Genomic DNA, 55755 nt, shown 5'->3' on the forward strand with positions numbered 1-55755 from the left:
GGGAACCACGTTAATATTCGTGGGCCTGGTGGTAGTGACGGATTGCTTAACTTGTTCACACTTATTGGATTGTGTGGGCGGGGACGCGGTTCCAGGAAATAGCTCCACCGTATAGACCGTACCCGAAACCGACACAGGTGGTCAGGTAGAGTATACCAAGGCGCTTGAGAGAACTATGTTGAAGGAACTCGGCAAATTGCACGCGTAACTTCGGAAGAAGCGTGACCCTTATATACGCAAGTATGTGAGGGTGGCACAGACCAGGGGGTAGCGACTGTTTACCAAAAACACAGGGCTCTGCGAAGTCGCAAGACGACGTATAGGGTCTGACGCCTGCCCGGTGCTGGAAGGTTAAGAGGAGGGGTGCAAGCTCTGAATCGAAGCCCCAGTAAACGGCGGCCGTAACTATAACGGTCCTAAGGTAGCGAAATTCCTTGTCGGGTAAGTTCCGACCTGCACGAATGGCGTAACGACTTCCCCGCTGTCTCCAACATAGACTCAGTGAAATTGAATTCCCCGTGAAGATGCGGGGTTCCTGCGGTCAGACGGAAAGACCCCGTGCACCTTTACTATAGCTTTACACTGGCATTCGTGTCGGCATGTGTAGGATAGGTGGTAGGCTTTGAAGCAGGGACGCCAGTTCTTGTGGAGCCATCCTTGAAATACCACCCTTATCGTCATGGATGTCTAACCGCGGTCCGTTATCCGGATCCGGGACAGTGTATGGTGGGTAGTTTGACTGGGGCGGTCGCCTCCGAAAGAGTAACGGAGGCGCGCGATGGTGGGCTCAGACCGGTCGGAAATCGGTCGTCGAGTGCAATGGCATAAGCCCGCCTGACTGCGAGACTGACAAGTCGAGCAGAGACGAAAGTCGGTCATAGTGATCCGGTGGTCCCGCGTGGAAGGGCCATCGCTCAACGGATAAAAGGTACGCCGGGGATAACAGGCTGATGACCCCCAAGAGTCCATATCGACGGGGTTGTTTGGCACCTCGATGTCGGCTCATCGCATCCTGGGGCTGGAGCAGGTCCCAAGGGTTTGGCTGTTCGCCAATTAAAGCGGTACGTGAGCTGGGTTCAGAACGTCGTGAGACAGTTCGGTCCCTATCTGCCGTGGGTGTAGGAATATTGACAGGATCTGTCCCTAGTACGAGAGGACCGGGATGGACATATCTCTGGTGGACCTGTTGTCCTGCCAAGGGCATAGCAGGGTAGCTACATATGGAATGGATAACCGCTGAAGGCATCTAAGCGGGAAACCAACCTGAAAACGAGTGTTCCCTATCAGAGCCGTGGAAGACTACCACGTTGATAGGCCGGGTGTGGAAGTGCGGCAACGCATGAAGCTTACCGGTACTAATAGCTCGATTGGCTTGATTGTTCTCATTGCCAGTGCTCATCACAGGCTGAATGCAACGCATTCATGCCTATACGCCGAACGCGCAAGCGTTCGTCCGCGTAGAGCAAACCAAAGACGTGTTCATAAAGACAAATGAAGTCTCAGACTTCGCCAGCTTCTCATAGGGCATAAACCGCTCAAGCGGTTTAGCCCGAAGTTGCGCTTTGCCGACCTGGTGGTTATGGCGGGGTGGCCGCACCCGTTCCCTTTCCGAACACGGCCGTGAAACGCCCCTGCGCCCATGGTACTTCGTCTTAAGACGCGGGAGAGTAGGTCGCTGCCAGGTCTGCCAAGCGCAACTCAGGCTAAATCGCATCGCGGTTTATGCCTAAATAATCTTCTCATCACACACGCGGTAAACTCGGAAGAGTTTATCGCTCAGCGGCTCCAGCCGTGCTACAATGGGCCGCACAAAGCGGCCTTTGCCGCTTCTGAAAGCAAGCAATTATCCCCTTGCGCACCTGAAATAAGGGCCAAGGGAAACAAGCGACAAATCGATCAGCGATTTGCGCTGGACGCGATAAGCCGAAAAGCGGCTTACGCTGGTAACGCGGGGTGGAGCAGCCCGGTAGCTCGTCAGGCTCATAACCTGAAGGCCGCAGGTTCAAATCCTGCCCCCGCAACCAAATCACCCAAATGCATATACTTCAAAGCCGTTTCGGCGTTCAGGGACTTGCCGGAGCGCGCACCCAGCCGGGCGGCCACCTCAAGCAGCGCCCTACCTCCGCCTTCCTCATGGGCCACGGCGTCCTCAATAGCTGACATGCCATAGCTCGCAACCGGAGCAGCCTGAAGAATGAGCCGCGCTCAAGCAAAGAGCCAGCAGACAATCAACTCAAACCTTCCTAGCAATAATCGGCGATAAGCTTGAACCCAAAACCAGTTCAACCGTAAACCAATTAATTGACAGATATGAGCGTCACAAGAGCGCGGCGCGGCGCAGAAGGTGCGTAAAGACCTCGGCCAGTTCCTTGTCCATAAACGGCTTCTTCAGAACCGGCCGGTCGCGATAACCATCCCGAATGTCGTCACTGCTGTAGCCGGTTGAGAAGGCGAACGGCACACCATGCGTAGCGAGCGCATCGGCTACGAGGTAAGTCATTTCGCCGTTCAAGTTCATATCCAGCATGGCGACATCGAAATTTTGAGATTCGATCAGGGCGATGGCCTGATTGACCGTGGCGGCGCTGGTCACGGCCGCACATCCCAGGTCTGCCAGCATGTCTTCGATCATGATGAGGATCAGCATTTCATCCTCGACAACGAGCACGCGGCGACCGGAAAGCAATTTATCCATCACGAACACCGTTCGACGCAGGAAAGTTGATCGTGCAGACGATGCCCTCACTCCGGTAGTCGAGATCAACCGTGCCCTCCAGTTCATGAGCTAGGCCGCGCTCGATCACGCGCGAGCCGAACCCTTTCCGTGATGGGTATGTCACCGACGGGCCATCCTTCTCCTGCCAGCGTAAATGAAGCCAGTCGCCTCCCGGCGACGGCCCAATCGTCCATGAGATCAGCACCGATCCGGTCTTGTTGGAAAACGCGCCGTATTTCACGGCATTGGTCGCGAGCTCGTGGAACGCGATGCCGAGCGCAAGGGTTACCTTCGGTGAGACGCGGATATTTCGGCCCGTGATGACAAAGTGCTCTGAGCGCCCGTTTCCAATCCCAAACGGCTCCAGAGCCGCGTTGACCAGATCGAGCAGCCCCGCACCCTCCCAACTTTCCCGGGTCAATAGGTCATGAGACCGCGACAGGGCAAAGAGCCGTGGCTCAATGGAATCCCGGATTACATTGACGTCGGACGCATTCCTCAGGGCTTGCCAGACAATCGACTGTACCGTCGCCAGCGTATTTTTGACACGATGGTTCAATTCGTCGATGAGCATGCGAGACTGGGCCTGTTCCCGCTTATGATCGGTAAGGTCGACAAAAGAGGCGAAGTGCTGCACGATAACGCCGCTTTCGTCTCGAACCGGGCTGATAAGGACCGCCGACCAAAACACGCTGCCATCCTTGCGACGATAGGAAATTTCCGAACCGCCGGTCGTGCCCGCGAATGCGGCGTCGATGCGCGCGAGCGAATCGGGATCCGTGCCGCGCGCCATTAGAAAGTTGAAGCTCTGTCCGAGTACCTCTTCCCGAGTATAGCCGGTCAAGTCGAGAAAGGCGTTGTTGGCGAAAATGATGGGATTGTCGGATTCTTTCGCATCCGTAAAAACCATCGCCATTCGTGTCGTTTCAGCGGCGACGACGAAAGGACCGAGCTCCCTCCGGAAGTCGTCGACCTCGGCTTCGGCGATTTTCTGACCATCAGATTTGGCGATTATATCTGGCATGTGCCGGCCTTATCTCGTGGTTTGGCGGGCCGCGGCCAGTCGATATTATTGTATACTCTATGAAGCTTCGCGACCAGCGAACATTTATCCGCGCCGCAAGGGCATCCTTAGTACCAACGGCCCCGGCCGAACCAGCCGCCGCCGCCGATCAGCAGAACGACAATAACGATGATGAGAAGTGTGGTGGTATCCATGTAAGTCTCCTGGGGAGCGCCCGATCATCTCCATCGCGCTTGACTGCACGGTGCGTTGTTCGTAATGGCACTCCAACTAAACTCAACGTTCAGAACCGAATTTGGTTCAATTCGACTGCATATTTGTTGATGTATCGGCGAGATCAGCCGGTCAGGTTCCGCCGCGATCGGTGATATTGCGACAACACATGTCCGCCGATATGGCATCAAGTCGTGCGAAGCCAAAAAATGTCGATGTTCGAAACTTGAGCCACTTTGCGAGCACCTATCGTCCCGGCGGCTTGTCGCTGCATCTGACTTTTTGAGCGTCCAGTTGTCCGTGTTCAAACGACTTGGCAGCGCGGCTGCCTTCGGGATAGGGGTTGCCTTCTGCCGGGTTCTTCTGTTTGCCGGCTTTTGAGCCACGCCCATAGGCGCTGGTATCGCGTTTGTCAGCCTGCTTCACATCCGTTGCGCTCAAGAGCGGCGATTCATCATGCTTTGCCATGGGGCTATCCTTCTCTATTGCGGGTGAGCCTTCTCTATTGCTGAGCAGGCGCCGTCGCAGGCGGCATTGAGGCTGCCGACGGCTGTATCGTGGTCCTCTGGGCAGCCGGAATTCTAGACTCCTTCGCGCTCGTGTAAGACGAGTTTGCATAAGGCCAAAAGTTCCACGCCAGCGCTGCGACAGCAACAACCGCCAATATAGCGATCGGCGGTCCCCAAGAAGAGCGGCGTGCATATGGCGTGGTTCTGAGATCTAGATTTGGTTTATTCGAATTAGTGTTCATGTAAATTTCCTCCATACAGGAAAACTCTTTGCTGGAGCAAAGGTTCCGGTCGCAGAAATATTGGAGAATACTTATAGAAGGCTGGCGGAGATCCCAAATTCCACCCTCCATACCTGGCCATAGGGCAGGCGAAAGACGAAAGACCTCAGATTTGAGACCGAACGTCTTGACTGTGCGAAGTGTGTCGAATGGTCGGAATCGGAGTGGGACGGCTCATCGCGGTGGATGATCGTCTGCGGTGCGAGGGTTTCCGTGATAAGGCGATGGAACGGCTCGAATATCCGCTCACGTTTCGAGGCCTTTATGCCGGGTCTCCTTCGTCCTCACTTCGATGATCGCGCGTCTGTCGATCTTGATGGTGATATTTCCCTTGCCGCCTCTGTGCTCGATCGTATTCTGGACGAGTATTGACGATGACGCGCTGTAGTGCGCCGGCATCACCCTAGATGGCCAGACGGTCGACACCTGTCTCAGCGACAATTCGTATCCCTGCGTACTGGCGAGAGGCGTCGTGTCGGCGGCGACGTTCCGGCAGAATTCCACCAGATCGACGCACGAGACATTCGTGCCGATGACATCCAGGCGCCGCAGGTCGAGCAACTGTTCGGCAAGCGCGGCAATATGCGCCGCATCGGAGAGAAACCGGCTGCGGATCGGTCTTGCGGTATCGTCTCGACGCGCGCCTGCGGGATGGCCGCGAAATCATTCGCAGCGGCGACCGGTGGCGCGGTCGAAGAGGTGCAGCGCGTTGGCGTCGAAACCGAGCTTCAGCGTCTGCCCTGCGGCAATCGCAGTGCGCGGGGGCAGGCAGGCCATGAGCCGCTGCGAACCGGCTTGCGCGGTCACGATCAGTTCGGGACCCGTCAGCTCCGCGACTTCGCAAATGGCCTCCAGCTTGCCCCGCTCGTCCAGACGCATCGTTTCCGGCCGTATGCCGACGACCAGTTCCTGTCCCTGTTTGACCCCGTCCTTCGTCGCAGGCATGGGCAGCGTGATCGAGGTGCCGTCGATGCGCAGGGCACCAGCCTCGGCGGTCGCGTTCAGCAGGTTCATCGGCGGCGCGCCAACGAAGGTCGCGACATAGAGCGTTGCCGGGTGATTGTAGATCTCGTCCGGCGTGCCGAGCTGCTCGATCCGACCATCCCGCATCACGGCGATGCGGGTTGCAAGCGTCATCGCCTCGATCTGGTCGTGGGTCACGTAGACGACGGTGGTCTTCAGTATCTGGTGAAGACGCTTCAATTCCGTGCGCATCTCCATGCGCAGCTTGGCGTCGAGGTTCGACAGCGGCTCGTCGAATAGGAAGACCTCCGGCTTGCGCACCAGCGCCCGGCCGATCGCCACGCGCTGGCGCTGGCCGCCGGAAAGCTGGCTCGGCTTGCGCTCGAGCAGCGGTTCGATCTGCAGCAGCTTCGCCGCCTCGCGTACCGCCTTGTCGCGTTCGGCCGCCGGCACCTTGCGCATCTCCAGGCCGAAGCCGATGTTGCGATGGACCGACAGGTTCGGATAGAGCGCATAGGACTGAAACACCATGGCGATGTCGCGATCCTTCGGATGCACGCCGAGCACCGAGCGGTTGCCGATGCGGATATCGCCGCTGGTTGCTTCCGCCAGCCCGGCGATGATGTTGAGCAGCGTGGACTTGCCGCAGCCGGACGAGCCGAGCAGCACCAGGAACTCGCCGCTTTCAAGCGATATGTCGATGCCTTTCAGCGTCTCGACATCGCCATAGCTCTTGCGGATGTTCTGGATTTCAAGCGCGCTCATCGAACGGCCTCCTCGGATGCTTTGGCCGGGCCGTAGCTGCGCGGCAGAGTGGAAATGGCACGGGAAGCGACCGCAGTCCCAGCCGAAATGCAGGCTGCAAGCGGCTCGCCTCGGGCAAGGGCGGCCAGGAAACCCGCGTTGAAGACATCGCCGGCACCGATCGTATCGACGACGGTGACACGCGGCGCGGCGACCGAAACCAAGCTGCCATCGGCCCCGATGGCAATGGCGCCCTCGGGGCCGCGCTTTACAACGACGATGGCTCCATCAGGCATGTGCGAACGAAGCGCACTCGCGGCCTGAACCGGATCGTCCACGCCGGCAAGCGTCGTCGTTTCGACTTCGTTCATCAGCGCGATGCCGCAACGGGAGAGCCAATGCCGCGTCGAATTGCAATTCTTCTCGGTCCAGCCGTCAAGCGGCCAGCCCGTGTCGAGCGCAACCGTGATCCGGTGTCTATCCGCCCAGTCGAACAGCGCTTCGTAGTCGCGTGTCAGGTCGTCGGTGAGGAAGGCGCCACACAGCAGCGCATAGCCGCCGGAAAGTTTCGTCCCGTCGAGCACGGCATGCACGTCGGCTAATGTGAGCCGTGGCAGGTGGCCGCGTGTCGTGAAAAAAGTGCGCTCGCCGTCCGGATGGGTGATGCCCACGGATAGAGTCGTGCCTTCGGGACGCACCGGCCACTTGCTGCTGCGGGTGCCGAATGCTTCACTGAGCCAGCGTCCAAACTGGTCGCTGCCGACATTGGCAGCGATCTCGTAATCGATGCCGAGGCCTTCCCAGGCGAGTGCGGTATTGCCCGCCTGCCCGCCGACGCGCAGCTCGTCATGGTCGACGATGATCTCCGTGCCGGCCTTGGGCCAAGGCTCGGCCGGTCCGAGGATCAGGTCGATGTTGACGTTGCCGATGACTGCTAGTGGCTTCATTCATTCGCTCCGGGTGATCTTGGTGGAGCGCAGCGGCGTGCCGGCATTCTCGACCCGGTCATCGGCAAATGCGATCATCAGCGCCTGCGCCACAGGCAGCATCTGGAAGATGGCGGCAAGGCCGCTTTCCGGCTTGAAACGGAGCGTGATGCAACCGGGGACCGGTTCTTCCCGCGAACCGTCGAAGATGATCACAGGCGCCCCCGTCTCGACGGCGGAAACAGCCATGGCCGTCACCAGGCCGGCGGTCGCGTCGTTGCCGCGGAAAAGCACGACGCCGATTGATGGCCCGAGCATTTCCATCGGCCCATGCCGCAACTGGCCGCCCTCGAGCGAAAAGCAGGGGCGGCGCGACAGTTCGGTGAGGCCAAGTGCAAGCGCCTCGGCAACGCCCTGCAGGCGGCGGCCTGAGGTAACGATGGTGGCGACATCGGCAAGGGCAGCAAGCGCCGGCGAGATATCGAGCGTCTGCGGTGCCTGTAGTACCGCCAGTGCGCTCGCGGGATCCTGCCCAAGCGCGGTGAAGATCGCCAGATGCAGCGCGAAGGTCACGGTGAGGCTGCGCGTTGCCGCAAAGGCAAGCTCGGTGCCGCCGGCGCCCACCAGCGAGGGAGCGGTCCTCGCGAGGAAGGAGCTGCCCTCCAGCGTCAGGCCGAATGTGTCGGCATTGCCGCCCGTCTCGTCGAACCAGCGCAGCACTTCGGCGCTTTCGCCGGACTGCGACGTCACGAAGATCGTCCGGTCCTCGAGCGACAGCGGCTGGCCGAGCTGTTCGGAGAGCGGTAGCGCGATCGCATCGATGCCGGCAGCGCGGTAGAGCGGCTCGACGGCGCGGTTGACGGCGTGGGAGCCGCCCATGCCAAGCAGCAGCAGCTTGCCGGTGCGCTTCAGCGAGGCTGCCGCCTTGGCAGCCATGTCGGCAGCGGCCTCGAAGGAGGCAATCGCATCGGCATGTTGGCGGGCCATTTCGCGATCGATCGCGGCAAGCCCGGCGGGGCGTGTTTTCTCTGTGGTCATGTTCATCCCTTGACGCCGCCGCTGGTCAGCCCGGAGATCAGGGCACGTTGCATGACGAGACCGATCAGCACCGGTGGCAGGGCGGCCAGCACGCCGGCAGTCGCGATCAGTCCGTAATCCGAGACACGGCCGCCGGCCAGATCGGCGATGGCGACAGTGAGGGTCTTTGCGCGCTGGTCGGAGGTGAAGAGCAGCGCATAGAAGAATTCATCCCAAGCAAGCAGGAAGGCAAAGAGCGCCGAGGTCGCCATCACAGGCATGGCAAGCGGCAGCGTGATGATCTTCAGCGTCTGGAACAGCCCGGCGCCATCGATCATCGCCGCGGCCTCGATCTCCTTCGGAATGGAATCGAAGCCGGATTTCATCAGCCAGGTCGTAAACGGCGCGAGGATCGTCAGGTAGACAAGTGCCAGACCGAAGACGTTGTTGAGCAGGCCGAGATAGGCAAGACCCATATAGAGCGGCACGGCAAGTGCGACGGGCGGCAGCATGTAGGTGGCGATGACCATCGAGAGCGACCATCCCACGGACGGCGTGCGCGACACGGCCCAGCCAGCGGGGATCGCCAGCGCGATCGCTGCGATCGTCGCCATGCCGGCAACCTCGATGCTGTTGCGCAGCGACGAGGTAAAGGCGGCGCCCTCGCTGTTTTCCAGCGTCGAAAGCAGCACCCAGTAGCGCGAGAAGTCAGCCGTCTGCGGCCACCAGCGCAAGGGCTTGGCGGCAAGATCGGCAGCCGGCGAAATGCTCATGATGAAGAGCCAGGCAATCGGCGCCAGGATGACGACGGCGAGCAGGATGGCACAGACATAAATGAAGCAGGTGAAGAGCGGGCTCTTGCGTTCCATCAGGTAGCACTCCCCGCGGTTTTGCGGACAAGGGCGGCATAGGCCGCGGCAAGCACCGTCACCAGCAGCGTGACGATGAGGGCAAGCGATGCGCCCGACCCCGCCCGCTGGAAGGAGAAGGCTTCCTGATAGACGAGGATCGATAGCGTACGCGTGCTGTTTGCCGGGCCGCCGCGTGTCATCACCCAGATGATATCGAAGACCTTGAAAGCCTCGATGGTGCGCAGCACCAGCGCCACCATCAATGGCCCGACAAGATAGGGAAGGATGACGAAGCGGAAGCGCTTGAAGGGGCCGGCGCCGTCGACCAGCGAGGCGGCGGTGATATCGCGCGGCACGGCCTGCAGGGCGGCAAGCGCGATGAGCGCCACCAGTGGAAAATTCTTCCAGCAATCGGCGACGATCAGCGCCGTCAGCGCCGTGCCCGGTTCGCCGAGCCAGGAGCGATAGGCGTCGATCAGGCCAAGCTGGGTAAGGGCTGCGTTCAGCGCGCCATATTCCGGATTGTAGATCAGCCGCCACAGCGTGGCGTTGACGACGGTCGGCAGTGCCCAGGGCAGGATCATCAGCGCGCGCAGCACGCCTCGGCCCTTGAATTCCTGGTTCAGGAGCAGCGCGGCAAGCACGCCGAGCACCATTTCGGCGGCAACGGATACGATCGCGAACCAGGCCGTGGTGATCAAGGTGCGCTGGAAATTGGAGTTCGCCAGCATCTTCGCATAATTGTCGATGCCGACGAAATTGCCGCCGGTGCCGACAAGCTTTGCGTCCGTGAAAGAAAGGCCGACGGTATCGACGAGCGGCCAGCCGATGACGGCGACCATCACCACCAGCAGCGGCAACATCAAAAACCAGGCGCGAGTTGTCATAGAGGTGCCGGACATGACGGGCCCCTTCTTTCATTCTTCATGGAGGATCGAGAGGCGGGCGGCGATAGGCGCCGCCCGGTAAGACTATCAGAGACCGCTGTTCTGGGCAGCAGACTTCAGCGCATCTTCCGGCGAAGACTGGCCGAGCAGCGATTCTTGGATCGCCTGCTGCAGTGCTGTCGACAGTTCCTGATACTTCGGTGTCGTCGGACGCGGATACATGGCCGCAAGCCCGACCTTTGCGGCGGCGATCAGGTCTTCCTGGCCCTTGGTGACAGCCGGGTCGCTGTAGGATGATGCCCAGATCGGCAGGCTGAGCTTGGCATACTGGTTCTGCGTTGCCTGCGAGGTCATGAAGGTGATGAACTTCCAGGCTTCGTCCGGATGCTTGCTGGCGGTGGTGATGCCGAGGCCCATGGAGCCGTTGACCGCCGAAGCCTCGCTCTTGCCGGCGACGCCCGGTGCCGGCACGACGCCGACCTTGCCGGCAACCTTGCTGTCCTTCGGATCGTTCGCCATGTTGTACATGTAGGTCCAGTTCAGTGCGAAGGCTGCGTCGCCATTTTCGAAGACCTTGCGGACGTCCTCTTCGAGGAATTCCTTGGAATTCGGATTGGTGAGGCCGGATTTGTAGCTGGATACCATGTATTTCAGGGCATCGAGGCCGCCGCCGTTCTGGAAGTCCGGCTTGCCGTCCTTGAGGAAGTCGCCTTTATAGGCGCTGACAAGCGTGGTGTAGTCGCAGATCGCGGCTTCGGCCTGCGACCAGCTCCAGGCGATTGGCGTGGCCAGAAGGCCCTTGTCCTTGATGATCTTGGCCTGTTCGGTCAGCTCGTCCCAGGTCTTCGGTGGCGTCTTAATGCCGGCCTTTTCCAGGATTTCCTTGTTGTAGAACAAGTACTTGGTGTCAAGAATCCAAGGCATGCCGTAATATTTGCTGTCGTATTGGACTGTGGTCCATGCGCCGGGCAGCACGCCCTTCTTCGTATCGTCAGGGATACGCGAGGAAACATCGACCAGAACCTTGTTGGTCGCGTATTCGGCGGGCCAGATGACGTCGAACAGCACGACGTCGTAGCCGCCGCCCGAGCCTTGCGCCAGCACGGTTTTGTCATGCAGGCCCTCATAAGGGACGAATTCGAGATTGACCTTGATGTCCGGATTGGCCTTGGTGAAGGCGTCCGTCATGGCGCGCACATCGGCTTCGCTATAGGCGGCCTGCGCCATGAAGAGGGCGTTCAGGGTCGTTTCGGCAAAGGCGTGCGACGCGAAGGATACGCCGATCAGCGCTGCGCCGAGCAGTGTCTTGTTCAATGATTTCAACATTCCAGCCTCCAGTTTTTTTTTGACAGTCACGCGATTTTCCAACGGCGGCTGAAATGTCGCCGTCAGGTGTCGAACGGGCAGCCGGCCAGGCTGCCGAACCTCGATCGGAGCGTCTTCGGAGCCCTGAGGCTCCCCTGCGTTCCCTCATGAAACTCTGTGGTTTCTTTTAAGTCAATTGTCTTGACTTATTTGTTCTTCAATATTCTATTGGTGTCAAGAGGCAAATGCACATGAACGATGTTCGCCCGATCAGGGCCACGAGCGGAACGAACCACGAAGGCACCAGTGCCCATAACCGGCGAGTGATCATCGACGCCTTGCGGCTCAATGGTGCCCTCTCCCGCGCCGATCTGGCACGTGCCACCCGCCTGACGAAACAGACGGTCTCCAACATCATGGAGGAGCTGGAAATCGACGGGTTGGTGATCTCAAGGGAAACGGTGCGCCGCGGCAGGGGGCAACCCTCGACGCCCTATGGGCTCGTGCCGGAAGGCGCCTTTGCGATCGGCCTGCAGATCGATCGTCACATCACCCGCGCCATCGCTGTCGATCTGGTCGGCAATGTGCTGATCGGCAAGGAGGCGAACCTGCCGGTCGGCGGACCGGCCACGGGCACCCCCGTGGTGCTGCAGCTCGTGCAGGAGGTTCGCACCGAGCTCAAGCTGCGTGCCGCACAGGCGGAGAAGCGCCTCGTCGGGCTCGGCGTCGCGATGCCGGGTCCGTTCGGCATTGAGCAGGATGGGGACGACAATCCCTGGATGATGGGCGCTTGGCAGCGCTTTCCGCTATTGGAAACGCTTTCCGCCGGCACCGGCCTCAACGTCACCCTGCAGAACGACGCCGCCGCCTGCGCGACCGCCGAGCGCATGGTCGGCGCTGCGCATGGGCTCGATCATGCCGTTTGCCTCTATGTCGGCTACGGTATCGGAGCCGGCCTGATCCTCGGTGGCGATCTTTATAGCGGCGCCCATGGCAATGCCGGCGAAATCGGCATGGCGCTGCTCACGGCCGGCGGCAGGCTGACCCAGCTTGAACACCGCGCATCGCTGGCCTCGCTCTACGAGCATCTGGGCGTCGATCCGATGGCGCCGGACATCTATTCGCTGATCGACAGGCGCGCTGCCGCCGATGATCCGGAGATTCTCGCCTGGATCGAAAAGGCGGCGATCGACCTGCGCTGGAGCGTGCATCTCATCGAGACTATCTTTGATCCGCAGACCGTGATTCTGTGCGGAGGCGCGCCTGCAGCCCTTGCGACGCGGCTGATCGACGCCATGCAGCCGCTGTTGCCCTCCAATGCCGATCGCGCCGACCGGCTGTTGCCGCGCCTGCAGCTCGGCATGACCGACCCCTGGGCCGTGGCGCGCGGCGCGGCCGCCGAGCCGATCGGCCATGCCTTCGATCCGCGCTTCTCGGCGATCCTGAAATCCTGAAGTTTAGAGCGATTGCAGGAAAAGTGTGCAGCGGCTTTCCGTCCGCAACCGCGCAAAAACAAAGACATAGAGCAGTCAAGCGGTTTCGTGAAACCGTTGACTGCTCTATGTGTGGCGCGGGCTCGCGCCGAGGCGCGCAAGCACTTTGTTCGGAATGCCATAGCGCTGGATGACGTCGCGGCTGTTGCGCAGGCCGCAGATCTCGCGATGAATGAACATGGCCCAAACGGCTTGCGCAGCAGCATCGACCAGCCGCTCGTGTTCGACGCCATCCTTGCCCTTGGCCTCGCCCTCCTGCAGCGCGGCGAGTGCTGCCTCCACCTTCATGCCATGGCGGCCGAGCGAGCTGGCGCGCTCCGACATCATCTCATATTCGAGAATCCCGAGGCCGGTCTCGTTCATATTGGATGGATTGAAATTGCGCGGCGGGCGAACCGTCATCTCTGACTCCGCATGCAGGTGACCAATCTTGCCTCGGTTTTACACAATTTCGATCCAATTTCCAAACCGCGACGTCGGTATTTCGATCGAAGGCGTGGAATGCGGAAGTATTGGATTTCGGCCCGCGAAGACGTTTTTCGGGTGGCTGGAACCTTATATTTTGGGTCTCATGTCATGACGACAAGGAGATCGACTGCCGCCTTGCGGCACGATTCGAAGGAAGGATATCGGCATGACCACATCCACGCGAAATGCCGGCAAGCATTATGTCTACAGGATCATGGCTTCGCCCGTCGGCGCGCTGAAGCTTGTTGCCAGCGATGACGGGCTTGCGGCCATTCTATGGGATAATGACCGGCCCAATCGCGTGCAGCTGCCGATCGTCGCCAAGGACGACAGCCATCCCGTCGTGCTGGAGGCCGAGCGACAACTCCGCGAGTATTTCGCCGGCGAACGGCAGGCTTTCGATCTCCCGCTCGATTTTTCGGGAACCGAGTTTCAGCGGAAGGTATGGCGGGCGCTGCTGGCCATTCCCTTCGGCGAGACGCGCACCTACACCCAGATTGCTGCCGAGATCGGGGCGCTGAAAGCGATCCGTGCAGTTGGTGCCGCCAATGGCCGCAACCCGATCTCGATCATCGCGCCATGCCATCGGGTTATCGGATCGGCGGGTGAGCTCAGAGGATTTGCCGGCGGCCTCGAGCGCAAGGCTTATCTGCTGCGGCTGGAGGGGGCCGGGACGAAAGCCTTCGATTTCGCCGGCTGACCGTTGGCGATCATCGTCGGCATAAGATGCAAAGAGCCTGTCTGGTTTCGGCAGGGCGATTGCATATGGGAAGAGATCGTTGCCGGGTAACCCCTTCTCCCCAAAGGGAGAAGGTGCCGACAGGCGGATGAGGGGGATGTCAGGAGCAAGAGTACTGATGGGGTACGGCGATGAGCCCCCTCATCCGACCCTTCGGGCCAAGGATTGCGTCACTGGCATGCTCCATATGCAATCGCCCACCCGGAAGTCCGGATGGGCTGTTTTCATTTTGCGCAATCGCACTCAACTGCCGGCCGTGATGTCACGAACCGGCCGTGTCGTTTCAGCCTTCAAGCCACTTCACCTGTTCCGGCGTCAGCTTGATGTCGAGCGCCGAGAGACTGTCTTCCAGCTCGGCGATCGTGCGCGGGCCGATCAGCGGGATGACCGGGAACGGCTGGGCAATGACATAGGCAAGCGCGATATGGATCGGGTTGCGGCCGAGCTTCTGCGCCAGTTCGATCGCCCTGTCGCGGCGGCCGAAGTTGCGGTCGGAATACCAGACGCGCACCAGTTCCTCATCGTTCCGTTTGTCGCGGCCGGCGCGGTCGGTGAAGAAGCCGCGGCCCTGGCTCGACCAGGCGAAGTTCGGGATCTGCTTGGCGTTCAGCCAAGCCTTCCATTCGTCGTCTGAGGCAGCGACGCATCCGGCCCAGATCGGGTCGAGCATTTCGGCCAGCGAGAAGTTGTTGGAAAGCGCCGCAGGTGCGGTCTTGCCGTTCTTCTCGGCATAGGCGATCGCCTCGTCGAAGCGGGCGCGCGTCCAGTTCGAACCGCCGAAAATGCCGCGAATGCGGCCGGCTTTGACCTCGGCATCCATGGCATCGACGAACTCGCTGACCGGGACGGCCGTGTTGTCGCGATGCATGAAGTAGATGTCGACATAGTCGGTCTTCAGGCGGTTGAGCGACTGGTCGAGTTGCTTGGAGATCATATCCGGGTAGCAAAGCGGCGAATGGGCGCCCTTGCCGATCAAAACAATCTCCTCGCGCGGCACCTTCCGGCTGGTGTGCCAATCGCCGAAGATGCTCTCCGTCTTGCCGCCGCCATAGACATAAGCAGTGTCGAAGGCGTTACCGCCGGCTTCATAGAAGGCGTCGAGCGTCAGCGAGGCGGCCGCGAAATTCGGGAAGAATTCGAAGCCGAGCATGACGGTCGATGCCGGCTTAGTAATGCCGGGGATGTCGCGCTTCGGGATGCTGTTGCCCTTGGTAACGGCTGTGCCGGCGATGTTCTTCGTCCTATGCGTTGCCTTCTCGACTTCGTATTCGAGGCCGATGGAGGCGCGCCACTGATCGAGAACTCGGAGGTTGCCGATCGAATCCGCCCAGCCGATGCCGGGATAGGCGAATTCCTTGTGTCCGGCGCGGATGGCATCGCCCGCCGCATCGACCTCGAAGGAATAGAGCCAGCGCTCCTCCTTGACTTCGATGGTCTGGGTCTCCCCGCCTTTGATGAGCTCGATCTTGCCGACGCCGCCCTTATGGCCGGAGGCGAACCAGAAGTCTGCAACTTCGATGCGTCCTTCGGAGCCGATGATCCGCAGCGTGTTGTCCTGGTTTGCCATGATCGAGCAGGAGACTTCGGCAATAATGCTGTTTGGGAATTTCAGCACGGCCGACGCCCATTCGTCGACGCCCGTCTGGCCGAGATGGGCAACGCCCGAGACCTTGTCGGGATCGAGAAACGGCTTGCCATCGGCGGCACCGGCAATCAGACGCGCCATCGACACGGGATAGCCGCCGACATCGAGGATGCCGCCGCCGGCCGTTTCATTGGCAAACAACCGATGTTCCGGCTTGACGGTGCCCATGTTGAAGCCGAAGGACGAGCGGATGATGCGCAGCTCGCCGATCGCGCCGCTCTTCACCAGTTCGATCAGTTTCGCCGTCTGCGGATGGACGCGGTACATGAAAGCTTCGCCGGCGAAGACCCCGGCCTTCTTGGCTTCGTAATAGATTGCTTCTGCATCATAGGCCGAAAGCGCGATCGGCTTTTCGACAAGCACATGCTTGCCGGCGCGGATCGCCTTGATCGCCCATTCGGCATGGCCGGTGTGCGGCGTGGCGATATAGACGGCGTCGATGTCCTTGTCGGCAAGCAGCGCCTCGTATCCGCTAACGATGCGGGCGCCGGGGAAATTGTCGCCGAGACCCGGCTTGTCCGGGTTGCGGCTGGCGATGGCCACCAGCTTGCCGCTGCGGGAATGGGCGATGCCGTCGGCAAAAGTCTGGGCGATCCTGCCGGGGCCGATAATGCCCCAGCGGATGGGTGTATCTGTACTCATGGAACGATCCTTTCCTAAATCTGCATGCTGTCTTGGGAGAAAAGACAGCGCCTACCGCAATCGGTTTCCGGCACCGTCGAAGAGGAATGTCTTGGCCGCGGAAAGCGCGACGGTAAGCGTGTCCCGGTTGCCGGTGTTGCGGGACTCTTCGCGTTCGATGACGATCTGCTCGCCGCCGGCGATGTTGGCGTAGATGTAGCTGGTGTTGCCGAGATGCTCGGCGACGTCGACGTCGACGGTCAGATCCGCATCGCCTCGCCCGGCGTCGAGGAAGTGCTCGGGGCGAACGCCCAGCGTCACATGCTCGCCGATTTCGACGCCCGCTGCCGTGATCGGCAGCGACAGGCGGACATTGCGCTGGTCGCGAAGGGCCACCCCGACGCGGCCAGGCTGATTGTCGACGACCTCGGCGCGCAGGAAATTCATCTTCGGCGAGCCGACGAATCCGGCGACGAACTGGTTGGCCGGATCGTCATAGAGGTCGAGCGGTGCTCCCACCTGTTCGATGTTGCCGCTGCGCAGCACGACGATCTTGTCGGCAAGGGTCATCGCCTCCGTCTGATCATGCGTCACATAGATCATCGTCGTGCCGAGCTTCTTGTGAAGGCGGGAGATTTCGACGCGCATCTGCACGCGCAGCTCGGCATCGAGGTTGGAGAGCGGTTCGTCGAACAGGAAAATCTGCGGTTCGCGCACGATGGCGCGGCCGATGGCGACGCGCTGGCGCTGGCCGCCGGAGAGCTGCTTCGGCCGGCGCTGCATCAGCTCGGTGATCTGCAGGATCTCGGAGGCCTGCTTGACGCGGCGGTCGGTATCCGCCTTCGGATTACCGTTCATGCGCAGGCCGAAATTCAGGTTCTGCTCCACCGTCAGATGCGGGTAGAGGGCATAGGACTGGAAGACCATGGCGATGCCGCGATCGGCCGGCTCCATGTCGTTGACGACGCGGCCGCCGATCTTGAGCTCGCCGCCGGAAATATCCTCCAGCCCGGCGATCATGCGCAGCAGTGTGGATTTGCCGCATCCCGAAGGGCCGACGAAAACGACGAATTCGCCGTCCTTCACCTCGAGATTGGCGCCGTGAATGATTTCCAGTGAACCGTAGCGTTTGACGATGTTGTTAAGGGATAGTTCAGCCATACGGGTCTCCCGGAATTATTTGATTGCGCCGGCGGCGATGCCGGCGATGAAGTGGCGCTGCAGGAGAACGAAGATGACGAGGATCGGCGCCGTCAGCATCACCGCGCCGGCCATGATGCCGCCCCAGGATACTCTGGTGAGGCCGATGAGCGTCCCGAGCGCCACGGGCGCGGTCATCATTCCAGGCCGGGAATTGATGAGCAGCGGCCAGAGGTAGTTGTTCCAGGAGGCCAGGAACAGGATAATGGCGAGCGCCGCCATCGTCGGTCTTGCGAGTGGCAGGGCGATGCGCAGAAAGATCTGCCATTCCTTGACACCCTCAACCCTGGCCGCATCAAACAGCTCGCCGGGCATCATCGAGAAGGCCTGGCGCATGAACAGCACGCCGAGCGAATTGAAGAGTGGCGGCACGATCAGCGCGACCCAAGAATTGGCCAGCCCGAAATCGCGCGCCACCATGATGAACTGTGGGATGACGACGACGGAGTAGGGAAGGGTGATCGTGCCGAGGATGATGCCGATGACGCCCGGACGGCCGGCGAACTGGTAGCGCGCCAGAGCCCATCCCGCCATCGAGGTCAGCATGACCGACAGGACCGTATAGACGATGGCAACGACGATGGAGATCGTCATAGCGCCGATGAAGTTGGTGTCGGCCTGGAGGTTGCGGACGTTGTCCATGAAACCTGTCGACGGTGTCAGGATGATACCGGGGCTGAAAATGCCGTAATCGGGCATGGTCGAGAAGACGAACATCATCCAGAGCGGAAACAGCCAGATGATGGCGAGCGGCGCCAGCAGGCCGTGCAAGGCGAGCGAGCGGATCAGAGTGGATTTGGACTTCGATTTCATTTAGCTTCGCGCCCCACCCAGAGATTGAGAAGAGAGATGACCACGGCGAGCGCCGCCATCGTGTAGGCAATCGCCGAGGCATAGCCGAAGTTGGTCGACTGGAAGGCCTGGCGATATAGCAACAGGCCGAGCGTCTCCGTCCCACCGCCGGGGCCACCCCTGTTGGTGATCAGATATGGTTCGGTGAAGAGCTGCATGGTGCCGATGACGGACAGGACCACGCAGAAGAGAATGATCGGTTTCAAGAGCGGCAGGGTGATGTGGATGAACTGCTGGAAGCGGCTGACACGGTCGAGCGTTGCAGCTTCATAGACATCCTCGGGGATCGATTGCAGCCCAGACAGGATGATAATGGCGTTGTATCCGGCCCAGCGCCAGGTGACGGCGATGATGATGAGGACCATGGCGGCGTGGGAGTCTGCAAACCACGACACCGGCGAAATGCCGACACCGCCGAGCAGCTTGTTGATGATGCCGAAATCGACGTTGAACATTAAGCGGAAGACGGCTGCATAGGCGACCTCGCCGACCACGACGGGTGCGAAGAAAGCGAAGCGGAAAATGCCGCGCGCCTTGAGCAGTGGTGAATTCAACAGCACCGCCATGACAGTGGCGAGCGTGATCATGACGGGTACCTGGACGATCAGGATGATAAGCGTGTTTTGAAGTGCGTTGTAGAAGGCCGGGTCGCCGAATAGTCGCCCCCAATTGAGCGGCAGGTTGAAAGTCCAAGGATTGACGCGGGTATTCTGGAACGAAATCAGGAACGAATCGATGATCGGCCACACCCAGAAGGCCGTAAACACCAGAAGATAGGGCGCAAGAAACGCATAGGCGCTCCGGTTCTGCAGCCGCATGAAAGCCTCCTCCTTTATGCGCAGTGAAATGATCCGTGACGACACATCCCCGCCGCCTCCAGGGCGGCGGGGATGCCGGGCGCGGCTTGGGATGCGCGCCCGGCTATGTCACTCATTTCGCGAGCGGCAGACCCGTCGCCGAGGCGATCTGCTGGGCCGCGTCGTCGAGCGCCGCCTTGCCGTTCGGATAGCCGCCGGCAAGGTACTTCGTCTGGACGGCCTTTATGATTTCGTCGGCGTCGCTGAAATACTGGGTGCCGGGATTCGGGCGGATCTTCGGCAGGGTGGCGAGGATATCGGTCCAGACCTTTTGCCCACCCCAATAGGGCTGCGGCTGGTTGACGAAGGGATCCTGAACCGCCGTCAGCAACGACGGCACGAGCCCGAAGGACTTCAGCATCGTGACCTGGCCCTCATTGGTGCCAAGCGTGTAGCTCAGATATTTCCAGGCGGCTTCCTTGTTCTTCGAGCTGTTGGCAATCGCCAGCGAAGAACCGCCGAGGTTGGCCGCATGCGGGCCGTCGGCCGTCATGCTCGGCATCGGATAGACGCCCCATTTGCCGGCGAGATCTGGCGACGTGGAGCGGATGGTGCCTTCGTACCAGCCGCCATAGAGCTGCGATGCCACCTTGCCGGCAGTGTTCGACTGGATTTTCTCGTTCCAGTTTGCAGCGCTCAGCAGGCCCGCGTCCTTGATTTCCTTCACCTTGTCCAGCGCCTTGACGCAGGCGGGCTGGTTGACGGTGATGCTCTGGCTGTCATCCGAGAAGTAGCCGCAGCCCTGTTCATTGGCGAGCATGCGGAACCATTCGGTGTCGCCGTTGAGATCGGCCTGCGCCATGATCACGCCCGGGTTTGCGGCAGAGATCTTTTTGCCGGCAGCGATGAAATCGTCCCAGGTCTTGATCGTTGCCGGATCGACGCCGGCCTTTTCGTAGAGATCGCGGCGATAGAACATGGTGACCGGGCCGGAATCCCATGGCATCGCATAGGCCGCATCGCCGACTTCGAGTTCGGCGCGCTTGAAATCCGGGAACTGCTTCTTGAGGTCGTCATTATAGCCGAGCTTCGTCAGGTCGGTCAGGCAGTCGGGGAAGCGGTTCCAGAAAATGGAAGCTTTGTGGTTTTCGATCGACATGACGTCGGGCAGGCCGTCGCCGCCGGCGGCGCAAGCGGCCAGCATCTTGTCGAAGACCTGTGGGTTGCCGATGTCCTGCACATCGACCTTGATATCCGGATATTTCTTATTGAAGCCTTCGATCGTGGATTTCAGCGCCGACGCGGCGATGTTCCAGCTCCAGACCGTAATGGTGGTTTGTTCCGCAAAGGCAGAACCGGAAGCGAGCAAGGTGGCAAGCACCGCCGCTCCAGCAAGTTTTAAACGCATTGAAAATCCTCCCTTTTCAATTGCTGTCCGCAAGCGAACGCGCTTAAACTAGCTCCCGGTACGCTTCTGTCTCCTAAAAAGGGAACATGGACTTGGCGAAAAGTAAGGTGGGCGATCGAGCGGTCTATCAGCCGGGCGCGAGCAGTGTCGAAGGGCTGCCAACGATCCTGCAGATGTTTTATTCCCATCCGCTGCCGATGGCGAAGCCGCATTGGCACGCGCAGGTGGAAGTGAACTACATCGTGCGCGGTACCGTACATTACCATATAGGCGATCATGAGCTTCATCTGAAGGCCGGCGAGATCTGCCTCTTCTGGGGCGGTCAGCCGCATCAGCTGGATGAACTGTCCGACGATGCGATCTATGCGGGCGCGCATCTGCCGCTCGTGCATTTTTTCCGCATGCGGCTGCCGCTCGATATTTCCAGCCGGCTGATCCGCGGGCAGACGCTGATAAGCTCGGCAACCGATGCCGCCGATGACGAGAATTTCGCCAGATGGCACCGTTACGCCATGTCCGGCGATCGGACGAAGGCCGAACACGCCGTCGCCGAACTTCTCTTGCGTCTGGAGAGGATCGCCTTCGAGCCCTACCGCATGGTACCGGAGAAGCAGGAAAACCTGACGAACGAGCAGGTCCATCCGCAATCCTCGCGCAGCCTGGCGAGAATGTGCGATTTCATCGCCGCCAATTTCCTGCATGACATCGATACGGTCGATATTGCCAAGGCGGCGGATTTGCATCCGAAATATGCGATGAATCTCTTCAAGAAATCCACCGGCATGACCCTCGGTAAATATGTGAACCTGCTGCGTCTTTCTCGTGCCCAGGCGATGCTGATGCGCGACGGCGCCAATGTCCTGCAGGTTGCTATGGACAGCGGCTTCGGCTCGATAAGCGCCTTCAACAAATCCTTCCGCCACATTGCCGGCATGACGCCTTCCGATTTCCGCCGAGACATGCGCGTCCTCTCCGCGATGAATGTCGAAGCCATCAAGCCTTCGATGCGGCGGCCGGCCCCGCAATTCCATCGCTAGCGCCTCTTGCGATCGCGGGCGGTCTTGCGCATTGCTTGTGACCGGTTGAGGGAGGGAGAATCCCATGCGGCAGTTTTCTGCTTGTATCGAGTGGTTGTTCGCGCGCGAAGATGATGTCTTCGCCGACCGTATCCGGCTGGCGCATCGGGCCGGGCTGGATGCGGTCGAGTTCTGGCGCTGGACCAACAAGGATCTGGATGCGATCGCCGCCGCGGTCGCCGAGACCGGCATTGCGGTGTCCGGCCTGGTGGCCGAGCCGATGATCGCGCTGACGAATCCGGCAAACAAAGAGACGTGGCTTCAAGGCCTGCGGGAATCCGTCGTCGTGGCGCGACGTCTCGGCGCGCCGGTTCTCATTGCCCAGGCCGGCGACGATCTTCCCGAGTTTTCGCGCGCCGAGCAGCGGGCAGCCCTTGTGGCGGCCGTGAGTGCTGGCGCGGATATCCTTAAGGGTTCAGGCGTTCGGCTTGGTCTTGAGCCGCTCAACACGAAAATCGACCATCTCGGTTACTACCTGTCGTCGACTGCGGAAGGCCTCGACATCGTCGATGAGGTCGGCCGCGCCGAAATCGGCATCGTCTACGATCTCTATCATTCGGCCGTGATGGATGAGAAGACGGAGCATGTCGTCGGTGATCGCGTCGACCGGATCGTGCATGTCCATGTCGCAGATTATCCGGGCCGCAGCGATCCTGGCACGGGCCACATCGATCTGGTTGACCGGTTGGACTGGCTGTTTACACATGGTTATGGCGGCAGGGTGGGCCTGGAATACCGGCCGAAAACGAGCGACGCCGAGGCCGTCCGCGCTGTGGTGAAGTCGATCGGCGGCTAGGGCAATCCCAGGAAAAGTGAGCAGCGGCTTTCCGTCCGAAATTGCTTGAAAACAAACGGTCTAGACCGGCTCCAGCATGCCGAAGACCGCGACCAACCCGATGACAACAATGCCGATAACGATTTCGGCGATACTTCCAAGGCGAAGCGCCTGCAAGGCGCGGCTTGGGTTGCGGCCGATCCATGGCACGAAGACATAGCGATTGATGATCGCCAGCAGCGTCATGCCCGCGACCAGCGCGATCTTGATGGCAAGCAGCCTTTGATAGGGCGAGGACCAGTCGGTCGGCAGGCGTTTCAGGACCATCATGGTATTGATGACGCCGGAGAGGATGACGAGCGCCACCGCCCAGTGTCCCGCATGCGAGAAGCGGCGCAGCGCCAGTTGCGCGTCCGCCCTGCATTCCGGACGGCTCAGAAGCCGGAGAATGGAGATCAGCGGCAAGAGCGCGCCCAGCCAGCCGCCGCCGGTCAGGACATGGAGGATGTCGTTGGCGCGGTGCGCATAGCGCAGCCAGCCTTCAAGCATCGATGCATGTCCGGTCAAGGCAAGCGCGGCAAGGCCGAGGCCCGACCCCAGCGCGACCCCACGGCGGCGCCAGCCCTCGGGCGACAGGAAGACCAAAAGCAGAATGGTCGCCGCAAGCACCTGCGCCTGCCACGCTCGGCCAACCGTGGTATCGAACAGGACGTCATGGACCGTGCCGGCATCGAGTGCGTCGCTCCAGCCGTTGCCGATGGCGGCGGTCGCAGCGGGCAGCCAAAGCAGCGCCGTCAGGGCCGCGATCGCCGCAAGGAGGACGAAAGGGATCGCAAGGATGCGCCAGACCCGATCGGCGAGCGCCTTCGGCACCAGAAGAGACAGATAAACACAGGCACCCCACAGCAGCATCAGCGATGCGTCGTGAAAAAAGCGGCAGAGTTCGAGCGCTGTCGTCGGATTCATCAGGGCTTCACGGTAAAGTTACAGGCACTATTGATGATAGGCCTTCGGTCGGGGCTGGCTTCGTTTTTCGTTATTGTATGGCAAACGCGCAGCTATCGTGCCAACAAAGCAGGGACGCCGGGCTCGCCACGCTCCAGCGAGCAAATAGTCTCCCGTTGAGTTGTCAAGCGCGATAGGATTCCGGATACGCCCTGTCAACTTTCTCCATGCATAAAGGCGGCATTCGGGACGCTTTGCCGCAAGGCAGGCTGGTGTCGACGGCAAATGCCGGTCGAAACATCCGGCGAGAGCGCTGATTCCTGCTTTTCGGCAAAGAATCGTCGCTTTTGAGTCCTTTCTGCAAAGGTTGTTAAGGCGTTCCGGGGTGTACGCTCGAAAGGGAGTTTCATGTCGGCAGCTAGGACACGTGAAAAAATGGCTCATGGCTTCGGCCGTCACCGGCATCGCGAGCGGCTCGAGAATCTCGACATGCCCACCTACGTCATCGGCGACGTACATGGCCGGTACGATCTCTTGAGCTTGCTGGAGCGCAAGATCGTCGCTGATGCCGCCGGGCTGCCAGGGCGCAAGCTCATCATCATGCTGGGGGACTATATCGATCGCGGCCCGGCCTCGGCGCAGGTCGTCGGCCGGCTCATGGCGCCGCCGCCGAATGGCTTCGACCGCATCTGCCTGACGGGCAACCATGAAATGGAAATGCTCGCCTATATCGATGGCGAGATATCGCTGGATGATTGGGTGGCGCTCGGTGGTGCCGCCACTCTCAACTCCTACGGGGTGGATATCCCGACATTGCGGGAGCAATATCCGAGCCAGAAAAAACTCGACACATTCATCCGAACCTGGCTTCCCGACGATCACATCAATTTCCTGCGCCGGTTGCCGATCCTGCTGGATACGCCGCAGGCTTTGTTCGTCCATGCCGGTATCGATCCGGACCGGCCGATTTCCGATCAGCAGGAGGCTGACCTCGTGTTCATCCGTTCGCGTTTTTACGACAGTGCGCAGCCGCTGCCGAAGCTGATCGTGCACGGTCATACGCCGGTCAAACGGGCCGAAGCCCGCGGGCTCCGGCTCAATCTCGACACCGGCGCTTTTCACACCGGGCGGTTGACGGCGGCCCGGCTATGGCAGGGCCGCATCCACATTACCTCCACTTGATTTGCCGGCTTACAGATTGCCGATGCAGAGGTACTTCATTTCGAGATAGTCGTCTGCGCCGTGGCGCGAGCCTTCGCGGCCGAGGCCGGATTGCTTGATGCCGCCGAAAGGCGCCGTCTCTGAAGACATCAGGCCGGTGTTGATGCCGACCATGCCGTATTCCAGCGCCTCGGCAACCCGCCAGACCTTCTTCAGATCGCCGGCGAAGAAATAGGCGGCAAGGCCGAATTCCGTGTCGTTTGCCTGCGCGATCACGTCCTCGACCGTCTCGAACCGGAAGAGCGGCGCGACAGGGCCGAATGTCTCCTCGCGGGCGACCTTCATCGTCCGGTCGATGCCGGTCAGAATGGTCGGGGCGAAGAAGGTGCCGGCCCCTTCGATGCGCTTGCCGCCGAGGAGGACCCGTGCGCCCTTCGATACGGCGTCCTGAACATGGTCTTCGGCCTTGGCGACGCCCTGTTCGTCGATCAGCGGCCCGATGGTCACGCCCGGCTTGAAGCCGTCTCCGACCGAAAGCTCTGACACCTTGGCGGCGAGCTTGGCCGCGAAGGCATCATAGACGCTGGATTGCACATAGATCCGGTTGGCGCAGACGCAGGTCTGGCCGGCATTGCGGTACTTCGAAGCCAGCGCCCCTTCGATGGCGGCGTCGAGATCGGCATCGTCGAAGACGATGAACGGCGCGTTGCCGCCGAGCTCGAGGCTGACCTTCTTGATCTGGTCTGAGCACTGGCGCATCAGGATGCGGCCGACCTCTGTTGAGCCGGTGAAGCTGATCTTGCGCACCTTGGCATTGCCGCAGAGCTCACGGCCGATCGCCGGCCCATCGATGCCGACGATGATGTTGAGAACGCCGGCCGGAATACCAGCCTCTTCGGCAAGCACGGCAAGCGCAATCGCCGTCAGCGGCGTCTGTTCGGCAGGCTTGGAGACAACCGTGCAGCCGACTGCAAGCGCCGGCGCAATCTTGCGGGCGATCATCGCCGCCGGAAAATTCCAGGGCGTAATCGTGCCGACGACTCCCACCGGCTGCTTGATGACGACCATGCGCTTGTCATTGGACGGCGCGGGTATGGTTTCGCCGTAGATGCGCTTGGCCTCTTCCGCATACCATTCGACATAGGACGCGGCGTAGAGGATTTCACCCTTTGCCTCCGGCAGCGGCTTGCCCATCTCGACCGTCAGGATCGCCGCCAGTTCATCGGCATTGGCGATCATCAGATCGAACCACCTGCGCAGGAGGACGGCGCGTTCCTTGGCAGGGCGGGCAGCCCAGGCGACTTGGGCGATGTAGGCAGCGTCGATCGCCGCCGTCGTCTCGGCGGCACCCATGTCGGGGAGCGTCGCGAGCACTTCGCCGGTGGCGGGATTGATGACATCGAAGGTCTTGGTCGCGCCGCCTGCCGTCCAGACGCCGTTGATATAGCCGGTGTCGCGCAGGAGCCGCGAGGAGAAGGGGACATGCTTGGTCATTGCGGTCGTAAACGACATGATATGCACTCCGACAGGTTTTCGCCCGGCAGGCCGCGCGGGCGGATCATAGAGAAAACGCGGAAGGGCGGCGGTTAGCGCGCGGCACTCGCCTCGATCATGGAGGCTTCGAGAATGTCGAGCGCCTCGCTGAACACGCCGTCCTGGATGGTGATCGGCGACAGGAAGCGGATGACATTGCCGTAGACGCCGCAGGTCAGCAGGATCAGGCCCTTGTCGAGAGCGATCAGCCGCACCTTGTTGGCGAAGTCGGCGCTGGGCAGCTTCGTTGTGACATCGTTGAATTCCACGGCATTCATGAAGCCGGGGCCGCGAATGTCGACGATCTCGGGCACCTTGTCGCGCAGCGATTCCAGCCGCTGCTTCAGCCGCGAGCCGAGCTGGTTGGCGCGATTGCAAAGATCCTCGTCGGCGATGACGTCGAGCACGGCATGGGCAGCGGCGATACCAAGCGGATTGCCGCCATAGGTGCCGCCAAGGCCGCCTGGTTCCGGTGCATCCATCACTTCGGCGCGGCCGGTGACGGCGGCGAGCGGGAAGCCGCCGGCAAGGCTCTTTGCCATGGTGACGAGATCGGCGGCGACCTCATGATGATCCATCGCGAACATCTTGCCGGTGCGCGCAAAGCCGGTCTGTACCTCGTCGGCGATCAGGAGAATGCCGTGCTGGTCGCAAATTTCGCGCAGCGCCTTCATGAAGGCTGGCGGCGCCGGATAGAAGCCGCCTTCGCCCTGCACCGGCTCGAGGATGATGGCGGCTACGCGCCGCGGATCGACATCGGCCGCAAACAGCTTCTTCAGCGTCGCCAGCGATTGTTCGACACTGACGCCGTGCAGCGGCACAGGGAAGGGCGCATGGAAGACATCGCCCGGCATCGGGCCGAAGCCGATCTTGTAGGGCGCGACCTTGCCGGTCAGCGCCATGCCCATGAAGGTGCGGCCGTGGAAGCCGCCGCCAAAGGCGATGATGGCGGAGCGGCCAGTGGCGGCGCGGGCGATCTTCACGGCGTTTTCGACGGCTTCGGCGCCTGTCGTCACGAAGATCGTCTTCCTGGCGAAATCACCGGGAACGATCGCATTCAACCGTTCGGCCAGATGCACATAGCTTTCATAGGGCACGACCTGGTGGCAGGTGTGGGTGAAGCGGTCGAGCTGTTCCTTGACGGCGGCGATCACGCGGGGATGGCGATGGCCGGTATTCACCACGGCAATGCCGGAAGCGAAATCGATATAGCGATGTCCCTCCTTGTCCCAGATCTCGGAATTTTCGGCTCGGTCGGCATAGATTTGCGTCATCATGCCGACGCCGCGGGAAATGGCGGCATTCTTCCGTTCGGTCAGGGTCATCGCTGTGGCTCCAAGGAAGACGGTTTCAAATTAGCTTGCAGAACTTCTGCAAGTTCTTTAGAAAATTCCTACATTTTTCCTGCAAGATTTCAAGTGGGATTTTGTGCGGATGACAAGAATGCGCGAAGGTTCACGTAAGCGCTTCTTCCATGCTAAGCAGATCAAAAGACTAGAGATCAGGGATGATTGGCAAATGAGCAGTATCGAGCCCGAGCGCTCCCCCGTGCGCTACAAGGTGGCGGAAGCGGCGCGTCTCGCGGGCGTGTCGGCTTCCACCCTGCGGCTATGGGAAAGCCAGGGCCTGGTCGTACCCTTTCGCTCGGTGACCGGGCACCGTCAGTACAGCGCCGAGGATGTGGCGCGGCTGAAGCGCATTTCCTGGTTCCGTGCCGAGCGCGGCCTCAACCCGGCGGCTATCCGCGAGGCGCTGGAAAACGAGGATGCTTCGGGACCTGCTGCCGACAATGGCGAACAGATGGCGCCTTCCGGCATCGGCCGCAAGCTGCGGGCGCTGCGCCATACGGCCGGCAGGACGCTGGAGCAGGTCGCCGCCGACATGGGAATAACGTCGTCGACGCTGTCGACGCTGGAGCGGACCTCGCAAGGCGTCAGCTTCAAGACCCTTCATGATCTCGCGGATTACTACGGCACGACGGTCTCGCGCCTGTCGGGCGAAGAACGCGAGGATGTTCCGGCCCTGATCAGGGCGGGCGAGTGGCGCACCTGGCCGGCGACGACGCCCGGCGTCACCGTCCAGCTTCTGGCCGAAGGAAAGACGATGATGGATTGCCATCGCTTCGTGCTGTCGCCGGGCGCGGCCAGCGAAGGCGCCTATCGTCACGAGGGGGAGGAATTCATTCACGTCCTGGCCGGGCGTCTGGAACTGGTGCTCGACAGCGATCAGTTCTTCGATCTTCTGCCTGGCGATTCGCTTTACTTCGAGAGCCGCCGCTATCACTCCTGGCACAACCGCCATGATGGTGAGACCATATTGCTCTGGGTCAACACGCCGCCGACATTTTGAGCGGCGAGCGGTATCGTCATCCCCCTGTCTGTTCTATAGAACGGACGAAAAGCGAATTCAGAAGATAAAGCCGGGAGAATCTCATGGCTGCCACCATCCGTTATCACGAAGGTGATATTTCCGCTGACGATGCCGCCCGCTACACCGGCGCCATTGCCGTCGATACGGAGACCCTCGGCCTCATTCCGCGCCGCGACCGGCTTTGCGTCGTGCAGCTTTCGCCGGGCGATGGCACGGCCGATGTCATCCGCATCGCCGCCGGCCAGAAGCAGGCCCCCAATCTCGTCGCCATGCTTGCCGATCCCGCCCGCCAGAAGATCTTTCACTATGGCCGCTTCGATATCGCCGTGTTGTTCCACACCTTCGGCGTCACCACCACGCCGGTGTTCTGCACCAAGATCGCCTCGCGCCTCTGCCGCACCTATACCGACCGTCATGGCCTGAAGGACAATCTCAAGGAAATGCTCGAGGTCGATATTTCCAAGGCGCAGCAATCGTCCGACTGGGCTGCCGAAAGACTGTCGCCGGCGCAGCTCGAATATGCCGCCTCCGACGTGCTTTATCTCCACGCGCTGCGCGCCAAGCTGACGGAACGCCTGCTGCGCGACGGCCGCATGGACTATGCGGACGACTGCTTTGCCTTCCTTCCCACGCGCGCCAAGCTCGATCTTCTCGGCTGGGAAGAGGCGGATATTTTTGCGCATAGCTGATAGCTTTGCCTGAAGAGCGAAACTCTCAATGAAAGCCGGTGCTGCGAAAGTGGCACCGGCTTTTCTCTTTAGCGATCTGTTAAGGAACTGACTGCTATCATATCGGTTGATTTGCTGCGTTCGACGGCGTTTTCCCGTTTCGCACCCCGGTTACCTGGCGTTCGAACATCGACCGGCCGCATGAGCGGACCCTGATTGACCCTGCCCCCCGCTTCCATCGTCGCCTTGCCAGACAAAGGAGCATGTCATGTTGCTTCCCGTTGGTGCCGTGTCCGCCGTGGCTGCGCCTATTGAAAAGCCCGTCGTTGTGACGGCGGAGACTGCCGGCCTCCAGACAGCGGCAACACCGCTGGCCGTTCTATCGAGCACGATCAACGCCAACGTCGAGGGCAAGCTGAACATGCTGCTGGTGGCGGCACGCGAGCGGATGTTCGATAGCCTGCTCTCCGCCATCGATGCTGCCGGCGCGGCGCTGAACGTTTCACGTGAACCGGGCGAGAGCGATGCCGCCTTCGCGCAGCGCATCGCCGCCACGATCCGCAGCCTGCCGCCGCAACAGCTCGCTGAGGCACAGCAGCGGCTGAACGCGCAGATAAGCACGCCGATCCCGTTGCCTCTGCTGGCCAAAGCGTTGGAGAACCCGGAAAGCCCGCAAGCGCTACAACTGGCTCTCAGCCTCGAGCCTGCGCCTTCCGCAGAACCCGACGCCGTGTTGAAGGCGGTCGTCAATTCCTACGGCCAGAATGCCGGAGAGCCGGAAAGCGTGGTAACGCAGATGCCGACGCCGGCCCTGACGCAGAAAGCAGCCGATATGGCAGCCCCGGCAGCATTGTTGACGGTTCCCGTGAAAGAAGCGGGGCCTTCTACGGCGCTGCCTGCGGCGGCTCAGCCTGTCGCACAGCCGGCACAAGTGCTCCAAGAGGCACCGTCGCCGAGTGCTTCGGCTTCGCCCGTCCCCGCTGCCGCCGTTCAAGCGGCTCCGGCGCAAGCGATCGCACAAAGCGGATCGGCTCCGGCTCCGCAAGTAGCACCTGGCGCCAACATCGACGCCAATGCGACCTTGTTGTCTTCGCAACTTGCGTCCCTTGTCGATGATCTGACTGCGGGGCCATTGCTGGCGGCGATCGCTGCCGAGACCAAGCTGCCGACTGAAGTCGAGTTGATCAGATCGCCGCTTACGCCGCCGCCGATGCCGCGCGACATCCAGCAGATTCAGGCCGATATCAAGCAGGGGCTGCAGGTTGTCATCAACCCGCCTGTGGCGGCAGCCAGTTCGGCCCTTCTGCAGATCATCGGCAATCCGGCGGCCTCGGTCGAACAGATCATAGCGCAGGCGCTGACCGCCAATGGGGCAGGGCAAATGTCGCCCCAGCCACAGCCGGCCGTCGATGAAAGTGGCAGAAGCCGCCTTGTTGCGGCGGGCTTTACGCCGACAGCGCTGGCAGCTGAACCGGAGGCGTCTGTTTCCGTTGCGTCACTTGCCGGAAAGCCCCAGCCTCAGACATCAGCTGCAGCAGCAACGTTCGATGCGCCAGAGCAGATGGGAGTAATTGCCCCGATACCGCTGGGGGTTCCCTTCGTCGTTGCGAATTATCTGCCGGCGGCCACCCCCACCAAGGACGCCGAATCGAAACCGGTCGATCGCGTGGATCCTGTCGAAGACGAGGATGACGAGGAAGGCGAAGAGGCCAGCGACGGCGATAAGGAGCAGCACGAGACCGAAGACGATTCACAGGCTCCGGAATCATCGCCGCAGGCGGCCGACGAGACCTCCGGCGATACGGAAGCGCAGCTCGTCTCTTCTCAGAATGCGGTTGTCCCGCCGGACCTGCCTGCCTTGTCGCAGCCCGCGCCGGCCGATCGCCCGCAGGATCATGCCTTCGATTTCTATCGCCGCATGGTGGAGTGGGAATAATCGGGAAGAGCGCATAGTACAGTCAAAGAAAAACCCGCCGGATCGCTCCGGCGGGTTTTTGTTTCGATAAGGCTTCAGCCGAAGATTATTCGGCGTTGCGGTTCTTGAGAGCCGCACCCAGGATGTCGCCGAGCGAAGCGCCCGAGTCGGACGAACCGAACTGAGCAACGGCTTCCTTCTCTTCCGCGATTTCCAGAGCCTTGATGGACAGCATGATCTTGCGGTCCTTCTTGGAGAAGTTGGTGACGCGGGCGTCGACAATCTGACCAACCGAGAAACGCTCCGGACGCTGTTCGTCGCGGTCACGCGACAGATCGGCGCGGCGGATGAACGAGGTGATGTCTTCGTGGCTGACGAGCTTCACTTCGATACCGCCGTCGTTGACTGCGATGACTTCGCAGGAAACGACTGCATTCTTGCGCAGGTCGCCGGAAGCTGCTGCTTCGCCGACTGCATCCTTGCCGAGCTGCTTGATGCCGAGCGAGATGCGTTCCTTGTCGACATCGACGTCGAGAACGACGGCCTTGACGACATCACCCTTGTTGAACTCCTCGATGACCTGTTCGCCCGGACGGTTCCAGTCGAGGTCGGAGAGGTGCACCATGCCGTCCACATCGCCGTCGAGGCCGATGAACAGGCCGAATTCGGTCTTGTTCTTGACTTCGCCTTCGACTTCGGTGCCGGCCGGATGGTTGCGGGCGAATGCAGCCCACGGATTTTCGAGCGTCTGCTTCAGGCCAAGCGAGATACGGCGCTTGGTCGGATCGACTTCGAGAACGACCACTTCGACTTCCTGGCTCGTGGACAGGATCTTGCCGGGATGAACGTTCTTCTTGGTCCAGGACATTTCCGAGATGTGGATCAGGCCTTCGATGCCCGGCTCCAGCTCGACGAACGCACCGTAGTCGGTGATATTCGTGACGGTACCGGAAATCTTCTTGCCTTCCGGATACTTGGCCTGGATGCCATCCCACGGATCGCTCTCGAGCTGCTTCATGCCGAGCGAGATACGGTGGGTTTCCTGGTTGATGCGGATGATCTGTACCTTGACCTGCTGGCCGATGGACAGGATTTCCGACGGATGGTTCACACGGCGCCAAGCCATGTCGGTGACGTGCAGCAGGCCGTCGATGCCGCCGAGGTCAACGAACGCACCGTAATCGGTGATGTTCTTGACGACGCCGTCAACAACCTGGCCTTCTTCGAGGTTCTGAACGATTTCAGAACGCTGCTCGGCACGGGACTCTTCCAGAACCGTACGGCGGGATACGACGATGTTGCCGCGGCGCTTGTCCATCTTGAGGATTTCGAAGGGCTGCGGGTTGTGCATCAGCGGGGTCACGTCGCGGATCGGACGGATGTCGACCTGCGAGCGCGGCAGGAAGGCGATAGCGCCGTCGAGATCGACGGTGAAGCCGCCCTTGACCTGGTTGAAGATGACGCCTTCAACGCGTTCGCCAGCTTCGAACTTGGCTTCGAGCTTGATCCAGCTTTCTTCGCGGCGAGCCTTTTCGCGCGAAAGAACGGCTTCGCCCAGCGCGTTTTCGATACGCTCGACGTAGACTTCGACTTCATCGCCAACCTTGAGCGTGCCGTCCTTGGCGCGCGCACCGAATTCCTTCAGTGCGATGCGGCCTTCGACCTTGAGGCCGACGTCGACAACGGCGACATCCTTCTCGATGCCGGTGACGATGCCCTTGGTGACATAGCCTTCGGCGAGATCGTTCTTGGCGAAGGATTCTTCGAGAAGGGCTGCGAAATCTTCGCGAGAGGGGGTAGTTACAGACATAAAATCTCCTGGCGTGTCCTTATTATGCATTTTTGGACACTGATGCGCCGGTGGTTCGTGTTGAACAGGCCTGACCCCAGTCCGCCTTCCCCTTGAGGGAAAGCTATCCGGCGCTTGGACGGAATGTCAGGCTTCATACAAATTGGCGACTCCGTGCGCTATAAGCACGCGACAGCCGCTCGCATTTTCAGGCATTTCGGCTCAGAGCGGTGTCGATGATCGACTTTGCCGTCTGAAACGCCGCTTCTATACTCATTTCTGAGGTATCAAGCAAGTACGCGTCTTCGGATGGCCGAAGCGGGCTGTCGGTGCGGCCCATGTCACGCTCGTCGCGGCGCTTCACATCCTCGAAAATGGCTGCGTAATCGGCGCGGCCGCCGGCCTCGACGATCTCGTCGTAGCGCCGCTTCGCCCTGACCTCGGCCGAGGCCGTGACATAGAATTTCACCGGCGCGTTCGGGCAGACGACAGTGCCGATGTCGCGACCGTCAAGCACGGTGCCGGGCTCCTTGCCGGCAAAGCTGCGCTGCGCTTCGACCAGAGCCCGGCGCACGGCCGGCATGACGGCGATCTTCGATGCCGCTTCGCCGATCTCGTGTTGCGACAGGATGGCCCGGTCGAGCCCGGCGAGATCGACCTTGCGCGCCATGGCCGCGGCGACAGTCTCGTCATCGAGCGGCAGGCCGGCATCGAGCAGCGCTTTGGCGGTTGCGCGGTAGGTGAGGCCGGTATCCAGATGGTGGAAACCATAGGCGTCCGCGATCCGGCGCGCCAAGGTCCCCTTGCCGGCTGCCGCCGGCCCGTCGATGGCGATGATCATTCTTCTTCTGTCCCTACCCTTTATCCCGATGTTACTTGCTGTAGCGACGCACGAGATCGGCCATCTCGGCGGTGTCGGTGCGATCGATCGCGTCGAGGCCGTCCGCCACGCCCTGCCGGTCGGCCAACGGCCGGTTCTGGCTGACCTTCCATTTGCCGTCAATCGTTTCGATATCGATCTCGATGCCGATAATGCCCTTCAACTGCGCTGCGACGAATTCCGGCGGCGCATCGTCGACCGCCCAGGGCTGCGAGCGGCTGTTCTCGTTCTCGCGCGTCAGCGCGCCGATCTGCGTGCGCAGCCAGGCGGGATCTTCGATTATCCGCGCGCTGCCGCGAACCTGGACGATGGCATAGTTCCAGGTCGGCACGACCTTCCCGGTTTCACGCTTCGTCGCATACCAGGACGGGGTAATATAGGTATCGGCGCCCTGGAAGACGACTAGCACCGGCGCGCCATCAGCGATTTCCCGCCACTGGCCGTTGGCCCTGGCGACATGGGCCTGCAGCGTGCCCTTCGGCGAAAGGCCCGTCTCGAGATGGAACGGCACTGGATTGGCGATCAGGCCGCCGTCGCCCGCGGTGATCAGCAATCCGAGCGCGTGGGCGCGGATGAGATCGTGTTGCGTACGGAGATCGTCTTCGCGATGGTGGGGCGGCTGATACATGGTTCCGGTCCGTTTGCTGTCTCCATCCTCCGGCGCTTCATGGCGCGCGGCTTCGGATGCTGTTCGCGCGCGATCTAGCAGTCCTTGACCTCGATCGTCGCGCCCAATCTTGTCATCATATCAAGAAAATCCGGAAAACTGGTAGCGATCGTGCCGGAATCCTCGACCGTGACGGGGTGCCCGGCGGCAAGCCTCGTGACGAGGAGGCTCATGGCGATGCGATGATCGAGATGAGCCCCGCGGCTGGAACCGCCAGCACCGATCTTCGCCGGCGATTTTCCTTGCCACGCCGGTATTCCCTAGCATTATAGGACTGGCTGCGATCTCCCTGCGCCAGATGTCCTGCGGCTTGCACCGGCTCGTTAACATGGGCGCGCTGACCAGTCATCCCGCAACGCGCGAAAACCGCGTGCGAAGCGGCATGAAGTTTAGCTTTGACAGAGACGGCCGCAACGATTAAGGGGACCGGCTGATATTTCCCTTAAAACGCCGGTTTCCCCGGCATTGCCGGATTTTCATTCGGTCATTCATGAGGCTTTGACAGTGGCGAAAACGGAACTTGGAACAAAACGTACCGATCCGGACAATGGCAAGAAGTTCTACGACCTGAACCGGGACCCGGTCGTCTCGCCTTATACCGGCAAGTCCTGGCCCTTGTCCTACTTCGAGGAAACCTCCGCTTCGAAGGAAGTTCCCGAAGAAGAGGAAGTGGCCGAGGTCGATACCGAGAACACTGAAGTCGAACTCGTGTCTCTCGAGGATGCCGATGAGGCGGCGGCCGGCGACGATATTCCGGATATCGGCGATGACGATGTCGAAATCGGCGACGATGACGACGATACCTTCCTCGAAGCCGACGAAGATGAGGATGATGACGACATGAGCGACATCATCGGCGTCACCGGCGACGACGACGACGTCTGATCTGCGGACAAGACGGCCCGGCAAACAAGAAAAGTTCCCGGGCCGAAATTTTCGGCTTGCTATCTGTAAGAACCAGAAGTAATAAGCCGCCACCCCGACGGGCAAAGCGCTTCGAAGGGACCCAGGGCCGGTCAAACGGCACCACCTTGATGGGGCTATAGCTCAGCTGGGAGAGCGCTTGCATGGCATGCAAGAGGTCAGCGGTTCGATCCCGCTTAGCTCCACCAGCCTTCGCTCTGCGAGCTTCGGCTCGGCAAGCCGGTAGGCTCGATGTGCCGAAGGCGAGAAGGTAGCGAAGGCTGTCGCGCTGAAGCTGCGCAGCAACGCAAGCGGACTTTCTCCAAATATTGCGATCATGTGCTGGCCAAACATCGTCGATGATTCTGGCGTAATTGGCGATAACGCATGAGTTGCGTGCCCGTCTCAGTACACTATCATACCCTGCATGAAGTACGTCTATATCCTCATAAGCCGCGACTTTCCTGACCGCCACTACATCGGCGTGACCGGGGATCTCAAAGCTCGTCTGGCAAAGCACAATGCGAGGGAAGTCCCGCATACCTCCAAATATGCACCGCGGTCGATCAAAACCTACATTGCCTTCTCCGATGAATCGCAGGCTTATGGATTAGAAAAATATCTGAAATCGAGCTCAGGACGCGCTTTCGCGAAGAAAAGGCTGTAGCTCTCTTCTCGGCATCTAACCGACACCTCGATGGCACGGCGGTCGAAAAAGCCACATTGCAGTGCACAAAAATCTGCTAGGGAGAGAATGAATCGTTTCTGCCGACAAGCTTAAGGATGTGCCGTGTTCGTTTTTTCGAAACTTGTCTGGATCTTCGGTCAGCCGCTGTCGCTGGCGTTCTTTTTCGGCCTGCTGGCGTTGCTCGCCGCTCTCCTGCGCTGGCGCGCCGTCATGCTCGCCTCGTCGCTGTTGTCGGTGCTGATCCTGTTCGTCGCGCTCTATACGACGGCGGGCGCCTATATAGTGCAGGGGCTGGAGGAGCGCTTTCCGCATGCCGCCGCCGATCCGGCTGACCTTAAATGCATGATCGTGCTCGGCGGCGCCACCCAGAACGAGGTGACGACGGCGCGTGGCGGCTATGAGCTCGATTCGGCAGGTGATCGCCTCGTCGAGGCGCTGCGGCTGGCGCAGAAATATCCGCAGGCGCGGATCGTGGTCTCGGGTGGCGATGGTTCGATCGGCGGTAGCTACGAAGGCGACGCCGTCATCTCGGAGCGCTTCTTCACCGCGCTCGGCATACCCACAAATCGTCTCGTCGAGGACAAGACCTCGCGCACCACCTTCGAGAATGCCGTCAATACCAAGGAGCTGCTGGCGCAGAACGGGCTTTCGGGCTGCCTGCTCATCACCTCAGGCTTCCACATGCCGCGCTCGATGGGCATCTTCCGCAAGCAGGGCATCGATGTCGTGCCCTGGCCGGTGGACTATCGCAGTACCGGCAAGGAAACGCTCGGCCTCGATTTCACGCAGCCTTCGCTCAATGCGCAACTGCTGGCGACCGGCATGCGCGAATGGATCGGCCTCGTCGGCTATTATGCCGTCGGCCGCACATCGGCGTTTTATCCCGGACCGTGACCACGTGTCCGGACCGTAACCACGTGTCCGGACCGTATAATTATGTGCCCGCGCCCTGATGGCTATTTCTTCGAGATGGTGACGAATTTGACGCCGCGCACCCTGACGGTGATCTCGCAGGGGTCGCCGCCGGTGCGGTCGCAGAAGTGCGGGTGCATCTTCATGACCAGTACCATGTTGCCGAAGCGCTGGATGAAATCGTAGCCGTAGATCTGCGCCGTGGCGATCATCAGGTAGCCGCCTTCGGCCACATGGACGTAGAAATTGTAGGGGCAGCCTTCATCCGTGCAATAGGGGCCCTTTTCGCCCTTGCAGGTGATCTCGCCTTCGTTGATGACGATATCGGTCAGCGTGTCGTTGTTGATATCCTGCTCGGTGGCGAAATGATCGCCGAAGCTCACCTGGCCGTCGCAGGTCTTGGTGAAGTGCTCCTTCTCGAACGCCACCGGATCCTGAAGAATCGACTGCTGCGCCAGCGCCGTAGCGGGCATGATCACGAATGTGATGAGATTGAGGATCACGATCAGCAGGGATTTCACGGGAAATTTCCTCTTCGAAGCGCCGTCGCGGCCACGTTGGTCGCCGTAACCGCTGCGACATCTTTACACGCGCCTGCTTGCGCGGCCCTTGCCGTCGTGATTCATTTCATGAAAATCGCCGCCGGCGCCCTGTTGGAGTTCCCGATGTCGCTTCTCTCGTTTCTCGATTACGCCGGCGTCGCCCTTTTCGCTGCCACCGGCGCGCTGTCTGCCTCGCGCAAGCAGCTCGATCTGATCGGTTTTCTGTTTTTTGCGGCGGTCACCGGCATCGGCGGCGGCACGCTCAGGGATATCATCCTCGGCCGGGTGCCGGTCTTCTGGGTGCTGAACCCGACCTATATCATCATCTGCGCCATCGTCGGCGTGCTGTTCTTCTTCACCGCGCATCTGTTCGAATCGCGTTATCGGCTGCTCATCTGGCTCGATGCGGTGGGGCTGTCGGCCTATTGCGTGATGGGGGCGGCAAAGGGCATGGCGGCGACAGGCTCGCCCACGGTTGCCATCGTCACCGGCGCGCTGACGGCGACCTTCGGCGGCATTCTGCGTGATCTCTTGGCGAACGAGCCATCGGTGCTGCTGCGGCCGGAAATCTACGTGACGGCCGCGCTCGTCGGCGCCGGCGTCTTCACCGCAGCCAATTCAACGATGCTGCCGCTCTATGCGTCGGCCGGGCTCGGTGTTGCCGCGGCCTTCGCCGTGCGCGGCGGAGCGCTATGGTTCGGCTGGACCTTCCCGACCTATCATCACAAGCCCGGCAGGCATCCCGACGATGTGATGTGAGACAGGGAGGCAGTAGGAATTAGGCAATAGCAAAAGGCCGTGAAACAATTCCACTGCCTACTGCCTCTTATCGCTGCTTGCGGCGCAGGCGGATCACGACGTCGACATGGGCGATTTCCATGCCATTCGGCGGCTCCGGCAGGTTGCCGATCGTCAGATTGCTGATCGGAATATCCAGCACTTCGTTGTGGCCTTCGACGAAGAAGTGATGATGATCGGAGACGTTGGTGTCGAAATAGGTCTTGGTGCTCTCGACGGCGAGCACGCGGATCATGCCGGCTTCGGTGAATTGATGCAGCGTGTTGTAGACGGTCGCGAGAGAGACGGGCACACCGGCGGCCACGGCTTCCTCGTGAAGCTCCTCGACCGTCAGATGCCGGTCGCCCTTGGCGAAAAGGAGATCACCCAGCGCGATCCGCTGCCGGGTCGGTCTCAAGCCGACATTGCGCAGCCTGGTCTCGATCGCGATTTCGGCCTCTTCCGCCATTCAGGGACTCCGGATTCCAGATTTCTATTATTCTTCACTAAGCCATATAACTTTTGCCTTGATCGCTTTCAATAGTTTCGATGGGGTGGGAAGGTGCTCAAAAGCCGGAAAAATCGGGCTTTTGCCGCATTTGCCACTGGTCGCAGCTCTGGCGTTCCTGTATGCGACCACCACATAAGGGCTAGCGGGTTCGATTGGATGGTGGAGTGAGAGTGTGATGGTTGCGCTTCATTTTCTGTCGATCTTGCACTAAAGCTTCACATCCATCGGCATTCATGCGGGGGAAACGGAATTTTTATGACGACGAGACAATCCAGCTTCAACTACGAGGAAATCCTGGCCTGCGGCCGCGGCGAACTGTTTGGCCCCGGCAACGCACAGCTTCCCCTGCCACCGATGCTGATGGTCCATCGCATTACAGATATTTCCGAAACCGGTGGCACCTTCGATAAGGGCTATATTCGCGCCGAATACGACGTGCGTCCCGACGACTGGTACTTCCCCTGTCATTTTGCCGGCAACCCGATTATGCCAGGATGCCTCGGCCTGGACGGCATGTGGCAGCTGACCGGCTTTTTCCTCGGTTGGCTCGGTGAACCCGGCCGCGGCATGGCGCTTTCGACCGGCGAAGTGAAGTTCAAGGGCATGGTTCGTCCGGAGACGAAACTCCTCGAATACGGCATCGACTTCAAACGCGTCATGCGCGGCCGCCTCGTTCTCGGCACTGCCGATGGCTGGCTGAAGGCCGACGGCGAAACCATCTATCAGGCGTCAGACCTGCGTGTAGGCCTGTCAAAGGACAAGGTTGCCTGAACTGCGGCGTTGCCGCCTCCACAAAGACAGACTGTTTAAGAAAAGGTCATCGACATGAGACGGGTAGTTGTTACGGGTCTGGGTATTGTCTCTTCGATTGGAAACGATGCTCAAGAAGTGACCGCCTCGCTGCGCGAAGCCAAGTCCGGCATTTCTTTCTCCCCCGATTTCGCCGAGCACGGCTTCAAGTGCCAGGTCTGGGGTGCGCCGAAGATCGATACGACCGAACTGGTCGATCGCCGCGCCATGCGCTTCCTGTCGCAGGGCGGCGCGTGGAACCATGTCGCGATGAAGCAGGCGATCGCCGACAGCGGCCTCGAGGAAGGTGATATCACCAACGAGCGCACCGGCATCATCATGGGCTCCGGCGGCCCGTCGACCCGCACGCTGATCGAAGCCGCCGACATTACCCGCAAGAACAACAGCCCGAAGCGCATCGGTCCTTTCGCCGTGCCGAAGTCGATGTCGTCGACGGCATCGGCGACGCTTGCGACCTGGTTCAAGATCCACGGCGTCAACTATTCGATCTCGTCTGCCTGCTCGACCTCGGCGCATTGCATCGGCAATGCGACCGAAATGATCCAGTGGGGCAAGCAGGACGTGATGTTCGCCGGCGGCCACGAGGATCTCGACTGGACCATGTCGAACCTCTTCGACGCCATGGGCGCCATGTCCTCCAAGTTCAACGAGGATCACCCGGAAACCGCATCGCGCGCCTATGACGCTAACCGCGATGGCTTCGTCATCGCCGGTGGAGCCGGCGTGCTGGTTCTGGAAGAGCTAGAACACGCCAAGGCACGCGGCGCCAAGATCTACGCTGAAGTCGTTGGCTACGGGGCCACCTCCGACGGCTACGACATGGTCGCACCTTCGGGCGAGGGCGCGGTACGCTGCATGCGCCAGGCAATGGCCACGGTGAAGGGCGACATCGACTACGTCAACACCCACGGCACCTCGACGCCGGTGGGCGATAGCAAGGAAATCGGCGCGATTCGCGAAGTGTTCGGCGACAAGATCCCGCCGATTCAGTCGACCAAGTCACTGACGGGCCATTCGCTCGGCGCGGCAGGTGTTCAGGAATCGATCTATTCGATCCTGATGATGCAGGAGCGCTTTATCGGCGAGAGCGCCCATATCGCCGAACTCGACCCGGAATTTGCCGGCGTGCCGATCGTGCGCAAGCGCATCGACGACGCCAAGATCGATATCGCTCTTTCGAATTCCTTCGGCTTCGGCGGCACCAACGCCACGCTCGTATTCCAGCGCTACAACGGATAACGCAATGACCGGAATCATGCAGGGTAAGCGCGGCCTCATCATGGGCGTCGCAAACAATCATTCCATTGCCTGGGGCATTTCGAAGGCGCTCGCAGCCGAAGGCGCGGAACTGGCATTCACCTTTCAGGGCGAAGCGCTCGGCAAGCGCGTCAAGCCGCTTGCAGCCGAAGTCGGCTCGGACTTCCTTCTGCCTTGCGACGTCGAGGATCTGGCTTCCGTCGATGCCGTCTTCGAAGAGATCAAGACGCGCTGGGGCAAGCTGGATTTCATCGTCCACGCCATAGGCTTCTCCGACAAGAACGAGCTGAAGGGCCTCTACGCCAACACCACGCGGGATAATTTCACGCGCACCATGGTGATTTCCTGCTTTTCCTTCACCGAGATCGCAAGGCGCGCCGCCGACCTGATGGTCGAAGGCGGCAGCATGCTGACGCTGACCTATAACGGCTCGACGCGCGTGATCCCGAATTACAACGTCATGGGTGTCGCCAAGGCGGCTTTGGAAGCCTCCGTGCGCTATCTCGCTGCCGATTACGGCCCGCGAGGCATCCGCGTCAACGCCATCTCCGCCGGCCCGATCCGAACGCTGGCCGGTGCCGGCATTTCCGACGCCCGCGCCATTCTCTCCTGGAACCAACGCAACGCGCCGCTACGCAAGTCGGTCACCATCGATCAGGTCGGTTCGTCCTCGCTCTATCTCCTGTCGGATCTGTCGGCAGGCGTTACCGGCGAAATCCATTTCGTCGATGCCGGCTACAACATCACTTCGATGCCGACGCTGGAAACGCTGTCGAGCGCCGACGCCGAGTAACCACACCATTCGGGTGCTGCAACGATCGGCTCGATTGCAAATTCTGTAGCATCTTAAGGCCGCCATCAGCGGCCCTAAGCGTTGGCGGAGGTCCGAGTGGCGCATGAAAACTGCATCTTTTGCCGTGTGTCGGAACTGACAGTCGTCGCCGAAAACGCTGTTGCTTTTGCGATCAGGGATAAATTTCCCGTCCGTCCGCTGCACACGCTGATCATTCCCCGGCGCCATGTGACCGATATTTTCGCAACCGATACCGAAGAACGCGAAGCGATTCACGAGCTCGCCATTCGGTGCCGGGAAGCGATCGGCCGCGAAGATACATCCGTCAGCGGATTTAATTTCGGGTCGAACATCGGCCATGCAGCCGGCCAGAAAATCTTTCACGCTCATGTTCACTTGATCCCGCGCCGTTTGGGTGAGGGAGAGTTGCTCGCTGCGCGACCGGACTGAGCGGCCCTATTGCCGCAAACATCAAGGATGATCTGGATGCACGAGGACATTGATTGCTTTTGCGCGACCGAGCGGCTCATTCTCCGCAGCTTCGTGCCGGAGGATTTCGAGGCCTATAGCACCTATCGTTCGCTTCCTGAGATCTACCGCTATCTCTACAGCGCCCCTCCATCACCGGAGGAAATGCGGGAGCGTTTCGATGCCGGCTTGAACACGCGCTTGTCGGAAGATGGCGATATTCTGCGCTGCGCCGTTGTTCGGCGCGAGGATGATGCGCTGATGGGTCAGGTCAGCCTCAAGCTCGTCAGCAAGGCTGCCCAACAGGCCGAGCTCGGCTACATCTTCAATCCGGCTTATGCCGGCAAGGGCTACGCCACCGAGGCCGCTGCGGCCATCATCACCCTCGGTTTCGAAAAGTTCGGCTTCCATCGAATCTTCGCGCGCCTGGATGCGAAGAACGCCGGATCGGTCGGCGTTGTCGAACGGCTCGGCCTGCGCCGCGAGGCGCATTTGGTCGAGAACGACCGCTTTAACGGCATATGGGGCGATGAATATATTTATGCCCTGCTGAGCCACGAATGGGCTGCAAGAGCGCCGAATCGGCCGCGTTAACCCGCATTGGCTAAAATTTTACGAAAACTTTAGGTTAATTCTATCTTGCCGGGGATGGTCCGTTACCACCGGCCGGAATTGCGATACATCAAGCGCATTCAACAGTATTGCCTGCATGTCCATCGGCGTTCATTGACCATTTACGGGAACCCCAGCCGTGAACACCATAGCTGTTGCCAATTCCAAGTCGCTCGTTCCACCGGACAAGACGACATCGCTCGGTGCCATTGCCGGTACGAGAGCGCTGGGGCCGGATATATTGCGCGCGGTTGCCATCCTGCTGGTCATGCTGCTGCATCTGCCGGCAGAGGCGACGCCGTTGCCGCTTGTGGGCATCAGGCCCTATGGATGGCTCGGCGTCGACATATTCTTCGTGCTCAGCGGCTTCCTTATCGGCACCCAGCTGATGGCGGAAGCGGCGCGCCGTGACAGCGTCGATTTCAAGAGCTTCTATCTGCGGCGGGCCTTCCGCATATTGCCGGCATTTCTAGTGGTCCTCGCCCTCTACACGTTCATTCCGTCTCTGCGCGATACGCCGACGATGCAGCCGGCCTGGCGGTTCCTCACCTCCATACTCAACTTCGGGCTCGATCCTCGCTCTGGCGGTGCGTTCACCGAGGCGTGGTCATTGAGCGTCGAAACGCATTTCTATCTGATTCTGCCGGTTCTCGTTTTCCTGCTGAAACGCCGCGCGACGATGGTTTTCATTGCCATTCTCGCAGCGACGATCGTCATTGCCGGCATGGGTTTGCGGTTTGCGATCTGGCGGAGCTTGGTCGGCGCGCCTGCGGAAGTGCATGAATATGGCCAAGCCTTTGCGACCTATCTCAGGGATATCTACTACCCGACATACAATCGGCTTGATGGCTTGACGTTCGGTGTCGCTCTGGCCGCCGTTCGGCTGTTCAGGCCGTTGCTGTGGGAGCGGTACATGCCGCCCTATATCGCGCTCGTCCTCGGCAGCATTCTTGCCACGGCCGCCCTGATGATCTTTTCCGGGCGAGGGCCGTTTGCCGAGACCCATCTGCCGCTTTTGCTCCAGCCTTTCCCCGGCACAGTCGTCGGGTTCCCGCTGTTTTCGGCCGGAGTAACATTGATCCTCGGCGCCATGCTGGATCTGCAGCCGAAGATCGGGCGCTGGCATCTTCCGGCGATCACAGGCATCGCGACCCTATCTTACAGCCTGTATCTGACCCATAAGGCCGTCTACCAGCTCGACAGGATGGTCTTTGGCCGGGAAAATCTTCAGGGCCTGTCCGGCTTCGTGATCTATGTTGCGACATGCTTCATCGTGGCGGCGGCGCTCTGGTTTGTCGTCGAGAGAAGCTTCCTGCATCTGCGGGATCATCTCGTACCCCGCTCGCGCTGAGCCGATATGCTTGCATATACAAAAAGGCGGCCAATGACCGCCTCTGCTTTGCTTATTTCTTCGCCCAGAGCACCTTGAAGCGGGCATTGCGGCAGGTTTCGCCATGCTCCTTGAAGCTTTCCGCCAGCACCGGCTCATAGGGCAGGCCGCGATTGGCGACCAGCATCAGGCGGCCGCCGCTGCGCAGGGAGGCGGCGGCAGTCTTGATCATCGCCTGGCCGAGCGAAGGTTCGGCGGCGTGGCCTTCATGGAAGGGCGGGTTCATGATGATCAGGTCGTACTTGTCCTTGACCGGCTCGCTCGCCAGATCGTGCCAGAAGAAGCGCTGGGCGACCTTCGGGCAATTGGCCAGCAGATTGGCGCGTGCAGCTTCCAGCGCGCCGTAATGGGCCTCATAGAGGTCGATACGGGCGATTCTTGGCGACTTCGTCGCAAGTTCCACGGAAAGATAACCCCAGCCGGCCCCGAAATCGGCGGCATCGCCGGTAAAGTCGGTCGGCAGGCGCGAGGCGAGCAGTTCCGAGCCGGCGTCGATCCGGTCATGGGAGAACATGCCAGGCGCTGTGGTGAAACGGTCGTCGACGCGTGTAGCTGGCTTGCCAAGCTGCGCCGTCATCACCTTGATGTCAGCGGGGCGCGCGAACCAGAAGGCGACACCGTGATATTTCGGCATGTACTCGACCGCGAGGCCGAAACCCTCCATGCGCTTGCGCAGCGGCTGAATGCCGTCTTCCTTGCCGCCGGCGACCACGATGAGGCCACCTTCCCTAACGCGCGACAGCGCTTCGGCGATATGGTCTTCGTTTTCGCCCTTGTGCTTGCCGCAAAGGACCAGCGCGCCGTCATAGTCGCCGCCCTCGATCTCCGGCGTCACGTTGATCCGCTGCGCCTGCAGCTGGCGATAGAAGGGGCGGAAGCCCTGAACGGCCGAAAGTTCCGCGGTAAATCCGTCCGGCAGCGAAAAGCCCGCCTCTGCTGCGAGAAAAAGGATCCGCTTACCCTCGCCGGGCGCGTCAATGGTGCCAGAGGCAAAGGGATGAAACAGGGTCTTCAGGGCGTCGCGGCTCATAGGCGTTATCTCGTCATGGGAATGGGTTTCGATTGTCGGATATGTGCGCCATCGTCGTATTCCATGCTTGCCCCTCACCCTAGCCCTCTCCCCGCATAGGCGGGGAGAGGGCTAGGGTGAGGGGCCGGGCACATAGTTTCAGCGAAAACGGGCCAGGCCGACAGCAATAATATAAAAAGGGCGCGGAAACGAATTCCGCGCCCCGGAACGTGAATGAAGGCGCGGCTTATTCGGCCGCGTCATCCTTCTTCTTGTCGGCGGCGAGTTCCTGGCCGGTCGCCTGATCGACGACCTTCATGGAAAGGCGGACCTTGCCGCGCTCGTCGAAGCCGAGCAGCTTGACCCAGACCTTGTCGCCTTCCTTGACGACGTCCTGCGTCTTCGCCACGCGCTCGGAAGCGAGCTGCGAGATGTGGACGAGGCCGTCACGGGCGCCGAAGAAGTTGACGAAGGCGCCGAAGTCGGCGGTCTTGACAACCGTACCTTCGTAGATCTGGCCGACTTCCGGCTCGGCGACGATCGAGTGGATCCACTTGCGGGCCGCTTCGATCTCCTTGCCGGAGGACGAGGCGATCTTGACGGTGCCGTCGTCTTCGATGTTGATCTTCGCGCCGGTCTTTTCGACGATTTCGCGGATGACCTTGCCGCCGGAGCCGATGACTTCACGGATCTTGTCGACCGGGATGTTCATGACTTCGATGCGCGGTGCGAATTCGCCGAGCTGGCCGCGGCTTTCGGTGATTGCCTTGGACATTTCGCCGAGGATGTGGGTGCGACCGCCCTGTGCCTGGCCGAGAGCGACCTTCATGATCTCTTCGGTGATGCCAGCGATCTTGATGTCCATCTGCAGCGAGGTGATGCCGTCGGCCGTGCCGGCGACCTTGAAGTCCATGTCGCCGAGGTGGTCTTCGTCACCGAGAATGTCGGAGAGAACGGCGAAACGATCGCCTTCTAGGATCAGACCCATGGCGATGCCGGCAACCGGCTTGGCCAGCGGAACGCCGGCGTCCATCAGAGCGAGCGAGGTGCCGCAAACCGTTGCCATCGAGGACGAGCCGTTCGACTCGGTGATCTCGGAGACGACGCGCAGCGTGTAGGGGAACTGTTCGACCGTCGGCAGCATCGGGCGGATAGCGCGCCAGGCGAGCTTGCCGTGACCGATTTCGCGACGACCCGGGGAACCCATGCGGCCGGTTTCGCCAACCGAGTAGGGGGGGAAGTTGTAATGGAGCAGGAAGCGCTCCTTGTACATGCCCGTCAGGCTGTCGACGTACTGTTCGTCTTCGCCGGTGCCGAGCGTGGCGACGACGATTGCCTGCGTTTCACCGCGGGTAAACAGCGCCGAACCGTGCGTGCGCGGCAGGAGGCCGACTTCCGAAACGATCGGGCGAACGGTCGACAGGTCGCGGCCGTCGATACGGCTCGACGTGTCGAGGATGTTCCAGCGAACGATCTTGGCCTGCAGGTGCTTGAAGACGGCGCCGATGACTTCGGCCGAATACTTCGGCTCGACGCCTTCCGGGAAGAAGTGTGCCTTGACCTTGGCCTTGACGGCGTCGACGGCAGCGTAGCGCTCAGCCTTCTGCGTGTTCTTGTAGGCGGTGCGCAGCTCGGCTTCGGCGATGCCGAGCATTTCGGCTTCGAGTTCGGAGTGATCTTCCGGCGTGAAATCGCGCGGTTCCTTGGCCGCGACTTCAGCGAGCTTGATGATCGCGTCGATGACGGGCTGGAAGCCGCGATGGCCGAACATGACGGCGCCGAGCATGACGTCCTCGGGCAATTCCTTGGCTTCCGACTCAACCATCAGAACGGCGTCCTGCGTGCCGGCGACGACGAGGTCGAGGCTCGATTCGTCCATCTCGTCGAGATGCGGGTTGAGCACGTATTCGCCGTTGATGTAACCGACGCGGGCGCCGCCGACCGGGCCCATGAACGGAACGCCGGAGAGCGTGAGCGCTGCCGAAGTGGCAACCATCGACAGGATGTCGGGATTGTTTTCGAGATCATGCTGGATGACGGTGACGACGACCTGCGTGTCGTTCTTGTAGCCTTCCGGGAAGAGCGGGCGGATCGGGCGGTCGATCAGGCGGGAAACGAGGGTTTCGTTTTCGCTCGGACGTCCTTCGCGCTTGAAGTAGCCGCCGGGGATCTTGCCGGCTGCGTAGGTCTTTTCCTGGTAGTTGACGGTGAGCGGGAAGAAATCCTGGCCTGGCTTCGGCGACTTGGCGGAAACGACGGTGGCAAGTACCACGGTCTCGCCGTAGGTTGCCATGACAGCGCCATCGGCCTGGCGGGCGATCTTGCCGGTTTCGAGCTTCAGCGGGCGACCGGCCCACTCGATTTCGACGGTATGGATATCGAACATATCTTGTCCTTGCATTGTGCGGGAAAAGGCGCCGTCGCCAATGAGTTCGGCAAGGTGCATCTTCGACCGCACGAAATGTGACGCATCACGGGCAAGACAACGAGAGGCTTTCGAAGATCGGCCGAAGCGCGAAGCCTCGGCTGAAAGCATCCGGCAATCCTGCCCCATGACAGGTCAACGGTTGTTGTTGGCAGGACCGGCCCATCCGGCCTGCCGGCGGTTTCACATCGCGCAAACACAAGGCGCTAGGGAAACTCGTCTCAAGGGTTCATACCCTTCATAAGCATCCGGCGGACGTTCAGGAGAACGCCCGCCGGAAATTCGATTAGCGACGGATACCGAGGCTGGTGATCAGCTTGGTATAACGGCCTTCGTCCTTCTTCTTGAGATAGTCAAGAAGCGAGCGCCGGCTGGAAACCATCGTCAGGAGTCCACGACGGGAGTGGTTGTCCTTCTTGTGGTCCTTGAAGTGGCCTGTGAGATTGTTGATGCGCTCGGTCAGGATAGCAACCTGGACTTCCGGAGAACCGGTGTCGCCTTCGACGGTCGCATATTCCTTGATCAGCGCAGCCTTGCGCTCAGCAGTGATCGACATCGGATAGTCCTTTCTATGAGAGGAAATTAAAGTCGCCAAAAGCCGGGATGTCGTCCAGCATTGGCCGCGAATGCAATCAGGCATGCCCGATGCTGGCGCTGCCTATAGACCATTTGACATGCAAAGGGAAGAGCCGCGATTTTTCCTTCTCCCGGCCGGGAGAAGGCGGCGCTTACACGAACACCCGCTTCGGTCGGAATTCCCCCTCACCGATCTCGCCGATGGCGATCAGCTTGCCGCGCGCGGTGGCATAGGCCTCCGTTTCGGCGACCGGCGCATCGCGGCCGCGGACCAGAATAGGATTGCCCATCTTCAAACGGTGCGCCTGATCGTCGTTGATGACGAGGTGCGGCAGCGACGACAGGGCTTCGGCCGTGTCGATCAGCAGCGCGTCGAGGGCCGCCAGCCGCTCGTCGGCATCCTCGATTGCTTCGAGCGCCACCAGATTGGCGAGCGGCACCATCGCCTCCTCCGCAAAGGGGGCGACGAAACTGCGGCGCAGGCTGGAAATATGGCCGTAGCAGCCGAGATCGCGGCCGAAATCGCGGGCAAGCGCCCGGACATAGGTGCCCTTGCCGCACTCCACCTCGAAATGCGCCGTATTGGCATCTGGGCAGGCAAGCAGCGTCAGCCGGAAGATCTCCACTTCGCGCGAGGGGATCTTGACCGTCTCGCCGTCGCGGGCGAGGTCGTAGGCGCGTTCGCCGGCAATCTTGATGGCCGAGAACTGCGGCGGGATCTGGTTGATGACACCGGTATATTGCGGCAGCAGCGCGCGGATGTCTTCTTCGCCCGGGCGCTTGTCTGACGTCTGCGTCACCTCGCCTTCGAGATCGTCCGTGGCGCGCTCTTCGCCCCAGGTGACGGTGAATTCATAGATCTTGCGGCCGTCCATGACGTAGGGGACCGTCTTGGTGGCGTCGCCAAGCGCGATCGGCAGCATGCCGGAGGCAAGCGGATCGAGCGTGCCGGCATGGCCCGCCTTCTGCGCCTTGAAAAGCCACTTGATCTTGGAAACGGCCTCGGTCGAGCCGAAATCCACCGGCTTGTCGAGGATGAGCCAGCCCGAAATCGGGCGGCCCTTGGGCTTGCGTGGTTTGGACATTCTCTGTCTCTGTTATCGGTTTTTGTCGGTATCGGTGTCAGCATCGCCGTCATTGAGATCGCGCTGGACCTCCGGCGAGCGCAGCAGCGCATCGATCTTCTTGTAGTTGTCGAAGCTGGTATCGTCGCGGAAGCGGACTTCCGGCATGTATTTCATCTGCCGAAGCAGCGGCCCGAGACGGCCGCGGATGTATTTCGAATGACGATTGAGCGTGTCGATGACGATGTCGTGGTCGGCGACGCCGAGCGGCGTCACATAGGCGGTGGCGATCTTCAGGTCCGGCGACATGCGCACTTCGGAAATGGAGATCACGGTGCGCTCGATCAGGTCGTCGCGCACTTCGCCGCGCTGCAGGACCTGCGTGATCGCGGCGCGCACTTGTTCGCCGACGCGAAGCATACGCTGCGAGGGCGCGGAAGAAGTTGGTCTGGTCATGGTTTTTCCGTTAGCAGCGTCCCTTGGACGCTATAAAGCGGGTCACATGACTCGATCCGGCGCAAAGGTCAAGGCTGGATGGCCCGTTCTGCCTTCCAGAAGCCCAGAATCCGCTGGAATGCGGCATCCTGGGCTCCATCTGTCGTAAGCATTCGGGGTGCGGCGTACCGCGAGACGGCGTCCCGCCTGTCGCATGACCGCGATATGCTCGTCCGGTTGACGAACGTAGGAAACGACGATCCGATCGTTGTCTTCAGACGTTGTCGTCATGAGCGGCGCGCCTTTCTCCAGCCTCTTCGAACCCAATAAAAAACCGCCGGCGATGACCGGCGGTTTTGATATCCAGCCAATGGGAAGGCGCTTACAGCGTGCGCGTGATGTGCTCGACGCGGAAGCATTCGATCGTATCGCCCGCGCGGATGTCTTCGTAGTTTTCGAAGGCCATGCCGCATTCCTGGCCGACGTTGACTTCGGAGACTTCGTCCTTGAAGCGCTTGAGCGTCTTGAGCTTGCCCTCGTGGATGACGACGTTGTCGCGCACCAGGCGGACGCCGACGCCACGTTCGACCTTGCCTTCGGTGACGCGGCAACCCGCGACCTTGCCAACCTTCGTGATGTTGAACACCTCGAGGATCTCGGCATTGCCGAGGAAGGTTTCGCGGCGCTCCGGAGACAAGAGGCCCGACATCGCCGCCTTCACGTCATCCACCAGATCGTAGATGATGTTGTAGTAGCGGATTTCGATGCCTTCGCGCTCTGCGAGCGTGCGAGCCTGCGAGTTGGCGCGGACGTTGAAGCCGATGATCGCCGCGTCGGAAGCTCCGGCCAGCGAAATATCGGATTCGGTCACGCCGCCGACGCCCGAATGGACGATGCGGGCGCGAACCTCGTCGGTGCCGAGCTTGTCCAGCGCGCCGGCAATGGCTTCGATCGAGCCCTGCACGTCGCCCTTGATGACCAGCGGGAACTCCTTGGTGCCCGTGGCCTGCAGCGTCATCATCATCTGTTCCAGCGAACCGCGCTGGACCGACTGGCGGGCAGCCGCCTTATCGCGGGTGAGACGCTGACGGTATTCCGAGATTTCGCGGGCGCGGCTTTCGTTTTCGACGACAGCGAACTTGTCGCCGGCCTGCGGAGCACCGGAAAGACCGAGTACCTCGACCGGCATGGCCGGGCCGGCCTCCTTCACATGTTCACCCTTGTCGTTGACCAGCGCGCGTACGCGACCCCACTGATCGCCGGCAACGACGATCTGCCCGGGGCGCAACGTGCCCTTCTGGATGAGCACTGTCGCAACGGAGCCGCGGCCGCGATCGAGCTGGGCTTCGATGACCGTGCCTTCGGCCGTGCGGTTCGGATTGGCCTTGAGATCAAGGATTTCCGCCTGCAGCAGCACGGCTTCCAGCAGCTTGTCGAGGTTGGTGCGGTTCTTCGCGGAGACTTCCACGTCGAGCACTTCACCGCCCATGGATTCGACGAAGACTTCATGCTGCAGCAGTTCGGTGCGAACCTTCTGCGGGTTGGCTTCGTGCTTGTCGATCTTGTTGATCGCCACGATGATCGGAACGCCCGCCGCCTTGGCGTGGTTGATCGATTCGATCGTCTGCGGCATCACGCTATCGTCGGCCGCAACGACCAGGATCGCGATGTCGGTCGCTTGGGCACCGCGAGCACGCATTGCCGTGAAGGCGGCGTGGCCAGGGGTATCGATGAAGGTGATCTTCTGGCCGTTCTGCTCGACCTGATAGGCACCGATATGCTGGGTGATGCCGCCAGCTTCGCCGGCCACCACGTTGGCGTGGCGGATGGCGTCGAGCAGCGAGGTCTTGCCGTGGTCGACGTGACCCATGATGGTAACGACAGGCGGACGGGAAACCAGTTCGCCGTCTTCGTCGGCAACGTTGAAGATGCCGTGTTCGACGTCGGATTCTGAAACGCGCTTGACCGTATGACCGAATTCGTTGGCGATCAGCTCTGCCAGATCGGCGTCGATGACGTCACCCGGCTTCAGCATCTGGCCTTCCTTCATCAGGAACTTGATGACGTCGACGGCGCGTTCGGACATGCGCTGCGACAGCTCCTGGATGGTGATTGTTTCCGGCAGCACGACTTCACGCGAAATCTTTTCGCGCGTTTCCTGCATCTGGCTGCGGCGGAACTTTTCCTGGCGGCGGCGCATGGCCGAAAGCGAGCGGCCGCGAGCGCTGCCGTCTTCGTCGACATTGGCCGTCGTTACCGTCAGCTTGCCGCGACGACGTTCTTCGTCGGTCTTCGGACGCGTAGTGACCGGCTTTGCCGGCTCGGGGCGCGTGACCTTGCCGCGCGCCGGAGGGCCACCACGCGGCGGGCCGCGATCGGTTTCTTCTTCATTGACCCGACGACGATTGGCCGGTGCTTCCACGGGCAGCGCGCCGGGGCGCGCCGGCTGCGGAGCCGCATCCGGGCGACGAGCAACGACAGGAGCCGCGGCCGCCTGCACGTCCGGCTTCGGTGCTTCCACCGGTGTGGGCGTTTCGACCTTTGCCTCTACGGCACGGGCAGCTTCTTCTTCGGCGCGGCGGGCGGCTTCGGCCTGCTCCACGATGCGACGGGCGGCTTCCTCTTCGGCGCGGCGCGCTTCTTCCTCGGCACGGCGGACGGCGTCCGCGGCATCGCGGGCCTGGGCGTCGGCGAGTGCGCGACGGCGCGCGTCCATTTCATCGGCAGACAGATGGTTCAGAACCACCGGTCGCGACGAGCGTTCCTGCTGCGGCCGCTGCTGATAGCTTTGGTTGGGCTGTCCCGGCCGCTGTTGCTGGCCACCGGGCTGATGAATGCGCGGAGCGGGCTGCGGCGGGCGCGGCGGCTGCGGCGTCGGTTCCGCGACGCGCGTCACGGATGGCGTTGCGGCAGCCGTCGTCGAAGCCGCGATCGGCTTTTCGTCTTCGGGGCGTAGGGGGCGGCGCTTGCGGGTCTCAACCACGACCGCCTTGGTGCGACCGCGGCCCATGTCCTGGCGCACGGTGCCCTGGTTTACGCCTGAAGGCTTCAGGGTGAGGGTCTTCTTACCCGAAACACTCAGCGTCTTGTCGTCTTGATTGTCGGTCATTCCGTTCCTGTTCCTTCGGACAGGGCTCGGAAACGTCCGTCAGACCCTGTCGTTCAATGCATGTACCTTAATGAGGCGTCCGGCATAGGCCGGTGACCGCGTCATTGTTTTCGCCGGCCAGCGCCGCCCGTTGCCCGGGACTGACCGCCGTTGCGGTACCGTTCGAGCAGGTTTGCGCGCTTCACTACACCTTCACCCGCCCGCCCTGCAAGCGCTGCGGCATGGATAAAAGCATTCTGGCCCATCAGTTCTTCCATTTCCGCCTCCGTGAAGACACGGAATGACGGTATTTCCTTTTCGGTCTCCATGCCGAGATGCCAGGCTTTTCGTGCCTGGTCGATCTTGCGGACGCCGTCAGCGGCGGCATCGATCGCATGGAACACGGCGAGTGCCGAACCGTTGCGAACGGAGCCATCTACCTTTGACGAGCCATTGACGAACTGGCTCGCTTTGCGCGCCATGTGCATCATCCCGGCAAGCTGCGCCACAAGAAGGCGGTCGACGATGGCGCCGAGATCGCTCGGTGCCGTCACCTCCGCCTTCAAGGCGCGAGAAAACAATTTCTTCGCTACCGCCTTGTCCACGAGTGCCCGGTCAAGCTTGACCCAGCAGCCGCGTCCCGGCAGCTGCCGCTTCAGATCGGGAACAACGGTCCCGTCAGGAGCGGCTACGAAGCGGATCAACTCGTCGGGCGATCCGCTTTCGCGTGTTACGATGCACGTGCGGCCGTTTGCGCCGTCACCCCCGAGATCTTCGTCTTCAGGCGGTGCGCTCGGCCTCTCGGTGATCGTCATGCTTCTTGCTCGGCTTCATCCTCCGCGACCTCTTCGGTCTCAGTGGCGAGATCGGCTTCGGTGATCCAGCCAGCCGACAGACGAGCCTGCACGATCATCTGCTCCGCCTCGACACGCGAGACTTCGAGCTTGGAGAACAGGCCTTCGAACTTCTTCGTCTCGCCGTTCTTGCGTTCGCTCCAGCCGACGAGGTCGTCGGCGGCGCAGCCGGCGAAGTCCTCGATCGTCTTGATGCCGTCCTCACCGAGGGCGACCATCATCTGCGCGGTCATACCGTTGATCTGGCGCAGCTCGTCGGATACGCCGAGTGCTTTGCGCTTCTCGTCCATTTCGGCTTCCAGGCGCTCCAGATATTCGCGGGCGCGCTGCTGGATTTCCTGGGCGGTTTCTTCGTCGAAACCGTCGATGGAGGCGATTTCGTCGAGTTCGACATAAGCCAGCTCCTCGACGGCGGCAAAGCCTTCGGAAGCCAGAACCTGGCCGACCATCTCGTCGACATCGAGCGCGTCCATGAACAGGTTGGTACGCTCGTTGAATTCCTTCTGACGGCGTTCCGATTCCTCGGCTTCCGTCATGATGTCGATGTCCCAGCCGGTCAGCTGCGAAGCAAGGCGAACGTTCTGGCCGCGGCGGCCAATCGCCAGCGACAGCTGTTCGTCCGGAACCACGACTTCGATGCGCTCGGCGTCCTCATCGAGAACGACCTTGGAGACTTCAGCCGGCTGCAACGCATTGACGACGAAGTTCGCCGGCTCGTTGGACCACGGAATGATGTCGATCTTTTCGCCCTGCAGCTCGCCGACGACGGCCTGGACGCGCGAACCGCGCATACCGACGCAGGCGCCGACCGGATCGATCGACGAGTCGTTCGAAATAACGGCGATCTTGGCGCGCGAGCCCGGATCGCGGGCAACCGATTTCACCTGGATGATGCCGTCGTAGATTTCAGGCACTTCCATGGTGAAGAGCTTGACCATGAACTGCGGATGCGTGCGCGACAGGAAAATCTGCGGACCGCGCTGCTCGCGGCGAACGTCGTAGACATAGGCGCGGACGCGGTCGCCGTAGCGGAAGTTCTCGCGCGGGATCATCTCGTCGCGGCGGATGATGCCTTCGCCACGGCCGAGGTCGACGATGACGTTGCCGTATTCGACGCGCTTGACCGTACCGTTGACGATTTCGCCGACGCGATCCTTGAATTCGTCGAACTGGCGGTCACGCTCGGCTTCGCGCACCTTCTGCACGATGACCTGCTTGGCCGACTGGGCGGCGATGCGGCCGAAATCCATCGGCGGCAGCGGATCGGCGATGAAATCGCCAAGAGCTGCATCCGGGTTGCGGTCGCGGGCCAGTTCTAGCGGGATCTGCGTGGAATAGTCCTCGGCCTTCTCGACGACTTCGAGCAGGCGCTGCAGCCGGATTTCGCCGGTCTTCGGGTTGATGTCGGCGCGGATGTTCGACTCCGAGCCGTAACGCGAGCGCGCGGCCTTCTGGATCGCGTCTGCCATTGCGGCAAGCACGATCTCGCGGTCGATGACCTTTTCGCGCGCCACTGCATCTGCGATCTGCAGAAGTTCTAGCCGGTTCGCACTGACTGCCATTGTTTTTAGTCTCCGTCTTCCTGCCCTTGGGTTCCCGTTCCGTCAGGCGGTTCGTTGATCGATTATTCTTCTTCGTCGTCCGCTTCGTTCTGGTTCGCTGCCTCGGCTTTCGCCAGCTTGTCGGCGCGCAGCGCGTCGCGGATGAGATCGTCCGTCAGGATCAGCTTGGCCTCGGCCAGCGTGCTGAACGGAATGGTCACCTTCGGTTCCTCGCCATAGGCAACCTGATCGCGTTCGATCGTGAAACCATCGTCGTTGACGTCGGCGATCTTGCCGCGAAAGCGCTTGCGATTATCAACCAGGATCGAGGTCTCGCACTTGACGATATGGCCGATCCAGCGGCGGAAATCCGACTTGCGCACCATCGGCCGGTCGATGCCGGGCGAAGACACTTCCAGATGATACGCCTTATCGACGGGATCTTCCACATCAAGCACCGGCGAAATCGCCGTCGAGACTTCTTCGCAATCCTGAACGGTCATGGTGCCGTCGTTGCGCTCGGCCATCACCTGCAAAGTCAGGCCGTTCTGGTTCAGGAGGCGCACACGCACCAGGCGGAAGCCCATGCCGACGATCACGGGCTCGATGATGGCGGCGACGCGCTGGTCAAGGCCGGTTTCGACGATCAGGCGCGGTTCATT

Annotated in this window: 52 protein-coding genes, 2 tRNA genes, 2 rRNA genes and 1 pseudogene (2 of these 57 only partly in view); 22 read left to right on the top strand and 35 right to left on the bottom strand. The window is 61.0% G+C overall.

Going from position 1 to position 55755, the window contains the following annotated elements; genetic code table 11:
* The 3 genes from AB8B29_RS17260 to AB8B29_RS17270 form a co-directional block, all read left to right on the top strand.
* Positions 1-1380 (top strand): 23S ribosomal RNA (locus AB8B29_RS17260); it begins 1481 nt to the left of the window's first position.
* Positions 1381-1569: 189 nt separating this feature from the next.
* Positions 1570-1684: ribosomal RNA gene (rrf, locus tag AB8B29_RS17265) — 5S ribosomal RNA — on the top strand.
* A 263-nt stretch (positions 1685-1947) separates the two neighbouring features.
* Positions 1948-2024: transfer RNA gene (locus tag AB8B29_RS17270), tRNA-Met, on the top strand.
* 293 nt (positions 2025-2317) lie between these two features.
* Here the strand turns inward: AB8B29_RS17270 and AB8B29_RS17275 are convergent.
* The 10 genes from AB8B29_RS17275 to AB8B29_RS17320 form a co-directional block, all read right to left on the bottom strand.
* Positions 2318-2695: a response regulator gene (locus tag AB8B29_RS17275; RefSeq protein ID WP_037199340.1), complete on the bottom strand. Its 378-nt coding sequence runs from the start codon at positions 2693-2695 to the stop codon at positions 2318-2320.
* Positions 2688-3740, bottom strand: coding sequence for an HWE histidine kinase domain-containing protein (locus tag AB8B29_RS17280; protein ID WP_047640532.1), 1053 nt, complete (start codon positions 3738-3740; stop codon positions 2688-2690). Before AB8B29_RS17280 ends, AB8B29_RS17275 begins: the two co-directional genes overlap by 8 nt.
* A gap of 459 nt (positions 3741-4199) precedes the next feature.
* Positions 4200-4421: a hypothetical protein gene (locus AB8B29_RS17285; protein ID WP_052224389.1), complete on the bottom strand. Its 222-nt coding sequence runs from the start codon at positions 4419-4421 to the stop codon at positions 4200-4202.
* A 568-nt stretch (positions 4422-4989) separates the two neighbouring features.
* A complete protein-coding gene (locus AB8B29_RS17290; RefSeq protein WP_047640533.1) occupies positions 4990-5304 on the bottom strand; it encodes a hypothetical protein in 315 nt (104 codons plus the stop codon).
* A gap of 102 nt (positions 5305-5406) precedes the next feature.
* Positions 5407-6471, bottom strand: a complete 1065-nt coding sequence (locus AB8B29_RS17295; protein WP_047640534.1) for a sn-glycerol-3-phosphate ABC transporter ATP-binding protein UgpC — start codon at positions 6469-6471, stop codon at positions 5407-5409.
* Positions 6468-7397, bottom strand: coding sequence for a PfkB family carbohydrate kinase (locus tag AB8B29_RS17300; RefSeq protein WP_047640535.1), 930 nt, complete (start codon positions 7395-7397; stop codon positions 6468-6470). The genes AB8B29_RS17295 and AB8B29_RS17300 overlap by 4 nt, the downstream gene beginning before the upstream one ends.
* Entirely contained in the window at positions 7398-8420 is a 1023-nt protein-coding gene (locus tag AB8B29_RS17305; protein ID WP_112442452.1) for an SIS domain-containing protein, read from the bottom strand.
* Complete coding sequence (locus tag AB8B29_RS17310) at positions 8417-9262, bottom strand: carbohydrate ABC transporter permease (RefSeq protein WP_112442450.1); 846 nt, start codon at positions 9260-9262, stop codon at positions 8417-8419. The genes AB8B29_RS17305 and AB8B29_RS17310 overlap by 4 nt, the downstream gene beginning before the upstream one ends.
* A complete protein-coding gene (locus AB8B29_RS17315) occupies positions 9262-10146 on the bottom strand; it encodes a carbohydrate ABC transporter permease (RefSeq protein WP_037199329.1) in 885 nt (294 codons plus the stop codon). Before AB8B29_RS17315 ends, AB8B29_RS17310 begins: the two co-directional genes overlap by 1 nt.
* 72 nt (positions 10147-10218) lie before the next feature.
* On the bottom strand, positions 10219-11457 hold the full coding sequence (locus AB8B29_RS17320) for an extracellular solute-binding protein (RefSeq protein WP_037199328.1): 1239 nt from the start codon (positions 11455-11457) through the stop codon (positions 10219-10221).
* 230 nt (positions 11458-11687) lie between these two features.
* Here AB8B29_RS17320 and AB8B29_RS17325 point away from each other — a divergent pair, with 230 nt between their 5' ends.
* On the top strand, positions 11688-12890 hold the full coding sequence (locus AB8B29_RS17325) for an ROK family transcriptional regulator (protein ID WP_037199327.1): 1203 nt from the start codon (positions 11688-11690) through the stop codon (positions 12888-12890).
* A 105-nt stretch (positions 12891-12995) separates the two neighbouring features.
* On the opposite strand, the gene AB8B29_RS17330 is transcribed toward AB8B29_RS17325, so the two are convergent.
* A complete protein-coding gene (locus AB8B29_RS17330; protein WP_037199326.1) occupies positions 12996-13331 on the bottom strand; it encodes a DUF6665 family protein in 336 nt (111 codons plus the stop codon).
* 232 nt (positions 13332-13563) lie between these two features.
* Between AB8B29_RS17330 and AB8B29_RS17335 the strand changes: the two genes are divergently transcribed.
* Entirely contained in the window at positions 13564-14097 is a 534-nt protein-coding gene (locus tag AB8B29_RS17335) for a methylated-DNA--[protein]-cysteine S-methyltransferase (protein WP_047561178.1), read from the top strand.
* Positions 14098-14419: 322 nt separating this feature from the next.
* On the opposite strand, the gene AB8B29_RS17340 is transcribed toward AB8B29_RS17335, so the two are convergent.
* The 5 genes from AB8B29_RS17340 to AB8B29_RS17360 form a co-directional block, all read right to left on the bottom strand.
* The gene (locus AB8B29_RS17340; RefSeq protein ID WP_047561176.1) at positions 14420-16423 is read right to left on the bottom strand and encodes an aldo/keto reductase; all 2004 of its coding nucleotides are present in this window, start codon (positions 16421-16423) and stop codon (positions 14420-14422) included.
* A 51-nt stretch (positions 16424-16474) separates the two neighbouring features.
* Positions 16475-17563: an ABC transporter ATP-binding protein gene (locus AB8B29_RS17345; protein ID WP_037199322.1), complete on the bottom strand. Its 1089-nt coding sequence runs from the start codon at positions 17561-17563 to the stop codon at positions 16475-16477.
* 15 nt (positions 17564-17578) lie between these two features.
* Positions 17579-18415, bottom strand: coding sequence for a carbohydrate ABC transporter permease (locus AB8B29_RS17350; RefSeq protein WP_037199321.1), 837 nt, complete (start codon positions 18413-18415; stop codon positions 17579-17581).
* Complete coding sequence (locus AB8B29_RS17355) at positions 18412-19272, bottom strand: carbohydrate ABC transporter permease (protein WP_037199318.1); 861 nt, start codon at positions 19270-19272, stop codon at positions 18412-18414. The genes AB8B29_RS17350 and AB8B29_RS17355 overlap by 4 nt, the downstream gene beginning before the upstream one ends.
* Positions 19273-19384: 112 nt before the next feature.
* Positions 19385-20659: an ABC transporter substrate-binding protein gene (locus tag AB8B29_RS17360; RefSeq protein ID WP_037199316.1), complete on the bottom strand. Its 1275-nt coding sequence runs from the start codon at positions 20657-20659 to the stop codon at positions 19385-19387.
* Between the two features lie 86 nt (positions 20660-20745).
* Between AB8B29_RS17360 and AB8B29_RS17365 the strand changes: the two genes are divergently transcribed.
* Together AB8B29_RS17365 and AB8B29_RS17370 are read left to right on the top strand one after the other, a co-directional pair.
* Positions 20746-21696 carry a helix-turn-helix domain-containing protein gene (locus AB8B29_RS17365; protein WP_051964037.1) on the top strand — a complete coding sequence of 317 codons (951 nt, stop codon included), beginning with the start codon at positions 20746-20748 and terminating at the stop codon, positions 21694-21696.
* Between the two features lie 64 nt (positions 21697-21760).
* Positions 21761-22531, top strand: coding sequence for a TIM barrel protein (locus tag AB8B29_RS17370; RefSeq protein WP_037199312.1), 771 nt, complete (start codon positions 21761-21763; stop codon positions 22529-22531).
* Between the two features lie 60 nt (positions 22532-22591).
* Here AB8B29_RS17370 and copD read toward each other — a convergent pair whose 3' ends face one another.
* Positions 22592-23476 carry a copper homeostasis membrane protein CopD gene (gene copD, locus AB8B29_RS17375; RefSeq protein ID WP_037199311.1) on the bottom strand — a complete coding sequence of 295 codons (885 nt, stop codon included), beginning with the start codon at positions 23474-23476 and terminating at the stop codon, positions 22592-22594.
* A 387-nt stretch (positions 23477-23863) separates the two neighbouring features.
* Here copD and AB8B29_RS17380 point away from each other — a divergent pair, with 387 nt between their 5' ends.
* Positions 23864-24637, top strand: a complete 774-nt coding sequence (locus tag AB8B29_RS17380) for a metallophosphoesterase (protein WP_051964034.1) — start codon at positions 23864-23866, stop codon at positions 24635-24637.
* Between the two features lie 9 nt (positions 24638-24646).
* Here AB8B29_RS17380 and AB8B29_RS17385 read toward each other — a convergent pair whose 3' ends face one another.
* Together AB8B29_RS17385 and AB8B29_RS17390 are read right to left on the bottom strand one after the other, a co-directional pair.
* Positions 24647-26128 (bottom strand): NAD-dependent succinate-semialdehyde dehydrogenase, encoded by a 1482-nt coding sequence (locus AB8B29_RS17385; protein WP_037199361.1) that lies wholly within the window; start codon positions 26126-26128, stop codon positions 24647-24649.
* Positions 26129-26202: 74 nt separating this feature from the next.
* The gene (locus tag AB8B29_RS17390; RefSeq protein ID WP_037199305.1) at positions 26203-27474 is read right to left on the bottom strand and encodes a 4-aminobutyrate--2-oxoglutarate transaminase; all 1272 of its coding nucleotides are present in this window, start codon (positions 27472-27474) and stop codon (positions 26203-26205) included.
* Positions 27475-27667: 193 nt separating this feature from the next.
* Here AB8B29_RS17390 and AB8B29_RS17395 point away from each other — a divergent pair, with 193 nt between their 5' ends.
* The 3 genes from AB8B29_RS17395 to AB8B29_RS17405 all read left to right on the top strand — a co-directional run bounded on the left by AB8B29_RS17395 (position 27668) and on the right by AB8B29_RS17405 (position 31123).
* Positions 27668-28498 carry a MerR family transcriptional regulator gene (locus tag AB8B29_RS17395; RefSeq protein WP_037199360.1) on the top strand — a complete coding sequence of 277 codons (831 nt, stop codon included), beginning with the start codon at positions 27668-27670 and terminating at the stop codon, positions 28496-28498.
* An 83-nt stretch (positions 28499-28581) separates the two neighbouring features.
* Complete coding sequence (locus tag AB8B29_RS17400) at positions 28582-29208, top strand: ribonuclease D (RefSeq protein ID WP_112442446.1); 627 nt, start codon at positions 28582-28584, stop codon at positions 29206-29208.
* 247 nt (positions 29209-29455) lie between these two features.
* Positions 29456-31123, top strand: a complete 1668-nt coding sequence (locus AB8B29_RS17405; protein WP_112442444.1) for a hypothetical protein — start codon at positions 29456-29458, stop codon at positions 31121-31123.
* 85 nt (positions 31124-31208) lie between these two features.
* Here the strand turns inward: AB8B29_RS17405 and rpsA are convergent, their stop codons facing one another.
* From rpsA to AB8B29_RS17425, 4 genes and pseudogenes are all read right to left on the bottom strand, one after another.
* Positions 31209-32912, bottom strand: a complete 1704-nt coding sequence (rpsA, locus tag AB8B29_RS17410; RefSeq protein WP_037199299.1) for a 30S ribosomal protein S1 — start codon at positions 32910-32912, stop codon at positions 31209-31211.
* A 187-nt stretch (positions 32913-33099) separates the two neighbouring features.
* On the bottom strand, positions 33100-33732 hold the full coding sequence (cmk, locus tag AB8B29_RS17415) for a (d)CMP kinase (protein WP_112442442.1): 633 nt from the start codon (positions 33730-33732) through the stop codon (positions 33100-33102).
* A 31-nt stretch (positions 33733-33763) separates the two neighbouring features.
* Entirely contained in the window at positions 33764-34399 is a 636-nt protein-coding gene (locus AB8B29_RS17420; RefSeq protein ID WP_112442440.1) for an FMN-binding negative transcriptional regulator, read from the bottom strand.
* Between the two features lie 74 nt (positions 34400-34473).
* Positions 34474-34635, bottom strand: a pseudogene (locus AB8B29_RS17425) (3-phosphoshikimate 1-carboxyvinyltransferase); the annotation flags it as partial.
* A 307-nt stretch (positions 34636-34942) separates the two neighbouring features.
* On the opposite strand from AB8B29_RS17425, the gene AB8B29_RS17430 reads away from it, so the two are divergent.
* The 4 genes from AB8B29_RS17430 to AB8B29_RS17445 all read left to right on the top strand — a co-directional run bounded on the left by AB8B29_RS17430 (position 34943) and on the right by AB8B29_RS17445 (position 36923).
* A complete protein-coding gene (locus AB8B29_RS17430) occupies positions 34943-35323 on the top strand; it encodes a TIGR02300 family protein (RefSeq protein ID WP_034512763.1) in 381 nt (126 codons plus the stop codon).
* 151 nt (positions 35324-35474) lie between these two features.
* Positions 35475-35550: transfer RNA gene (locus AB8B29_RS17435), tRNA-Ala, on the top strand.
* Between the two features lie 218 nt (positions 35551-35768).
* Complete coding sequence (locus tag AB8B29_RS17440) at positions 35769-36008, top strand: GIY-YIG nuclease family protein (RefSeq protein WP_112442436.1); 240 nt, start codon at positions 35769-35771, stop codon at positions 36006-36008.
* Between the two features lie 123 nt (positions 36009-36131).
* Positions 36132-36923 carry a YdcF family protein gene (locus AB8B29_RS17445; RefSeq protein WP_112442434.1) on the top strand — a complete coding sequence of 264 codons (792 nt, stop codon included), beginning with the start codon at positions 36132-36134 and terminating at the stop codon, positions 36921-36923.
* A gap of 62 nt (positions 36924-36985) precedes the next feature.
* On the opposite strand, the gene AB8B29_RS17450 is transcribed toward AB8B29_RS17445, so the two are convergent.
* The gene (locus tag AB8B29_RS17450) at positions 36986-37462 is read right to left on the bottom strand and encodes a hypothetical protein (protein WP_092576521.1); all 477 of its coding nucleotides are present in this window, start codon (positions 37460-37462) and stop codon (positions 36986-36988) included.
* Positions 37463-37606: 144 nt separating this feature from the next.
* Here AB8B29_RS17450 and AB8B29_RS17455 point away from each other — a divergent pair, with 144 nt between their 5' ends.
* Positions 37607-38242 (top strand): trimeric intracellular cation channel family protein, encoded by a 636-nt coding sequence (locus AB8B29_RS17455; protein ID WP_037199358.1) that lies wholly within the window; start codon positions 37607-37609, stop codon positions 38240-38242.
* A 67-nt stretch (positions 38243-38309) separates the two neighbouring features.
* Here AB8B29_RS17455 and irrA read toward each other — a convergent pair whose 3' ends face one another.
* Positions 38310-38729 carry an iron response transcriptional regulator IrrA gene (gene irrA / locus AB8B29_RS17460; protein WP_037199290.1) on the bottom strand — a complete coding sequence of 140 codons (420 nt, stop codon included), beginning with the start codon at positions 38727-38729 and terminating at the stop codon, positions 38310-38312.
* A gap of 297 nt (positions 38730-39026) precedes the next feature.
* Between irrA and fabA the strand changes: the two genes are divergently transcribed.
* From fabA to AB8B29_RS17490, 6 genes are all read left to right on the top strand, one after another.
* A complete protein-coding gene (gene fabA, locus AB8B29_RS17465; RefSeq protein ID WP_037199288.1) occupies positions 39027-39542 on the top strand; it encodes a 3-hydroxyacyl-[acyl-carrier-protein] dehydratase FabA in 516 nt (171 codons plus the stop codon).
* Between the two features lie 54 nt (positions 39543-39596).
* Positions 39597-40820 (top strand): beta-ketoacyl-ACP synthase I, encoded by a 1224-nt coding sequence (fabB, locus tag AB8B29_RS17470; protein ID WP_037199286.1) that lies wholly within the window; start codon positions 39597-39599, stop codon positions 40818-40820.
* A 4-nt stretch (positions 40821-40824) separates the two neighbouring features.
* The gene (gene fabI, locus AB8B29_RS17475) at positions 40825-41631 is read left to right on the top strand and encodes an enoyl-ACP reductase FabI (RefSeq protein WP_037199285.1); all 807 of its coding nucleotides are present in this window, start codon (positions 40825-40827) and stop codon (positions 41629-41631) included.
* A 96-nt stretch (positions 41632-41727) separates the two neighbouring features.
* Positions 41728-42081, top strand: coding sequence for an HIT family protein (locus AB8B29_RS17480; protein WP_037199284.1), 354 nt, complete (start codon positions 41728-41730; stop codon positions 42079-42081).
* 36 nt (positions 42082-42117) lie between these two features.
* On the top strand, positions 42118-42693 hold the full coding sequence (locus tag AB8B29_RS17485; RefSeq protein WP_439006614.1) for a GNAT family N-acetyltransferase: 576 nt from the start codon (positions 42118-42120) through the stop codon (positions 42691-42693).
* A gap of 157 nt (positions 42694-42850) precedes the next feature.
* On the top strand, positions 42851-44062 hold the full coding sequence (locus AB8B29_RS17490; protein WP_112442430.1) for an acyltransferase family protein: 1212 nt from the start codon (positions 42851-42853) through the stop codon (positions 44060-44062).
* Positions 44063-44114: 52 nt separating this feature from the next.
* Here AB8B29_RS17490 and AB8B29_RS17495 read toward each other — a convergent pair whose 3' ends face one another.
* The 10 genes from AB8B29_RS17495 to rimP all read right to left on the bottom strand — a co-directional run.
* On the bottom strand, positions 44115-45131 hold the full coding sequence (locus AB8B29_RS17495) for a class I SAM-dependent methyltransferase (protein ID WP_047561152.1): 1017 nt from the start codon (positions 45129-45131) through the stop codon (positions 44115-44117).
* A gap of 226 nt (positions 45132-45357) precedes the next feature.
* Positions 45358-47496, bottom strand: coding sequence for a polyribonucleotide nucleotidyltransferase (gene pnp, locus AB8B29_RS17500; RefSeq protein WP_037199355.1), 2139 nt, complete (start codon positions 47494-47496; stop codon positions 45358-45360).
* A 325-nt stretch (positions 47497-47821) separates the two neighbouring features.
* Positions 47822-48091, bottom strand: coding sequence for a 30S ribosomal protein S15 (gene rpsO / locus AB8B29_RS17505; protein WP_034512717.1), 270 nt, complete (start codon positions 48089-48091; stop codon positions 47822-47824).
* 172 nt (positions 48092-48263) lie between these two features.
* Positions 48264-49196, bottom strand: coding sequence for a tRNA pseudouridine(55) synthase TruB (gene truB, locus AB8B29_RS17510; protein WP_112442428.1), 933 nt, complete (start codon positions 49194-49196; stop codon positions 48264-48266).
* Between the two features lie 12 nt (positions 49197-49208).
* Positions 49209-49631, bottom strand: coding sequence for a 30S ribosome-binding factor RbfA (rbfA, locus tag AB8B29_RS17515; protein WP_037199280.1), 423 nt, complete (start codon positions 49629-49631; stop codon positions 49209-49211).
* A 42-nt stretch (positions 49632-49673) separates the two neighbouring features.
* A complete protein-coding gene (locus AB8B29_RS17520; RefSeq protein ID WP_439006615.1) occupies positions 49674-49901 on the bottom strand; it encodes a hypothetical protein in 228 nt (75 codons plus the stop codon).
* 91 nt (positions 49902-49992) lie between these two features.
* The gene (gene infB, locus AB8B29_RS17525; RefSeq protein ID WP_037199278.1) at positions 49993-52719 is read right to left on the bottom strand and encodes a translation initiation factor IF-2; all 2727 of its coding nucleotides are present in this window, start codon (positions 52717-52719) and stop codon (positions 49993-49995) included.
* Between the two features lie 101 nt (positions 52720-52820).
* Complete coding sequence (locus tag AB8B29_RS17530) at positions 52821-53513, bottom strand: RNA-binding protein (protein WP_037199277.1); 693 nt, start codon at positions 53511-53513, stop codon at positions 52821-52823.
* Entirely contained in the window at positions 53510-55114 is a 1605-nt protein-coding gene (gene nusA, locus AB8B29_RS17535; RefSeq protein WP_037199275.1) for a transcription termination factor NusA, read from the bottom strand. Before nusA ends, AB8B29_RS17530 begins: the two co-directional genes overlap by 4 nt.
* Before the next feature lie 62 nt (positions 55115-55176).
* A protein-coding gene (gene rimP, locus AB8B29_RS17540; protein ID WP_037199273.1) for a ribosome maturation factor RimP crosses the window boundary here: on the bottom strand, positions 55177-55755 show its 3' portion. 30 nt of this gene lie beyond the right edge of the window; only the last 579 of its 609 coding nucleotides appear in the window; its start codon lies beyond the right edge, outside the window; its stop codon occupies positions 55177-55179.

Source organism: Rhizobium sp. 11_C7_N12_5 (assembly GCF_051811145.1).
Taxonomy (GTDB): Bacteria; Pseudomonadota; Alphaproteobacteria; order Rhizobiales; family Rhizobiaceae; genus Rhizobium; species Rhizobium lusitanum.

Excerpts from the sequence above, each read along its gene's own strand:
- rpsA (WP_037199299.1), bottom strand. The coding sequence starts at position 32,912 with ATGTCTGTAACTACCCCCTCTCGCGAAGATTTCGCAGCCCTTCTCGAA.
- AB8B29_RS17405 (WP_112442444.1), top strand. The coding sequence starts at position 29,456 with ATGTTGCTTCCCGTTGGTGCCGTGTCCGCCGTGGCTGCGCCTATTGAA.
- fabB (WP_037199286.1), top strand. The coding sequence starts at position 39,597 with ATGAGACGGGTAGTTGTTACGGGTCTGGGTATTGTCTCTTCGATTGGA.
- AB8B29_RS17335 (WP_047561178.1), top strand. The coding sequence starts at position 13,564 with ATGACCACATCCACGCGAAATGCCGGCAAGCATTATGTCTACAGGATC.
- rpsO (WP_034512717.1), bottom strand. The coding sequence starts at position 48,091 with ATGTCGATCACTGCTGAGCGCAAGGCTGCGCTGATCAAGGAATATGCG.
- AB8B29_RS17420 (WP_112442440.1), bottom strand. The coding sequence starts at position 34,399 with ATGTATCAGCCGCCCCACCATCGCGAAGACGATCTCCGTACGCAACAC.
- nusA (WP_037199275.1), bottom strand. The coding sequence starts at position 55,114 with ATGGCAGTCAGTGCGAACCGGCTAGAACTTCTGCAGATCGCAGATGCA.
- AB8B29_RS17400 (WP_112442446.1), top strand. The coding sequence starts at position 28,582 with ATGGCTGCCACCATCCGTTATCACGAAGGTGATATTTCCGCTGACGAT.
- copD (WP_037199311.1), bottom strand. The coding sequence starts at position 23,476 with ATGAATCCGACGACAGCGCTCGAACTCTGCCGCTTTTTTCACGACGCA.
- AB8B29_RS17310 (WP_112442450.1), bottom strand. The coding sequence starts at position 9,262 with ATGGAACGCAAGAGCCCGCTCTTCACCTGCTTCATTTATGTCTGTGCC.
- AB8B29_RS17520 (WP_439006615.1), bottom strand. The coding sequence starts at position 49,901 with ATGACGACAACGTCTGAAGACAACGATCGGATCGTCGTTTCCTACGTT.
- AB8B29_RS17385 (WP_037199361.1), bottom strand. The coding sequence starts at position 26,128 with ATGTCGTTTACGACCGCAATGACCAAGCATGTCCCCTTCTCCTCGCGG.
- AB8B29_RS17440 (WP_112442436.1), top strand. The coding sequence starts at position 35,769 with ATGAAGTACGTCTATATCCTCATAAGCCGCGACTTTCCTGACCGCCAC.
- AB8B29_RS17395 (WP_037199360.1), top strand. The coding sequence starts at position 27,668 with ATGAGCAGTATCGAGCCCGAGCGCTCCCCCGTGCGCTACAAGGTGGCG.
- AB8B29_RS17325 (WP_037199327.1), top strand. The coding sequence starts at position 11,688 with ATGAACGATGTTCGCCCGATCAGGGCCACGAGCGGAACGAACCACGAA.
- AB8B29_RS17305 (WP_112442452.1), bottom strand. The coding sequence starts at position 8,420 with ATGAACATGACCACAGAGAAAACACGCCCCGCCGGGCTTGCCGCGATC.
- AB8B29_RS17455 (WP_037199358.1), top strand. The coding sequence starts at position 37,607 with ATGTCGCTTCTCTCGTTTCTCGATTACGCCGGCGTCGCCCTTTTCGCT.
- AB8B29_RS17285 (WP_052224389.1), bottom strand. The coding sequence starts at position 4,421 with ATGGCAAAGCATGATGAATCGCCGCTCTTGAGCGCAACGGATGTGAAG.
- truB (WP_112442428.1), bottom strand. The coding sequence starts at position 49,196 with ATGTCCAAACCACGCAAGCCCAAGGGCCGCCCGATTTCGGGCTGGCTC.
- AB8B29_RS17295 (WP_047640534.1), bottom strand. The coding sequence starts at position 6,471 with ATGAGCGCGCTTGAAATCCAGAACATCCGCAAGAGCTATGGCGATGTC.
- AB8B29_RS17365 (WP_051964037.1), top strand. The coding sequence starts at position 20,746 with ATGGACTTGGCGAAAAGTAAGGTGGGCGATCGAGCGGTCTATCAGCCG.
- AB8B29_RS17485 (WP_439006614.1), top strand. The coding sequence starts at position 42,118 with ATGCACGAGGACATTGATTGCTTTTGCGCGACCGAGCGGCTCATTCTC.
- AB8B29_RS17495 (WP_047561152.1), bottom strand. The coding sequence starts at position 45,131 with ATGAGCCGCGACGCCCTGAAGACCCTGTTTCATCCCTTTGCCTCTGGC.
- AB8B29_RS17355 (WP_037199318.1), bottom strand. The coding sequence starts at position 19,272 with ATGCGGCTGCAGAACCGGAGCGCCTATGCGTTTCTTGCGCCCTATCTT.
- AB8B29_RS17280 (WP_047640532.1), bottom strand. The coding sequence starts at position 3,740 with ATGCCAGATATAATCGCCAAATCTGATGGTCAGAAAATCGCCGAAGCC.
- AB8B29_RS17320 (WP_037199328.1), bottom strand. The coding sequence starts at position 11,457 with ATGTTGAAATCATTGAACAAGACACTGCTCGGCGCAGCGCTGATCGGC.
- pnp (WP_037199355.1), bottom strand. The coding sequence starts at position 47,496 with ATGTTCGATATCCATACCGTCGAAATCGAGTGGGCCGGTCGCCCGCTG.
- cmk (WP_112442442.1), bottom strand. The coding sequence starts at position 33,732 with ATGATCATCGCCATCGACGGGCCGGCGGCAGCCGGCAAGGGGACCTTG.
- rbfA (WP_037199280.1), bottom strand. The coding sequence starts at position 49,631 with ATGACCAGACCAACTTCTTCCGCGCCCTCGCAGCGTATGCTTCGCGTC.
- AB8B29_RS17380 (WP_051964034.1), top strand. The coding sequence starts at position 23,864 with ATGTCGGCAGCTAGGACACGTGAAAAAATGGCTCATGGCTTCGGCCGT.
- AB8B29_RS17315 (WP_037199329.1), bottom strand. The coding sequence starts at position 10,146 with ATGTCCGGCACCTCTATGACAACTCGCGCCTGGTTTTTGATGTTGCCG.
- AB8B29_RS17340 (WP_047561176.1), bottom strand. The coding sequence starts at position 16,423 with ATGAGTACAGATACACCCATCCGCTGGGGCATTATCGGCCCCGGCAGG.
- irrA (WP_037199290.1), bottom strand. The coding sequence starts at position 38,729 with ATGGCGGAAGAGGCCGAAATCGCGATCGAGACCAGGCTGCGCAATGTC.
- AB8B29_RS17350 (WP_037199321.1), bottom strand. The coding sequence starts at position 18,415 with ATGAAATCGAAGTCCAAATCCACTCTGATCCGCTCGCTCGCCTTGCAC.
- AB8B29_RS17530 (WP_037199277.1), bottom strand. The coding sequence starts at position 53,513 with ATGACGATCACCGAGAGGCCGAGCGCACCGCCTGAAGACGAAGATCTC.
- fabI (WP_037199285.1), top strand. The coding sequence starts at position 40,825 with ATGACCGGAATCATGCAGGGTAAGCGCGGCCTCATCATGGGCGTCGCA.
- infB (WP_037199278.1), bottom strand. The coding sequence starts at position 52,719 with ATGACCGACAATCAAGACGACAAGACGCTGAGTGTTTCGGGTAAGAAG.
- AB8B29_RS17300 (WP_047640535.1), bottom strand. The coding sequence starts at position 7,397 with ATGAAGCCACTAGCAGTCATCGGCAACGTCAACATCGACCTGATCCTC.
- AB8B29_RS17360 (WP_037199316.1), bottom strand. The coding sequence starts at position 20,659 with ATGCGTTTAAAACTTGCTGGAGCGGCGGTGCTTGCCACCTTGCTCGCT.
- AB8B29_RS17275 (WP_037199340.1), bottom strand. The coding sequence starts at position 2,695 with ATGGATAAATTGCTTTCCGGTCGCCGCGTGCTCGTTGTCGAGGATGAA.
- AB8B29_RS17370 (WP_037199312.1), top strand. The coding sequence starts at position 21,761 with ATGCGGCAGTTTTCTGCTTGTATCGAGTGGTTGTTCGCGCGCGAAGAT.
- AB8B29_RS17345 (WP_037199322.1), bottom strand. The coding sequence starts at position 17,563 with ATGGCTGAACTATCCCTTAACAACATCGTCAAACGCTACGGTTCACTG.
- AB8B29_RS17330 (WP_037199326.1), bottom strand. The coding sequence starts at position 13,331 with ATGACGGTTCGCCCGCCGCGCAATTTCAATCCATCCAATATGAACGAG.
- AB8B29_RS17390 (WP_037199305.1), bottom strand. The coding sequence starts at position 27,474 with ATGACCCTGACCGAACGGAAGAATGCCGCCATTTCCCGCGGCGTCGGC.
- fabA (WP_037199288.1), top strand. The coding sequence starts at position 39,027 with ATGACGACGAGACAATCCAGCTTCAACTACGAGGAAATCCTGGCCTGC.